We start from the raw sequence: 52,118 nt of genomic DNA, 5'->3' as shown, positions 1-52,118 counted from the left end.
GATGAAGTTTCTGTCGTCGATGGCGCCCGACTGGAACATCAGCCTCTTTCACTACCGGAACCAGGGCGCGGATTACAGCTCGATTCTCGTCGGCATTCAGGTGCCGGAAGCTGATAACGCCGAGTTCGACCGCTTTCTCGCGACGCTCGGTTATCCGTACTGGGAAGAGACGCAGAACCCGGTTTATCGGCTGTTCCTGGGTTGAACGACTGCAACACGACTGCAACGAACCTGACACCGCAGATGGCTCTTTCGCTTGTCGACAAACTGGTGGTGGCGATCTCCTCGCGCGCGCTCTTCGACTTCGAAGAAGAAAACCGCGTCTACGAGGAAGGCGACCTTCAGGCTTATGAAGCGCTGCAGCGCGCGCGGCTTACCGTGCCCGCGAAGCCCGGCGTCGCGTTTCCGCTGATCCGCAAGCTGCTCGCGTTGAATGCGGGCGGCCATCATGTGGAAGTGGTGATTCTGTCGCGCAGCGATCCGATCAGCGGATTGCGCGCGTTTCATTCGTGCCGCGAGCACGGACTCGCGATCGAGCGCGGCGTCTTCACGCGTGGCCGGGCACCGTTCGGCTATCTGAAGCCGTTGAACGCGTCGCTCTTTCTGTCCGCGAATCAGGACGACGTGCGCGATGCGCTCGCCGCCGGTTTCCCGGCCGCACGCGTGTTGCCGGAATCGGCGAAAATGGCGAGCAAGTATCCGGACGAAATCCGCATTGCTTTCGACGGCGACGCGGTGCTGTTTTCCGACGAAGCCGAGCGCGTGTTCCAGAAAGACGGCTTGCGGGCTTTCGTCGGCCATGAGACGCACAACAGGAATCTGCCGCTTGCCGACGGGCCGCTCAAGCCCTTGCTCGAAGCGCTGCATCGGCTGCAAAAGCTCGCGGATCAGGCCGCGCCCATGCATATTCGTACGGCATTGGTGACGGCACGTTCGGCGCCCGCGCACGAGCGCGCAATCCGAACGCTGATGGCCTGGAACATCGAAATCGACGAAGCGATGTTTCTGGGCGGCCTCGACAAGAGCGCATTTCTGCGCGAGTTCGAGCCTGACTTTTTCTTCGACGACCAAATTGGCCACTGCGAGTCGGCCCGTGTCGTGACGGCGACCGGGCATGTGCTGAGTGGCATCGTGAACGCATCATGACACCCGAACAATCACCGCTGGGTAAGGCCTCCACTTACACCGAACAGTACGACGCCTCGCTGCTCTTTCCGATTGCGCGCGGCAACGCGCGCGGCGCGATCGGCATCGGCGCGCAATTGCCGTTTTTCGGCACGGACATCTGGAACGCGTATGAGCTGTCGTGGCTCAATCAGCGCGGCAAACCGCAGATCGCGGTGGCCACCTTCTTCGTGCCGGCGGACTCGCCGAACATCGTCGAGTCCAAGTCGTTCAAGCTTTATCTCGGCTCGTTTGCGCAGACCGCGTTCGACTCCATCGAAGCGGTGCGCGACACGATCAAGCGCGACGTGTCGGCGTCGTGCGGCTCGACGGTCTCGGTTTATCTGACCGCGCCGCACGATTTCGCCAAATTGCAGATGGAAGAATTCGAGGGCACGCCGCTCGACCGGCTCGATCTCGACGCGGATGTCTACACGCCCGACGCTTCGCTGCTTAAGGCAGCACTGGACGAAGCCCCCGTCGAGGAAACGGTGTTCTCCAACTTGTTGAAATCGAACTGCCCGGTGACGGGACAGCCGGATTGGGGCAGCGTGCAGATTCACTACGTCGGGCCGCAGATCGATCATGCAGGCCTGCTGCGCTACATCATTTCGTATCGCAATCACACCGGCTTTCACGAGCAATGCGTCGAAAAGATTTTTATCGACGTGCTCAACGCGTGCCGCCCGGTCAAGCTCGCGGTCTATGCGCGCTACACGCGGCGCGGCGGGCTCGACATCAACCCGTTCCGCACCAACTACAACCTGCCGATGCCGGACAACATGCGTCTCGCGCGGCAATAAGCACTCGTTGAAGCCTTTTCGCCGCGGACGTGCTTCGGTCACGTCCGCGGCGAACCTTCAGGCGCGTCAGCCCGCCGGCTTCTTGTAGGCGACGCAATCCACTTCGACCTTGCAGTCGATCACCATCGACGAGACCACACATGCGCGCGCCGGCGGATTGTCGCCGAAATATTCGCGAAACACCTTGTTGAACGACGCGAAGTCGCGCGGATCGTCGAGCCACACGCCGCAACGCACCACGTGCTCTGCGCCGTAACCGGCTTCCTTCAGAATGGCGAACACGTTCTGGATCGCCTTGTGCGATTGCTCGACGATGCCGCCGTTGATCACTTCGCCGTTTTCCATCGGCGTCTGTCCTGAAACAAACAGCCAGCCGTCGGCTTCCACTGCACGTGCAAACGGCATGTGCTGGCCGCCCGTTCCTTTACCGCCTTCAACGCCATATCGCTTCATCATTACGCTCCTTAAAGATTGGACGCGCGCAGCCGTCGCGCCGCGCGCCTTCATAAATCGGGATTCGCTAAACCGGTTGCCCCGGCCCCATCAGAACGCGCCCGTGGCGTCCCCCTTCGACGCCGCGCCACGCGCGACGAAATGTCCGGCGCGCTCGCCCGTGACTTCGCCGTTGCGGTAGGTCAGCACGCCGTTGACCCAAACCGCGTCGATGCCGTCGGCGGCCTGCTGCGGTTTCTCGAAAGTCGCCGCATCGCGCACTTTCGCCGGGTCGAACAACACGAGGTCGGCGTGATAGCCGATATGCACCTCGCCGCGCTGCGCGAGACCGAAGCGTCGTGCGGACAGGCTCGTCATCTTGCGCACGGCTTCTTCGAGCGGCAGCAAACCGGCGTCCCGCGCATAGTGGCCGAGCACGCGCGGGAAGGCGCCCCACAAACGTGGATGCGGCAGTGGATCGTTCGGCAAGCCGTCGGAGCCGACCATGGTCGCCGGATGCGAGAGAATGCGCCGCACGTCGTCTTCCGACATATTGTGATAGACCGCACCCGCCGGCCGCAGGCGCTGTGCCGCTTCCTGCTGCGTGACGCCCCACTCGGCGGCAATGTCCTTGACGAGCTTGCCGGCCATTTCCGGATGCGGCTCGGACCACGTCACGGTGATGTCGATGTCGCCCGTGACCTGCTTCAGATCGAGCGTCGACGAACTGCGGTTATACGGATAGCAGTCGCAACCGATAGGCTGCATGCGCCGCGCGCCTTCGATCGATTTCAACACTTCCTCGCTGCGCCCCCAGTTCGACGGCCCCGCGCACTTCAGATGCGAGATCACCACCGGCACGCGCGCGTGACGGCCCACGCGGTAGGCTTCGTCCATCGCGTCGAGAATCGCATCGAATTCCGTGCGCATATGCGTGGTGTACAGCGCGCCCGCGGCGGCGAGCGGCTCGGCGAGCGCCATCACCTCTTCGGTCGGCGCGGCAAACGCGGATCCGTACGCCAGTCCCGAACTCAGGCCGAGCGCGCCGTTCGCGAGCGCCTCTTCGAGCTGCGCGCGCATGCCTTCGATTTCCTGCGGCGTGGCCGCGCGGTCGAGGCGGTCCATGTGATTGTTGCGCAAGGCCGTGTGCCCGATCAGCGCGCCGACGTTGACCGCAGGACGCGCAGCGTTCACTGCCTTCACGTACTCTGCGAAAGTCGGGTACTGGAACGCGTCGCGCTCGCCGAGCAGGTTCATCGGATCGGGCGGATCGCCCTTCAGCGCGACCGGCGAAGCGCTGATGCCGCAATTGCCGACGATCACCGTGGTCACGCCTTGTGTGATCTTCGGCAGCATCTGCGGCGAGCGGATGACATGCGTGTCGTCGTGCGTGTGAACGTCGATAAAGCCCGGCGCGAGCGCCCGGCCCTCGGCTTCGATCACGTCTTCGGCCAGCCAGTTCGACAGATTGCCGATCGCGACAATGCGCCCGTCGCGGATCGCGACATCGCGCTCGACAGGCGGCGCGCCCGTGCCGTCATACAGCTGCGCGCCGACAATCAGAGTATCGGCGGCTTCGGGATGCGAGTGCATGGATCAGTCTCCTATCAGTCACCCAAGGGTTGTCGATCGCCGCCGCCGCGGTGCGTGTCGAGTGCGTGCTTCATGCGGCGGAGCAATTCGCGGCTCTCGTCACCCTGACTGACGGCAAGTTCGGTGACGAGCACATCGAGCGCCATCATCATCGCGTAGCGCGACGACGACGGCTTGTAAATGAAGTCGGTCTCGAAAGCGACAATCGGAATCAGCCAGTCCGCGAGCCGTGCGAGCGGCGACGCGGGCGCCGTCAGCGCAATGACCGTCGCGCCGTAGCTGCGCGCGATCTGGCAGTTTTCCACCATCTCCGGCACTCGGCCGGTCGTGGACAGTGCGATCAGCACGGTATCGCGCGACACGGTGCTCGCGACCATGCGCTGCAACAGGCCGTCCTGATACGTGGCCACGGGTCGCCCGAGGCGCACGAGCCGGAACCGCATTTCGTCGGCGAGCGCGGTGGAGCCGCCGCCCATGCCGAACACGTAGATCATGCGCGCGGCGCGCAGCGCGGCCGCCGCTTCGGCCAACGGCGCCTGGCGCAGCAGTTGATGGTTGTGCGCCAGCGCCGTCTGCAATTCGTCGAATACGCGGGTCGCAATGGGCTCCGGCGCGTCGCCCGGCGTGCCGGCCTGCAAGAAGCGCTGGCCGACCGCCGCGGCCTGCGCGAGCCGCAGCTTCAATTCCCGGACGTCGCGGCAGCCCACCGCCTTCGCAAAGCGCGTGACGGTCGCGACGCTCACCTGCGCCTGCTCCGCCAGCGCGCCGATGCTGGCGCGCGAGGCGCCCGTCAGATCGTCGAGAATCAGCGCGGCCACCTTGCGTTCGGCCGAGCGCAGCTCCGGCGCGCACTCGGCAATGCGCGCAACGATGTCGAAAGTCAGCGGTTCGGCGGTGGAGTTCATGGCTGCTCGTGCCCGGCGGGGGCTTTAAAAGCCGTGGTACTAAATAACATTTCTTTGCCCATCGTACTTTCGGTAACATGGTAAAGTCAACCTCGACGCAATTTAACCGGACGATGGAGCAGGAGACATGAAAGTTACAAACTATCAAGGCGCAACGATTGATCCTTATAGCAAGGGCTTGGGCATGGTTCCGGGCGCGAGCATCCAGCTCACGGACGCGGCGCGTCTGGAGTGGAATCTGTTGAACGAAGACGTGAGCCTGCCCGCCGCCGTGCTCTACGCGGACCGCATCGAGCACAACCTGAAGTGGATGCAGGCATTCGTCGCCGAATACGGCGTGAAGCTGGCGCCGCACGGCAAGACGACCATGGCGCCGCAACTGTTCCGCCGCCAGTTGGAAACCGGCGCGTGGGGCATCACGCTCGCCACCGCGCATCAGGTTCGCGCGGCTTATCACGGCGGCGTCTCGCGCGTGCTGATGGCCAATCAACTGGTGGGCCGCCGCAACATGATGATGGTCGCCGAATTGCTGAGCGACCCGGATTTCGAGTTCTTCTGTCTCGTCGATTCAGTGGAAGGCGTCGAGCAGCTGGGGCGCTTTTTCACGTCGGTGAAAAAGCCGCTGCAGGTGCTGCTCGAACTGGGCGTGCCGGGCGGGCGCACCGGCGTGCGCGACGAAGCGCAGCGCAATGCCGTGCTCGAGGCGATCGCGCGCTACCCTGGCGTGCTGAAGCTCGCGGGCGTCGAATTGTATGAAGGCGTGCTGAAGGAAGAACACGAGGTGCGCGAATTTCTGCAAGGCGCGGTCGCGGTTACGCGCGCGCTCGTCGAAGCGGGGCGTTTCGAGCGCACGCCCGCCATTCTGTCGGGCGCGGGCTCGGCATGGTACGACGTGGTCGCGGAGGAATTCGTGAAGGCGTCGCAGTCCGGCAAGGTCGAAGTCGTGCTGCGCCCCGGCTGCTATCTGACGCACGACGTCGGCATTTACCGCAAGGCGCAGACCGATATCTTCGCGCGCAATCCGGTCGCGAAGAAAATGGGCGAAGGCCTCTTGCCCGCGCTGCAACTGTGGGCCTACGTGCAGTCCATTCCCGAGCCGGACCGCGCGATTATCGGCCTCGGCAAGCGCGATTCCGCATTCGACGCGGGTCTGCCGGAGCCGGCGCGCCATTACCGGCCGGGCAATCAGGCGCCGCGCGACATCGCCGCGAGCGAAGGCTGGGAAGTCTTCGGCTTGATGGATCAGCACGCGTATATGCGGATTCCCGCCGGCGCGGATCTGAAGGTGGGCGACATGATCGCATTCGACATCTCGCACCCGTGCCTCACGTTCGACAAATGGCGCCAGGTGCTGGTGGTCGATCCGGCTTACCGCGTCACGGAAGTGATCGAGACGTTCTTCTGATTGTTCCAGCGGTTTTGACCGCGCGCGGGCCGCATGCTGCGCGCGGGCTGCCGCGGTCGGCGCGCCTCGTTGGAGCCGGCCCGGCGGGCGTCTGGCCGACCGCTTGGCGGGGCGTTTGGCCGACCGTTTAGCCGGCCGTTTGGCCGGCCGTTTAGCCGGCCGATTAGCCAACCCTTAAGCCGACCGTGTGGCCGAGCGCTTAAGCCGACCGTGTGGCCGACTGCTTAAGCCGACCGTGTTGCCGAGCGTCTCGCCACCGCTTAGCCCAGCTTTTCTCCGGCCGTTTCTTCGACGTTAGCCGCCGACACCACTTCGCCGATTCTCGCTTCGAGCATTTTCAACGCGCCTGACAAGGCGCAGAGCGCGTCGTCTGGCAGCGCGGCCATCGTGTCATGCAGGAACGCGTTGCGGCGCGGCAGGCTCGCTTCGGTGGCGGACAGACCCGCTTCGGTCAGGCGCACATTGGTCACGCGGTTATCGCGCGAATCCATGCTGCGCGCGACCCAGCCGAGCCCTTCGAGCGCTTTTAACTGGCGAGTCAGCGCGCCGGGATCGACCCGCAATTGCTCGACAAGCCGCTTCTGCGACGACTCGCCCGCCTGCTCATGCAGCGCGAGCATGATGCGCCAGCGCGGCAACGGGTGGCCGACTTGCGCCTCGAAGGCCGACATGAACGCACGATAGGTGCGGCCGAACTGCTGCATGACGGCGACGCGGTCCTGTTCTTCCATAAGGGTTATGTATCGCTGAAATCGAAAATCAATCCGCGTGGATCACCGGCTCGAGCTTGCGCTGGAGCTTGATCGGCGGAACACGGCGGCTTTGCCATACCGACACGACCGCGACGATGGCCGCCATCGCAAGACCAAAATGGATCGCGGCGACCAGCGTCTCGCGCGCCGTCTCGAGAAGCATTGCGCCATTATGGCCCGCGTGCGCCAACTGGCCGAGCAGGCTGGCTTGCGCTTCGTGGTTGATCAGAATCTGCGGATCGCCGAGGTCGCCGAACCATTGCGACGCGTGATCGCTTTCGAGCGTGCTGCGCACGCCGCTCGCGTACATATGGCTGACGAGCGTTCCGGTAAGCGCGGTGCCGATCATGCCACCGATCATCCGCAGAGACTGCAGCAGCGCGGTTGCGATGCCGAGATGCTCCCGGCCGGCTGTCTGTTGCGCGAAGATCGTGAGGTTCGGCATGACGAAACCGAGGCCGAGGCCGCCGAGCACCATGAAGGACATGAGCAGCCAATGCGGCATGGAGCGCGTGGCCACCACCACGCCGAGGCACGACAGCGCAACCAGCGCAAAGCCGACGTACAGCATCAGATTCGGATTACGCACGCGCGACACCACGCGGCCGTTGGCGATACTGCCGATCGTGATGAACACGACGAGCGGCGTGATCACTACACCGGCTTCTTTCGGCGACATGCCGAAGCCGCCCTGGAACAGCAGCGGCGCGTAAAAGAGCAGCGAGAACATCGTGAAGCCGCCGAGCACCGCGAGCGTGAAAAGCGCGGCGAGGCTCTGGTTGCGGAACATGTCGACGGGAAGAATCGCCGTGGGGCAACGCTTTTCCCACTGCCACAGCGCATACGCCGAAGCGACGCTCAGCGCGAGCAGCGCGCACGCGCCCAATGTGAGCCCATGTTTCGGCAGCAATTCGACGAACAGTTGCAGCGAGCCGAGCGCCACGGCGATCAGCGCGGCGCCGGGCCAGTCGAGCCGCATTTTGCCTGTATGTTCGACGTGCCGCAGATGCGGCAGGAAGCGCCAGACGAAAAACAGCGACAGGATGCCGACCGGCAGATTCACGTAAAAGACCGAGCGCCAGCCGTAGTACTGAGTCAGGAAGCCGCCGAGCGACGGCCCGACGGCATTCGCAATGCCGAACGCCGAGCTCATCAGCACCTGCCAGCGCAAACGCACGACCGAATCCGGAAAGAGGTCCGGAATGCAGGCAAACGCGGTGCCGACCAGCATGCCGCCGCCGATGCCTTGCAGGCCGCGCGCGAGCACCAGGAACAGCATGTTGTTGGCGACGCCGCAAAGCACCGACGCGCCCGTGAACACCACGATGGACGCAATCACGAACGGCTTGCGCCCGTAGTAATCGCCGAGCCGCCCGAAGATCGGCACGGTAATCACCGAAGTCAGCAGATACGACGTGGCCACCCACGCATAGAGCTCGAAACCCTTGAGTTCGGCAACGATGGTGGGAAGCGCGGTGCCGACCACCGTCTGGTCGAGCGCGACCAGCATGGTGACGAAGGAGATGCCGAGCATCGCCAGCAGCGATTCCCGGAACGGCAAGACTTGCCCACTCGAATGATGGGCAGCGGTATGGACAGCCATTTTTGATGTAGCAACAGTTGACCCGTCAAACGATTTGGGAATCATACCACGCAGGCGGGCTCTAAGCAGGACGTCGAAAAGCGCTACGCCGCGCCTCGCTCGACTGAAGAATGCATTTCACCTGACGCCAGGGAGGCACATGGAGCCGAGTTCGCTCATAGCACAATCCTTGTCGGAAGAAGACCTGGCCGCGCTGCGCCGCGCGAAACACGAATTGGAAAGCCCCGCGCTGACGATGAAACTGGCGAGCATCGTCGGTGCGCCGTTGGAGAAGCTGATTGCGCGCATGCCCGCGTTCGCCAACGAAAAGGTTGCGGACGCGACGGAACTGGCGCTGCGCAAGTGCCTGTCCATCGCGCTGCGCACGCTCGGCCGGCGCGACGGCGGTTCGTCGCTCGTCACGCCCGAGAAGCCGAGCAACCTGCTGCATAAATTCGCGGTGGCCACTACCGGCGCGGCCGGCGGCGCGTTCGGCCTCTTCGCGCTGCCCGTCGAGTTGCCGGTCACGACGACGCTGATGTTCCGCTCGATTTGCGACGTGGCGCGTAGCGAAGGCGAGGACCTGAAGTCGATCGACACGCAGCTCCAGTGCCTGACGGTGCTGGGCATGGGCGGCACCTCCACCGCGGACGACGACGCCGACTACGGCTACTTCATCATGCGCGGCGCGCTTGCGCAGGCGGTATCGAAAGCGTCGTCCGAAGTCGCGACGAAGGGTTTCACCACGCACGGCTCCGCTGCCCTGCTGCGCCTCGTCAACACGATCGCCGCGCGCTTCTCCGTGCAGGTCAGCGAGCAGATCGCCGCGAAGTCCATTCCGGCGATCGGCGCGGTGCTCGGCGCAATGGTCAACACGGTGTTCATCGACCACTTCCAGCAGGTCGCGCACGGCCATTTCACCGTGCGGCGGCTCGAACGGCAGTACGGCGAAGAGACCGTCAAGGCCGCGTATCAGACGATCGACGTCGCGCTCGACGTCTGAGCGGCATGGGCGGCGCGACTCGTCGAGCGCCGGATGAAGGCGGCGCCGCGGTCGAGCGCGCGATTCGCCTCGGGGATGAACGGCGTGAACAGCGGCCACACGTGCGGCATCTTGTTCCAGACCTCGAGTTCGCAATCGACGCCCGCCGCGCGCGCGTTGGCCGCGACGCGCCGCGAGTCGTCGAGCAGGACTTCGGTGCTGCCCGCCATCATGAAAAGCGGCGGCAAGCCGCGCAAATCCGCGTAAACCGGCGACGCATACGGATGCGTGGCCGGCATATCGCCGAGATAGACCCTGGCGGCTCGCGCGATTGCCGGACCGCTGAACATCGGATCGGCGCCATCGTTCTCGACAATGCTTGCGCCTGTTGCCGCGAGATCCGTCCACGGCGAGAACAGCAGCGCGCCCGCGGGCAGCGGGTCGCCCGCGTCGCGCAGCGCGACGAGCGCCGCGAGCGCAAGGCCGCCGCCCGCGGAATCGCCTGCAATGACAATGGACCGCGGCGGCGTGCCGTCGGCGATCAACTGGCGATAGGCGGCGGTTGCATCGTCGAGCGCGGCAGGAAAACGGTGCTCGGGCGCGAGGCGGTAGTCCAGCGAAAAGACCGGCGCGTTTGCACGCGTGGCGAGGCCGAACACGATCGACCGATGGGTTCGCGGCGAGCAGAAGTAATAGCCGCCGCCGTGGCAGTACAACACCGTGGCTTGCGGGCCGGCTGCGGGCTCGGCGCCCACGCGCTCAATCCATTCTCCGCGCGGCTCGCCGTCGGCGCCATTCAGCTGCCGCAGACGCCAGCCGCGCGGCACATCCGGCGACCAGACGCGCTTTGCCGTCAATGCGCGCGCCTTGTTCACGTCGATCTGCGGATGTAGCGTTCGAGGGCGAAACTGCCTGCGCAAAAACCAGCACGCGAGTGCGCTTTGCCAACTCATCGGGACATGCTCCTTCGGAAATGTCCCCTCATGGTACGTGCGTTGACCGCAGCGCCGGTGGACGGCGGCTTCTAATCTCGAAAAAGCCGCGGCCGCGGCGCGCGCTAAACACGCGGCGCGGCGCGACTCTTGCGATTTTTCCGGACGTGTCAGTTTGCCGGCAAGACCTGCCCGCGAATTTCACCGGTTGGATTTTGCGCGGTATGAATGTTGAAGTACCACTGACCCGCCATCAGGTCGGTGACCTGCTGTTCGCTGAGCGCAGCCGAGCCTTTAATCGGACTCGCGAGCGCGTTCTTGTCGATGGGCACCTGCACTTTCGCGTTTTGCCCCACGGGCGCCGGGCCGTGGAAATGCGCGGCTGTTACCGGGCCGCTCAGCCCTTCGTAGCTGACCGTCCATTGCAGCGATTTCGTCGACGTGTCAAAAGTTGCATTCAGCGCGCCGTGCCCGTGACTCACACGAGGCGGCACTTCGCTGGAAGGTTCGAGGTCTGCCTTCAATGCGACGGTGTCCGCAAACGCCACACCCGCCATTGCCGCCCACACAGCCACCGCCAGATTCAGTTTTTTTAGCGTGATCATGGTCTTCTCCGACTGGTTGCGCCCCAGCGCCGACCCATCGACCTGTGGGCCGGCGGCGAAGCCATCACATACTAGTGCAAAACGTCGGAGCACGTCGGCCGTGGAAAGCGCGTCGACGTCTGCGTGGCGGCGCGCTGCTTGGCGCGCCTGTTGCGAGCTTTTGAAACGGTTATTTGCAAATTCTGTAATGAATTATCCGCGCGATCCCGGGTATGCTTTGGGCTCGCGAGAAGTGACTCCTTCATCGAGGGATGTCTCCAAATCTTTAACGCGGCTTCGGCCGCGTTTTTTTTCGCCTGGGTTTTTTGCCCCGCTTCATTGCCCCGCTTCATTGCAATGCGGTTGACGGAGGGTTGTCGCGAGCATGCGAGTCTCCGCAGGGAGCGAAACGATCAGGCGAGCAACGCGGCTTGCTGCTCGATGCCGTCGAGCATCGCGTTGCATCTGTCGATGAGCGCCAGTCCGTCGCGGCGCGTGCGCTCCGGGGAACGGAGGATCAGGCGGCGATAGTCGTCCAGCGCGCTGATCAGCGGCGGATACTGCAGCACGCTCGCTGCTCCCGCCACGCGATGAAGCCACTCGCGCACGCGGACCCCGTCCATGTTCTCGAGCAACGGCGCGAGCGACTGAATGTCTTCGCGCACGGAAGAGACGAACGAATCGAGCAACGCCTTCACCGTGGATTCGCTGCCCCACAGTTGCGTCATCTGACCGAGGTCGACGGGGACGAACGGATCAGCGGCCTTTGCCGACGACCCGGCAATGTCAGCTGCGTCGGCGGTCTCGGCCGGCGCGGCCTGCCACGCGCTGTCCGTGCCGAACCAGCGGCTCAGATACTCGCGCAGCGTGGCTAGGCGCGTCGGCTTGATGAGACTCTCGTCCATGCCCGCTTCGCGACACAGGCGCAAGTCTTCGGGCGCGGTGTTCGCGGTCACGCCGAGAATCGGCAGACGCTGCGCGCCGCCCTGCTCGCGCTCGCGCTCGCGGATGCGACGCGTCAACTCGTAGCCGGACACGTTCGGCATATGGCAGTCGGTGATCAGGCATCCATAACTCGTGTGTTCGAGCGCGGCCAGCGCTTCGGCGCCGTCGTTGGCGACGTCGCACGCGAAACCGAGCAGCGCCAGCTGATGCCGAATCAGCTCCTGATTCACCGGATGATCTTCAGCGACAAGGATCAGCCGGCCGCTCGCGATGGCCCGCTCGCGGTCCGGCGGCGCGGTGATCCGCTCAGGTCGCGGCATCCCGGCCGACGGCGCCGGCACGGACTGAAGCCCCGTCATGGCCGCCGCGCACGCCGCCCCGAGCCCGCGCCACGAGATTGGATTGATGCTGAGGCGCACATTGTCTTCGAGAATGCGGTAACCGGTGGGCTTCGCTTTTTCCGTGAGCGATATGACCCGCACGCTGTGTCTAACGTTGGCGGGCAACCTCACGTCCTCGCTCACGAACAGCAGATCGATGCCGCCGAGCGCGGCGCTGCAACGCAGTTCGACAGCATCCGCAGGCATGTGGCGCAGTTCGAGCCCCAGCGCTTGCCCGAAATGGACGAGCGCCTGGCCGACTCGCGCGTCGTTGATCGCGACGAGACCGCGCCTGCCGCGCAAGCCGTTCACCGAATAGCCTCGCGTCTCGACCGGCATGCCGAGACGCACCGTCATGCGTGTGCCGCGGCCCGGTTCGCTTTCCAGCGCGAGCGAGCCGTTCATCAATTCGATCAGCTTGCGGCAAATGGTCAAACCGAGGCCGGTACCGCCGAAGCGGCGCGTGGTGGAAGATTCGGCCTGCACGAACGGCTCGAACAGTTTCGCCTGAACATCGGCTGCAATGCCGATGCCGGTGTCTTCCACGATCACCTCGATCGTCTGAAGCTCACTCGTTTGCGCAACGACAGCCACGCTCACGTCCACCTGGCCCGCGGGCGTGAACTTGATCGCGTTGCCGAGCAGGTTGAAGAGCACCTGCCGCAACCTCACGCTGTCGCCGCGCAGCGTGGCGGCGACGTCGGAGGCAATGTCCACGCGGACTTTCAGACCCTTCTCGTGCGCGCGCCCGGCGAGCAGGCCCACCGCGTTGTCAACCAGTTCGCGCAGGTCGATGGGCTCCGCCTCGATGGTCAGGCGCCCCGCCTCGATTTTCGAGTAGTCGAGCAGATCGTCGAGAATTTGCAGCAGCGCGCCCGCCGACTCGTGAATCATGCCGAGCATTTCGCCTTGGTCCGCATTGAGCGGCGTGCGCTCCAGCACTTCGACGAGGCCGAGCACGCCGTTCATCGGCGTGCGGATTTCGTGGCTCATCATTGCGAAGAAGTCGTCTTTGGCGCGTGAAGCGGCCTCGGCGACGTCGCGCGCGCGAGCGAGTTCCTCGGCACGCGCATGTTCGACGCTCGCGTCCACCCAATAGCCGCTCCACACGACGCTTCCGTCCGCCTCGCGGCGCGGCACCACTTCCGCGCGGGTCCATTTGAACTCCTGCTCGGGACCGAGACGAAATTCGACCAGCACGGGCGTCTCCAGCCGCGCCGAACGCTCGAGCTCGGCCATCACAAAGGCACGGTCTTCTTCGCAGATGCGTTCGAAGTCGGCGTGCTCGCGGCAAGCGTCTCTCCTCCGCCCCTGGCGAAGCAGAAGTCCTGGCGCACCGCCGATGTAGGGGAACGAATAGGCGCCGTCCGCCGTGCGTCGCAGTTGGAACACCACCGCCGGCAACGAGCGCGTGACGTCGAATAGCCGCCGCTCGGTATCGCGCGCACGCATTTCGGCGCGCCGGATATCGGTGATGTCGACCATGGTGCCGAGCGAACACACCGGCTGGCCGTCGTTGCCGCGGCAGATGCTCGTCCAGAACAGGCCATGCCGCACATCGCCGGGACTGCGCTCGAACTGAAGCTCCACCTGAGCCATGTCGCCGCCTTCGAGCAAGTCGAGCCGCATCTGGTCGAGCACGCGGCTGTTGGCCTCGCCCCACGTCTGCACCTCCATGGTGGTGCGCCCAAGAACTGCCTCGCGGCCGAGCCCGCACGCTTCTTCATATGCACCATTGACGGCGATATAGCGGCCTTGCAGGTCTTTGGCGACGAGCGGATAGGGCACCATCTGCATCATGGTTTCCTGGAAGTTCAGTTGCAGCGCGAGTTCGCGCTCCGTCTTCTTGCGGCGGCGCACTTCGCGCTGCAGAAGCAGATACGCGCGCAACGTAACGAGCAACGCCACGCCGATGCCGATAAGCACGGGCAGCAGACGCACCGCGGAAACGCTCCATGTACCCACACCGGCCGCATTGCCGGTCACCCATTTTTGCCGGATGCGCTGTTTCTCGGCGGGCGGCATGGCCAGCAGCGCGCGGTCGATCAGCCCGGCGAGCGGGCTCAGATCAGGGCGCACGGCAAAGTCGAGCGCGTCCGATTCGCCGACGGTGCCGAGAATCTTCAGCACGCCCGCGTATTGGCGCTTGAGCACGATGTCCACGGCGGCTACGTTTTCCACCACCACGTCCGCCTCGCCGGACGCCACCATGCGCAGCGCCTCGTCGAGGCTGGGCGCGATGACCACGTGGTCCTTCGGAACGCGCTGAAAGGCGAGCGGGTCGACCCCGGCGACATGCGACGACACCACGATGCGCCGCGCGGCGAAATCGCTGAGGGCACGCGCAGCAGGCTCGTCGTCGCGCCCGACCATGACGAGTGGATAGCTCTCGTACGCGCGCGTATGCCGCGCCTTCGCGAGGCGTGGATCGTTGCTCGATCCCGTGGTGAGGACCGCAAGTTCGCCGCGCTGAAAGGCTTCGATCGTGCTCGGCCAGTCGGGTTGCCGCGCGCGGTTGAACACGACGCCAAGCGTGCGGCTCAGGTAGGCGAGGTAGTCGGAGGTCACGCCGGCGGGGCTCCCGGACGTGTCGATATAGCTGAAAGGCGGCCAACTGCTGTCGAAGCCGACCTGCAACGGCGGCAGCGAGCGCAGCCAGGCCCGTTCCTGCTGCGTGAGTTCCAGACGCGAAGTGGCGAGCTCAGGCTTCACGCCGAAATTGCCGGAAAGCCAGTGCACGCGAATCGCCGTTTCGTCGGCCTGATTCATGGAGGCCAGCGCGCGGTCGAGGTTGTCGCGCAATGCGACGCGGCTGCGCGGCACACCGAAACGCAGCTCCGCGCTTTTGGTGGTTTCCTCGAATGCCACGCGCAGATTGCGGAATTCCTCCGTCGCGAGCGCATATTGGACGGCAGGCGTAAAGCCGAGATAGACGTCGGCATCGCCATGGGCGACGGCGGCGAGCGCCGCGTGCGTCGACGTGAACGCGCTGATCTGCGCATGCGGAAAGCGCTCGCGCAAGGAGCGCTCGAGCGCAAAGCCCTTCTCGATTGCAATGGACGCCGCTGCAATGCGCGCCGGACCCTCGTACATGTCGCTGTCGCGGCGGACCACCGCCGACGTCGACGCGCGAAAATACGGCGCCGTGAAACTGATGCAACGCTCGCGCTCCGGGGTGCGGGCGAGGCTCATCACGAGATCCACTTCGCCCGCGCATGCGGCGGCGATCAGTTGCGGCATGTCAGGATAGGCCTTGGGCTCGATCGCGACGCCCGGCCCGACGAGCGCGCGCAGGTAATCGACGCTCATTCCGCTCAGCCGGCCGTCCTGCAGCGAGTCGAACGGCAGCCAGTTGTCTGCAAGGACGCCGACGGTGATGTGCTGCGGAAAGGCGCCGGCCGTCTGCCGTGCCGCGGGTTCGCCGAACGGCTGCGCGATGGCCGCCAACTGCGCCGCAGCGAGCAGACAGAGCCCGGCGAGCCACATCCACGCACGCCGCAGCACGCGCGCTCTCGTAGCCGTCTGCAAGCGCATGGCGATGAAATTCAGCGACACGGCGCGGCTCAAGCGGCTTCGCTGTGCCCGTCGGCCAGCGCAGCGGAGGACGGGTCCGATCGTCCGCCAAGGAACGAAAACAGAAAGCCGGCCAGCACGCCCCCGGACATGGGCGCCGCCCAGAACAGCCACAGCTGGTCGAGCGCCCAATCGCCGACGAACAGTGCCTGCCCCGTGGAGCGCGCCGGATTGACCGAGCCGTTGGTCACCGGAATCGACACCAGATAGATGAGCGCGAGACATCCGCCGACCACCATCGGGCCGCCAGGCTCCGCCTTGTATCGCTTGGCCACGACGAGACTCACCATGACGAACGCGAACGACAGCACGAATTCGACGACGAGCGCCGAGTGCAGCTTGTAGTCGGAAGGCGAGTGATCGCCAAAGCCATTGGCCGCGAATTCGCTCGCGCCCATGTCAAAGCCGGGGCGACCGTTCGCCACATAGACGAGGAGCGCTGCGGCCGCGACCGCGCCGAGAATCTGCGCGGCAATGTAGGGCAGCAGGTCTTTGACTGGAAACCGTTGCGCGGCGGTGAAGCCGACCGTGACGGCCGGATTGAAATGGGCGCCGGAGGTTTCGCGAAACCAGTAACTCGCCGTGGCGAGCGCAACGCCGAATGCCAGCGAGACCTCGAGTACGCCGTATCCCTGCTGAACGGCGCCGGTGTTCAACACGATACTGCCGCAGCCGATGAACACAAGCCATGCGGTACCCACACCTTCGACCAACAACCGCTTACCTAGCACGGCCATGCCGCCCTCCTGTCGCTATGCAAAGCAGACGGCGCCGCGTGATTTGCGCGAGGCGCCCGCCTCAAGTTCCCGGCTTTGCCCGGCGCGGCCTCAAGAAATCACTGCTTCGATGAGGCCAACGTCTGCAAATGCCGAAGCTAATTCGCAACTATGGAGGGGCCAGGCGTCTCGACCAATCAGAAGACTCCTAATTTCGGGACTGCGAGCTGGGGATAGGCGCGAGTGGCCGCACGGGTTCCGCTAGATCAAACCGATCTGCCGCGCGTAGTCGACAAGATCGGACTCGGTTTCGAGGCCGAGCTTGCGCATGGCGGTACGCTTCTGAGTGCTGATGGTTTTGCCGCTGCGCTGAACACGCGCGGCAATTTCGTGCACCGCGAAGCCTTGCGCATAAAGCTGAAATATTTCCCATTCGCGCGCGCTCAGAACACCGGCACGCGGCTGCGGCGGCGCCTCTGCCGTCTTCATCACGATGCGTACCTGTTCCGACAGATAGACGTCTCCGGCCATGGCTGCCTGGATCGCGTCGATCAACGCAGCGGCCGTGTCGCGCTTGTCGACGATAGCGCTGACGCCCAGATGCAGAAGCCCCGACAGCATGTGCGCCTGAGAGGTCATGGTGAGCACGACAACCGGTGGATGGACGCGGCCCCGCAACACGCGACGCAGGAACGAAACTGCATTGCTGCCGCCGTCCAGTCCGGGCATGCCGATGTCGGATATGACGACGTCACACTCGCAGTTGTCGAGCAGGCTGGCGAGGCCATGTGTGTCGCAGGCCTCGCCAACGATTTCGACGCCAGGCGCGGCCTGCAACAACCTCGTCACGCCGACGCGGATCCAGTCGTGGTCGTCCGCCACGATAACGCGCATTTTCTCTGTCATTGTTTTCTTATGTGATCGACTGGCTTGCCGAGTACAAAAGTACTTCCCCCGAACAACGCCAATGCATTGGTTTGCTGGCCGCGCCGGCTGCGCGCAGCCTCTGTCTGCACGTGCGCCGCAGGTCAGCGACCTTCGACGCGCGCCTCGGACACCACGCCGTGCTCGACAGCGAAACGGAACAGTTCGGCGTCGCTGTACAGCGCCAGCTTGCGCATGGCCGTGCATTTCTGCGCGCTGATGGTCTTGACGCTGCGCCCCAGCCGGCCGGCAATTTCCGTGACGCCGAGCCCCGACGCGTACTGTGTGAACACCTCGAGCTCGCGCCGCGACAACACGGAACGCACGAAGTCGAGACGCTGCATGGCCGTTGCCTCGGCAATGAGCGCGCGCACGGCCGGCCCCAGATACGATTCGCCCGCGAGCGCTGTGACGATCGCCACGTGAATCAGATCGATGCGGTCGCGCTTGCTGATCAGCGCATGCACGCCCAGCGCGAGAACGCTTTGCAGCGCCGCGGCCTCCGTTTCCATGGTGAGCACGACGAGCGCGACATGGGGATAACGCCGCCTGAACTGCCGAACCGCCTCGATGCCACTGCCGTCCGCGCCGCCTGGCATGTAGAGATCCATGAGCACGAGGTCGCATCCCGTGCGTTCGACCTCGGCAAAAAGCTCCGTCGCGTCGAGCGCCCGGCCGACCACCTCCATGTTGGGGTAGCCGCTCATCAGATTCTCGATCGCCAACAGGACGAGCGGATGATCGTCCGCGATGATCGCCCGAACCGGCGCGCCTATTTCAGCCGTCTCGCCCATCGTCTACCTCTTCTCCATATCCTGGCTCCCGTCGTCGTCTCATGCGCAACTGGCCGTGTTCGATCATCCGGCATTCCGCCGGCTTTAAACATAAGATCGATCCGAAACAGCTTTGAAACAACCTCAATAACCACGTCGATTAAATTGCTTAGCTATGCGATTCAATTTTAAGAATTTCAATGTACCCGACGCACGAGAATAACCAGGATCGTTAGTAAAGCCAAGTTTTGTTATGGCCGCATGCCTTTGCCGAATAACAGTGCGGCGATGGCATCCGGGAGCAGCGGCAATTTCCGCGAGGGGGTGACCTTCGACGAACATTCTGACAATCACCGTCCGCATTACTGACAGAGGCAATGCAAGCGCCGCCCGCAGCGGACCTCGGGCGGTCATGCGAGAAGTCTCGCGAGCGGGTCACCAACGCAAGGAGGACCGGCTTACTGTAGGAATGGGTGCAACGAAGCGCCACGGATCGACGCCGATAAAATCACCGCCACGCGCGCAGCGAAAATCGCAGCGCGCGTGATTCTCCGTGAATAGATCCGTCAATCGTGTCGTCCCGACGACAAAAGCCTGAATACTCAAAATGAATAATTCGAGAAGAACGGTCGCGGAATTCGCCTGCCAATAACGCCGTCTTGCGCGACCTTCGATCAAAGTCGCGGAGCTCGGCAATTCATAGTGCCGGCGATCATCGAGCGGCATTGCAGTTTTGCGCGCCGCTGGCGGGGCCGATGCGTTGCACACGCGGGAAAACCGGCAATGCAATCAGCGCGCTGATGCTGGCCACCGCCCACACCATCGGCCATGATCCGAGCGAGAGCAGGGGCGGAATCGCGAGCGGCGTAAAAAACAGCATGAGGAACACGCAGGTGTTGCCGATTGCCAGCGCCGTGCCGGCGCGCTGAGTGCCGGCGAGCGTCGCGAGTTCGGTGAAGGCGACGCCGTGCCATGCGGACGCGCTGACGCCGCCGAGCACGATCATCGACGCGAGGATCAGCCCGACCGTCGGCGTCGCGGCGTGCTGGATGCCGGCGACGCCCGTGGCAAGCGCGAGCGCGGCGAACAGCACAGCCGTCAGCAGACTGCAGCCGCGCATGTAAGCGCGCCGGTTGCCGCGCTGGTCCGTCCACCGGCCGCTCCACACACGCGCGATGGCGGCGCCGACCTGTACGGCGGCCATGGCCACGCTGATCTTCAGCACGCCGGCGTGGCCAAAGTCATGCAGGAATACGGTTCCGAAGGTCACGACAGCAAGTTGAGGCACGCAAAGCGCGCCGGCCCCGAGTGCCACGCGCCAGATGCCGATTTCGCCCAGCGGCGAGCGGGCAACGGGGTGTGCGCCGTGTGCGACCGGAACCGCATCGGCATGCGCCGCGCGTGCATCGCCGGCTTCGGCATGTGCCGGTTCATGCAGCCATTGCCATGCAAACGCCGCCGTTATCGCGCACGCGAGCGCGAGCACCGCGTAGACGCTCACGAAACCAAACCGCGCGGCGAGCAGCGGCAGCAGTAACGCGCCGACCCCGCCGCCCGCGGGCACCGCCGTTTGACGAATGCTCATTGCCAGTCCGCGCTCGCCTTCGCGGAACCATGCCATCACCGCGCGGCCGCTCGACCCGTTGACACTACCGCCGAGCAGCCCGACGAGCAGCAAGCCGAGCGCAAGCGTCGCGATATGCGGCACCTGTGCGCCGGACGGCGCGGCAAACAACGCGAGGCCGGCGAGCGCCGCGGCAGTCGAAAGAAGCCCCAGCAACAGCACGCGACGATCGCCCCAGCGGTCGGTCAACAGCCCCCAGGGCAGTTCGCTCACCGCAATGCCCAACCCGAGCATGCCGAGCACGAGGCCGAGGCCGTCGTTGCCGAGGTGATAACCCGAGCGCAAATAGACCGCCGTCGTGGGAATGCCTGAGAAGGCCGCCGAAAAGCTCGCGTTCGCCGCGAAGCCCACGCCCAACACCTTCCATCTGTGGCTCGCCGTGCGGTGGCCGGTGATGAGTCCGCTTGCCGTCAATCCGTTTGCCATGATTCCTCCGCGATGATTTTGGAGGTATGCTACGGCGACGGTTTCCATCGGAAAAGCCGGAAATTCAGATGCTATCCATCGGTTCTAGCGAAACATGAGCCAGCGCGGATTCGACCTCACCCAGCTGCGGACCTTCGTTGCCGTCGCCGAATCGGGCAGCGTTTCGGCCGGCGCGGAGCGCGTGTTCCTGTCGCAATCGTCAGTCAGCGAGCAGTTAAAGAAGCTCGAGGAGCGCGCCGGCCAGCCGCTTTTCGTGCGCAGCAAACAAGGCGTGAGCGCGACGCCCGCGGGTAGCCGCCTGCTCGAGCATGCGCGGCGCATCCTCGCGATGAGCGAAGCGGCGTTCGAGGATCTGCAAGGCCGCTCGCTCGACGGCGAGCTGCGCATTGCCATCACCGACTATTACCGGCCGCACGACATCGCCCGCATCCTCAAGACGTTCTCCGAGCAGCATCCGCGGCTGAAGCTGCATGTGACCGTGCTGCCGAGCGCCGTGATCGACAGCCATGCCGGCGACGATGCGTCGTTCGACATCGGCCTCTCGTTGCGGCTCGTCACGGGCAGCGCGCGCGGGCCGAGCCGGCGCGGCAGTGCACAGAGCACCGTCGTGCGGCGCGAGAAGCTGCTGTGGGTCAGTGCCGCCGATGCGGATGCCCGACCCGGCGCGCCGTACCCACTGGTCCTGTTGCCGTCGAGCTGCCAGTTGCAGCGCTTCGTCGTCAAGCTGCTCGACGAAAACAAGGTGCCCTATGTGGTCTCCCACTCGGCCTCCGGCGTGGCCGGATTGCAACTCGCGCTGAAGGCGGGGCTCGGCATCTCGTGCCTGAACGAATCGTCGATCGGAGCGGGCGTGATGGCCTGCCCGCCCGGCATCGGCTTGCCTGCGCTGCCGGCCGTCGAGTTTCACCTGTTGCCGGGGCGGATCGGCGAAAGCGAACGCGTCAGCAATGCGCGCACGGCGTTAATGCGGCTCTTCAGTTGAGTCCACCAAATCCCGCTATGGCTTGACCACGGCCGTTTATATGCAAGGCGAATCGAGGTGTTGAAAGCGCTTTGATCGACACCTATGATGGTCAAAGACAAATCAATAAGTCCCTTCGACCGGTGATGGGCATCGGCCAACCAGGCGTCAAGCCGGCAGTGAATCAGTCGCCGTATTTCGGCGCCTCACGCGTCTGATTGATTTCGATCAAGCCATTGCATCGCCATGGCGAATCAGATTTCGCCATCCAGCATAAGCTTCCGTTTGCTGTCTTAGGCTGTCTGAATCTGTCTGAAGTTGTCCGAGTAGCGAAGTGGCAGACCCGCTGTGCATGGCATATCGAGGCTGGATCGAAAACCAGCCGCGAATGCAGGTGAAGCAGAACCGATAAAAGAACGTTCCCCAGCGAGGCCCGACGTGCATCGTAGAGCATTGGGATTTGCCGTTTTATTCGTGCTCCACGTAGTGTGGAGCGGCACCGCGCTCGCGGCCGGGGCTGCGGCCGGTGCAATGCCTTCGGCCATGGACGAACGCGTGCGTGCCTGCACCTCGTGCCATGGCGTGCAAGGTCAAGGCCTCAACAACGATTATTTCCCGCGCATCGCCGGCAAACCCGCCGAGTATCTGTTCAATCAGCTAACCGCATTTCGTGACGGCGGCCGCACCTATCCGCCAATGGGTTATCTGGTTGCTTTTCTGCCCGACGACTATTTGCGCAAAATCAGTCAGTATTTCGCCGATCTTCAGCCGCCGTATCCGAACGCCGATCAATCCGACGTCGCGCCCGCGGTGCTCGCCGCCGGTCAGCGGCTCGTCACGCAAGGCGATCCGGCGCGCAAGATTCCCGCGTGCATCGCGTGTCATGGTGCGCGCATGACCGGTCAGCAGCCGGGCATTCCTGGCCTCCTCGGTCTGCATGCGAGCTATATCGCCGGGCAAATGGGCACCTGGCGCTCCGGTACGCGCCATGCGCTCGCGCCCGACTGCATGCGCTCCATTGCCGTCAAGCTCACCGACAAGGACATCACCGCCGTCTCCACGTGGCTTGCGCGCCAACCGCGCCCAGCCGATCCGCGGCCCGCGCCGGCATCGGCGCAACGGTTGCCTCTCGCCTGCGGGAGCCAACCGCAATGAAATCGCTACTTCGTTGTTCTCGCCTGATGACGCGCCGCCGTTTCTCGCTGATCGTCGTTGCAGCGCTCGTGGCCGGTAGCGCGACGCTCGCCCGCGTGTCCGCGCCGTTGCCAACCTTCGTCGCACAGGCGCGCGCCGCGGAAAGCGCGGCGGCCAAAGCCGGCACGTCCGCGGACACTCGCCCGGACATCGTCAAACGCGGCGAATACCTCGCGCGCGCAGGCGACTGCGTGGCCTGCCACACCGCGCCGCGCGGCAAGCTGTTCGCGGGCGGCCTTCCGATGGAAACGCCGTTCGGCACGCTCTACTCGCCGAACATCACGCCGGACGCGCAATACGGCATCGGCACATGGAGCGAGGAGGCGTTCTTCCGCATGATGCGCACCGGCATCACGCCCGAAGGCGCGCTGCTCTACCCGGCCATGCCGATCGCGCAATACACCAAGGTGACGCGCGAGGACTCGGACGCGATCTTCGCTTATCTGAAATCTGTTGAGCCGGTGCGCGAGGCGAACCGCAAGCACACGCTGCGCTTTCCGTACAACCAGCGCAAATTGCTGTACGGCTGGCGCACGCTGTATTTCCGCGAAGGCGAATTCAAGCCCGATCCGACGCGTTCGGTGGAATGGAATCGCGGCGCGTATCTCGTCGAAGGGCTCGGGCACTGCACCATGTGCCACACCAAGATCAACATGCTCGGCGGCTCGTCGCAGAGCGAGCAGTTCGCGGGCGGTCTGATTCCGGTGCAGAACTGGTATGCACCGTCGCTCACCTCCGACAAGGACGGCGGGCTCGGCGACTGGAGCATCAAAGACATCGTCGATCTGCTGCAGGCGGGCATTTCGGACCGCGGCGCGGTGTACGGCCCGATGGCCGAAGTCACGTACCACAGCCTGCAATACATGACCGACGAAGACGTCAAGGCCATGGCCGTGTATCTGAAGACGCTGCCCGACAATTCCGGCCGCAAGTCCGGCCCGACTGCGGCGACCGACACCAACCTGTTCGCGCTCGGCGAGAAGATCTACGCGGACAAATGCGCGCTGTGTCACGGCGCGAAAGGCGAAGGTCAGTTGCAGCACTACCCGCCGCTCGCGGGCAACCAGTCGATCGAAATGGATTCCTCGGTCAACCCGATCCGCATCGTGCTGAACGGCGGCTTCCCGCCTGGCACGAAACGCAATCCGGAGCCTTACGGCATGCCCCCTTTTGCACACGAATTGAACGACACCGAAGCCGCCGCCGTCGTGACGTATATCCGCACCGCGTGGGGCAATCACGGCAAGCCCGTGACCGCGCACGAGGTCAACGAACTACGCAACGCGCCGCTGCATTAACGACGCGGCGGCCGCGCACCCGCCGCTGCATCGGAAACTGGAGAAGCCTCGAATGGAAGCGAACGATACGCGCGCTGCGCGCCCGTCCACGGATGAAGAAGTCGACCGCGTGGTAGCCGCCGGTCCGCACGGCGCCGTTGCCGTGGCGGGCGTGGCCACGCTGATCGTCATGGCGATCTGGTTCGCCTTCTACTTCCTTGTGTTCCTGCCGCGCGGCGTCGTGCACTGACCATGTCCACCCATTCCCCCGACTCCCAGCATCAGCCCGGCAGCGGCCACGCAGTCGCCGTGCGTGCGGAACGCCGCTGGGCAATTTTCGCGAGCGCGCTGATCGTGCTGATGCTCGCCGTGATCGTCTTCTCCGGACTGCATTGGGCGATGATGCCGCCGTCACGCGTCGAGACCATCGACCCGTCGCGTCTGCAACTCTCCGGCGAATTCGTCGAAGACAATCTCGGCAGTGCGGTCGAGCCGGACGGCTCGGTCGTGGTGCGTTTCATCGCGCAGCAGTATTCGTTCACGCCGCAGTGCCTGCTCGTGCCCGCGGACACGCCGATCACGATTCGCGCGACGAGCGCCGACGTCGTGCACGGCCTGCTCGTCACCGACACCAACATCAACACGATGGTCGTGCCCGGCTACGTCGCGACGCTGAATACGCGCTTCGACACGCCCGCCGATCACACCATGCCCTGTCACGAGTTCTGCGGCTTCGGCCATCAGGCCATGTGGGCGCATGTCAAGGTGATCGACAAAGCGGCTTTCTTCGAACAGGCCCGACAATCACGGAGGCTCAGCTGTGTTTCACGCTAAGCGACTCGTTCTCGCGCATTTCTGGCTCGCCTTCATCGCGTTCATCATTGCGCTCTTTCTCGGCGCCTGGCAGATGCTGGTGCGCAGCCCGCTCGCCCCGTGGATCGGCGACCCCGAGTTGTACTACCGCTCGGTCACCGCGCACGGCTCGGTCATGGCGTACGTGCTGCCCACTCTGGTCTCGATGGGCTTCGGCTACGCCATTGTCGAACTCGCGCTCGCGCAGCGCCTCGCCGGCCTCAAATGGGCGTGGGCCGCGTTCATCATGCTGGCGGTCGGCGCGGTGATGGCGATGGTGCCCGTCGCGCTCGGCAAGGCGTCGGTGCTTTACACGTTCTATCCGCCGATGATCGGCAGTCCGTTCTATTACCTGGGCGTGGTGCTGGTGGTGGTCGGTTCGTGGATCTGGGTCGCGCTGATGCACGTCAACCTGCGCATCTGGCGCCGGGCGAACCCCGGCAAGCCGGTGCCGCTCGCCATGTTCGCGAACGTGGCCGGTGCGTACTTGTGGGCGTGGACCGCAATTGGTGCCGCGCTCGAAATCCTGTTGCAGATTCTGCCGGTCGCGTTCGGCCTCAAGAATACGATCGACGCCGGCCTGTCACGCGTACTGTTTTCGTGGACGCTGCACGCAATCGTCTACTTCTGGCTGATTCCCGCCTACATCGCCTATTACACGCTGGTGCCGCGTGCGATCGGCGGGCGGCTGTACAGCGATTCGATGGCGCGCGTGTCGTTCATTCTGTTTCTCGTGTTCGCGATGCCGATCGGCATTCACCATCTGTTCGCGGATCCGCAGGTCGGCTCGGGCTTCAAGTTCCTGCACGCGGTCTTTACCGGCATGGTTTCCGTGCCCACGCTGCTGACTGTGTTCACGATCTGCGCGTCGGTGGAAATCGCCGGCCGGCTGCGCGGCGGCAAGGGCGCGTTCGGCTGGCTCACGGCGTTGCCCTGGCAAAATCCGATGATGCTCGTCGTCGCGTTCTCATTCGTGATGCTCGGCCTCGGCGGCGCCGGCGGTCTCATCAATATGAGCTACCAGTTGAATACCACGGTGCACAACACGCAATGGGTCACGGGTCACTTCCATCTGATCTTCGGCGGCGCGATCGTCATCATGTACTTCGCGATTGCGTATGAACTGTGGCCGCAATTGACCGGCCGCGCGATCGTCTCGCTGAAGCTCGTGCGCACGCAGTTGTGGCTGTGGTTCATCGGCATGCTCGTGGTGACGCTGCCGTGGCACTACGTCGGCCTGCTCGGCGCGCCGCGCCGCATGGCTTATTACGATTACCACATGCCGGGCCTCGAGTCGCAGGCGTTCTGGGTCGGCATGTCGGCGGTGGGCGGCCTGATTCTCGTGGTGTCGGGCGTGCTCTTCATCTACATTCTCGCGAAGTCGCAATTCGGCCCGGCGGTTCAGCAACCAGGCTTCCGTTTCTCGACTGCGGTGCATCCCGTCGAGCGCGTGCCGGCCGCGCTCAATACCTTCGGCTTGTGGGTGGCGTTGATGATCGGTCTGACCGTCGTCAACTACAGCGTGCCGATCGTTCAATTGCTGAAACTGCCGCAGACTTCGGTGCCGGCGGTTGTCGTTGGAGCACAGCGATGAACCAGGAACGCGTCTTCAGCTTGCGCAACCCGTGGTTCACGGTAAGCGTCGGGGGCACGCTCGCGATTGCCATCATCTCGATACTGATCGGCTTCATCTGGCTGCCGTCCGCGAATAGCGCGTTTGCGGGCCGCGGCTTGTGGGCAACCATCTGCAGCGCGGCGGGCGCGCCGTCGAGCTGGTATAGCGGCACGAATGTCGCCGGCCCGGCGCCGAGCAACGTGGTGGTATTGCCGCCGCCGCGGCGCGTGAAAGCCGACGCCATTTCGATCGGACGCGGCGCGACGATCGCCACGCAAAATTGCTCGATGTGCCACGGCGTGCTCGGCACCGTGCAAATCACGGCGCCGGCATTGGCCGGCCAATACGCGGACGTCGTGTACAAGGAATTACGCGATTTTCAGCAGGGCGTGAGGCAGAACGCGATCATGCAGCCGATCGTCGCGGCTCGCAGCGATCAGGACCTGCACGATCTCGCCGCTTACTATGCGTCGCTGCCTCGGGGTCCGGCGGCGGAAGTCGCGCCGACCGGCAGCACGCCCGATGCCAACGCGGTGCGCCTCGCGATGCAGGGCGATCCGCAGCGCAACATCGCGCCGTGCGCGGCCTGCCACGGCCAGCTCGACCGCAAGGGCTCGGCGCCATGGCTCGGCGGCCAGTCGTCGGTTTATCTTGCGGCGCAAATGCGGGCTTTTGCTTCGGGCGCACGTCACAACGACATCAATGAGCAGATGCGCAATGTGGCGCGCCACATGACATCGGCGGAAATTGACAGCCTGGCAAAGTACTACGCCGCACAGCAGTAGAAGAAGAAAAAGCGGCAGCGAATAGAGAGCGACCGCTGCGGCGCGCGAAGCGCCGCCGGAAGAATGACTGCCTTGTCACTCACGCGGAATGTGCGAGAACACAGATTCCAGATGCACCACTGCCCCCTCCAAGCCAGGGGACCCGCTTATGAGCTAGCGGTGTAAAGCCGCTTTCTTTGCCTACTTTCTTTGCGGCATGCAAAGAAAGTAGGTGCCGCCCCGCACAGGGGCAACACCAATAGACCACCGAGACAACAAGGAAAGGCCAAGGGTTTTAAGAAGAAAGCGCCGCAGCCCCGACACCCAGCTCTTCCCTCGCACCCGCCACGCCGGGCAAAGCCGTCACCCCGCCCTCGGTCCGAAACACAGCCACCGCGGAAGTCAACCTCCCCGCCTGCTCCTCCAGCGAACTCGCCGCCGCCGCGGCCTGCTCGACAAGCGCGGCATTCTGCTGCGTGACCTCATCCATTTGCGCGACGGCGAGATTCACCTGATCGATGCCGGTGCTCTGCTCGGTGGCCGCCGCCGCAATCTCGCCCATGATCGAGCTGACGCGCGAGATAGCCTGCACGATGTCGCTCATCGTGGAGCCCGAGCGTTCGACGAGATGCGAGCCGCTTTCCACCCGCGCGGTCGACGCCTCGATCAGCGTTTTGATCTCCTTCGCCGCCGCAGCGCTTCGCTGTGCCAACGAACGCACCTCGCTCGCGACGACCGCAAAACCCCGCCCCTGCTCGCCGGCGCGCGCGGCCTCGACCGCGGCGTTCAGCGCGAGAATGTTGGTCTGAAAAGCGATCCCTTCGATCACGCCGACAATATCGGCAATACGCTTCGAGTCGTCGACGATCTCGTGCATGGTCCCGACCACCTTCTCCGTGAGCTCGCCGCCCTGCGCGGCCAGCGTCGACGCCCCCTGCGCGAGCGAGCTCGCCTGCTTCGCGTTCTCCGCGGTCTGCTTGACCGTCGACGTGAGTTCCTCGATGCTCGCAGCCGTTTCCTCGAGCGACGCCGCCTGTTCCTCGGTACGTTGCGACAAATCCGTGTTGCCTGCTGCGATTTCGCTGACGCCGCTGTCGATGGCTTCCGTGCCTTGACGCACCGAGTTCACCGTCGCGATCAGCGACTCCTGCATCTTGCGCAGCGCGGCGGCGAGGCGTCCCATTTCATTATTGCTCGTCACGACGATCCGGCCCGTCAGATCACCATTGGCGATCCGTTGAAACTGCGCGATGGTGGCATCGACGGGACTCACAATAGCGCGCACCAGCACGGCACGGCCGATCAACGAACCCAGCAGCGAGATCACAATGCCGATCGCCACCGTCACGCAAATCGCGTAAAACAGATCCTGTGCGCTCTGATAACGCTGGGCGCCGTGATCGAGTTGCAACTGCTCGAGCGCGAGCATCGCTTTTTCGTATGCGCTGTAGAGCGACGGCAGCTTGTGCGCCTGCAATTGCTGGAACGTGGGGCGGTCACCCGCTTTCAGCGCGTCGAATGCCGGTTGCACGCCCTCGCGCAGGAACGTGTCGCGCTTCGTCTGCATATCCTTGATCAGGCGCTGCTCGTTCTCGTCGGCGCTGGCGCGGCTCAAATAATGGGCAAGTCGTTCGTCCGACGCTTTCTGGTACTGGTCGAAACGTTTGAGCACGGCGTTTGCGCCGTCCTGATCGTTGAGATCCACGAGCGACGCGTACGTGGCGAGCGCGAGGCGCAGCCGCAGCAACTGGCCGGCGCTGCCTTCCAGGTCGGCGACGGCGGGCGTATCCACGGTGTACATCTGTTGCAGCGACGCGTTGCTCGAGCGCAGCGACAGCAGCCCGGCCGCAGCGCCCAGCAGCAGCGCGGCGGCAAAGAACGCGATCATCAAGGTAAGGCAACTGCGAATCGACAGATTTTTCAGCATCGGGCTAGTCTCCAGATTGGGCTGCCTGACCGAATACTCAGTGAATGTGCCCCGGCCACGCATGCTGCGCCCAAGCCCGTTTTGGCATGGTCCGCAACTTTTGTCAGAATTTAAGCGAATGCCACACATAGGGACTACGGCTGAATGCCTGAAAACTTTATGGTGACGGCGCAAGCGTTTGCGTGACGTCAAGGGATGACGACGCCAAACGGCGCAAGCGCACTGGGAGCATTGCTATGTCGGAAATAGGCTCGGCTCTGCTGGTTTTCGTTCTGCTGCTCGTGGCGACCGGCTGCGGCGTGTGGGTGCGGCCGCTGCTGCCCGAGGAACATAAGGCGCACGAAACGGTGCAGCTCGTGCAACTGGTGATCGGCATGCTGGTGACCTTCGCCGCACTGGTGCTCGGTTTGATGACCGCGTCGGCGAAATCGAGCTTCGACACGGCGGCGAACGATTTGCGCACATATGCCGCCGACATCATCGAGCTCGACATGACGCTGCGAGATTACGGCAGCGACACGGACGCGGCGCGCAAACTGTTGCGCGTCTACACGGCGGCGGCGATTGCGTCGACGTGGCCGCGCGAGGCGGCCCCGGCCGGCGACTATCCGAAAAATCTCGGCTCGCCCGACAACTCGCAGAAGCTGGAAAACGTGCAGCTCGGCGAATTGCTGAGCGCCGTGGGCCGGCAATTGCGGCAGCTGCGCGCGCACGATCCGCTGCAACAGCGCGCGCTCGACGACAGTCTGACGCAATTTCGCCGCGTGGTAGACGCGCGGTGGAAGATCATCGAGGAGGCGCACAGCTCGATTTCGCAGCCCTTCTTCAAGACGCTGACGTTCTGGCTTTGTGTAATTTTTCTGAGCTTCGGGTTGATCGCACCGCGCAATGCGCTGGCGCTGGTGACGATTACGCTGGGCGCGGTGTCGATTGCGTCGGCGATCTATGTGATCGTGGATCTGGATACGCCGCTGACCGGGCCGATCATGATTTCCAGCTCGCCGATGCGGGACGCGCTGGAGCATTTGATGCGGTAGCGGCGCGTGGATATGAAAAACCCCGCTGCATGAGCGGGGTTTGCTTGCGGCTTTCGGCAGCGGGAGTAGCTTTTAGAACGGAATATCGTCATCCATCTCATCAAACCCGCCACCAGCCGGCGCGCTCGGACGGCTGGAACCGCCACCGCCACCACCGCTGCTGCCGCCGCGCGAACCGCCGCCCGACATCGCGCGGCCGCCACCGCCGCCGCTGCGTTCCGACGGCTCGCCGCGGCTGTAGCCGCCTTCGTCGCCGCCGCCCATCGAGCCGCCGCGACCGCCCAGCATCTGCATCTGTTCGGCGACGATTTCCGTGGAGTAACGGTCGGTGCCGTCCTGCGCCTGCCACTTACGGGTGCGAATGCGCCCTTCCAGATAGACCGACGAGCCTTTCTTCAGATATTCGGACACGATTTCCGCGAGACGGCCGAAGAACGACACGCGGTGCCATTCGGTAGCCTCCTTCATTTCACCCGAAGCTTTGTCCTTGTACCGATCCGTCGTGGCAAGGCGGATGTTCGCCACTGCGTCGCCGCTCGGAAGATAACGGACTTCCGGATCGGCTCCGAGATTGCCGACGAGAATGACCTTGTTCACGGATGCCATGAGTTTCTCCTGTTGATTCCATTGCGGACGGCACGGCAATTCGCGGTTTCCCGTCTCGCGGCCTGCGGGCCCGGGATCGGAAGTGCGCCTCTGCCCGCCGCCGGGTGAGTTCTGGGTGATGCCGGGCTAGACCCGAGCTGATCCCGCCGCGAAAACGGGGCTGTTACGCCTTGCGCGGCGGCTGTTTCATCCTGGCGGCGATTATAAGCCAGCAAAAGACGAGCCCTGAGCAGGTAAAAAACACCGCGCTCTGGCCGTCCACTTTCAGCAGCCAGCCGCCGATCATGCCGCCCAACGCCAGACCGATGGACTGCGTGGTGTTGTAGACGCCGGCCGCCGCGCCCTTGCGGTTGCCCGGCGCCAGTTTCGACACCAGCGAAGGCTGCGACGCCTCCAGAACATTAAAGCCGAGAAAGTACACAAAAAGGATGGCCGCCACACTCAGAATCGTATGCGGAGCCACGCCCAATAACAACTGTCCGAACAGGATAAGCGCGATAGCGGAAAGCAGCACGGTTTTCATATGTCCGCGCTTTTCGGCGGCGATGATGGCGGGGACCATCATCACGAAAGACAGCCCCATGACGGGCAAATACACCTTCCAGTGCGACGCGACGGGCAGGCCGCCCGCCTCGAGAATACGCGGCACCACGAGGAACAACGCCGTTTGCGTGGCATGCAGCACGAGCACGCCGAAATTCAGGCGCAGCAGCTCGACGTTGTGCAGCACTTCGGCGAACGGCGCGCGCACGTGCACGGGCTTCGGCGCATCGGGCACGACCCACAGCACGACGCCCACGGCCAGAATCGAGAACACGCCGACCAGCGCGAAGAGCCCGCTCATGCCGAGCCAGTGAAACACGATCGGCGCGCCGACGATCGCCACCGCGAACGAGATGCCGATGCTGCCGCCCACCATGGCCATGGCCTTCGTGCGGTGCTCCTCGGCAGTGAGGTCGGCAATGAACGCGATCACCGCGGACGACACCGCGCCCATGCCCTGAATCACCCGGCCGACGATGATCCACGTCATGTCGTGCGCGCCCGCCGCGACGAAGCTGCCGAGCGCGAAGATGAGAAGCCCGGTCGCAATGACCGGCTTGCGGCCCACCTTGTCGGAAATCCAGCCGTAAAAAATGTAGAGCATGGACTGCGTGACGCCGTAGGCGCCCAGCGCGATGCCGACGAGCAGCACGTTCTCGCCGCCGGGAATCGTCTTCGCGTAGATGGAGAACACCGGCATGATCATGAAGAGGCCGAGCATGCGCAACGCGAAGATGGCGGCAAGCGACACGGTCGCGCGCAGTTCAGGCGCGCTCATGCGTGAAGATGTGGCGGACGGATTGGACATCGGAAGCGTTCTTTGAATGAGCTGGCGGCGCGCTGCGGGCGCCACGACCGGACGGCTTTCCACATGAAGGCGGCGGCGCATGCGGCGCGGCCCGTTGGAAAACCGGACCGGCCACGCGGCGTTCGGACTCGTGCCTTGCAGGCGCCTCATGCCGGGAGCTGCGCGCCTTCGCACAGTTCACGGCGCCTTGTACTGACGGAAAACGGCCCCAGCTAGCTCTTTTGCCGCGACGCTCAACCGCAGTCTTACGGCATGCCCGAGGCCTTGTTCAGGCCGTCAGCAAGCCGTAACGGCGGCCTTGAAAAGTCGTTATAGTAGCAGGTTTAGCCTCTTCCTCTTTCCGCAGTTCATGGAATAAATCCGTGGAACAAATCCGTATTCGTGGGGCTCGTACCCACAACCTGAAGAACGTCAATCTCGACCTACCACGTCATCAGCTCGTCGTTATTACCGGTCTTTCCGGCTCGGGGAAATCGTCGCTCGCGTTCGACACGCTTTATGCGGAAGGGCAGCGGCGCTACGTCGAAAGCCTCTCCGCCTACGCACGTCAATTCCTGCAATTGATGGAAAAGCCCGACGTCGATCTGATCGAAGGCCTGTCGCCGGCCATCTCGATCGAGCAGAAGGCCACCTCGCACAATCCGCGCTCCACGGTCGGCACGGTCACGGAGATCCACGACTACCTGCGGCTATTGTTCGCACGTGTCGGCACGCCTTATTGCCCCGACCATGAAATCCCGCTCGAGGCGCAAAGCGTATCGCAAATGGTCGACGCCGCGCTTGCACTGCCGGAAGAAACGAAGCTGATGATCCTCGCGCCGGTGGTCGCCGACCGCAAGGGCGAGCACGTCGAGCTGTTCGAGGAAATGCAGGCGCAGGGTTTCATCCGCTTTCGCGTGCGCTCGGGCGGCGGCACCGCCAACGAAGGCCCCGCGAAAATCTACGAAGTCGACTCGCTGCCGAAGCTGAAGAAGAACGACAAGCACACCATCGACGTCGTGGTGGACCGCCTGAAGGTGCGGCCCGACATGAAGCAGCGTCTCGCGGAATCGTTCGAAACCGCGCTACGTCTCGCCGACGGCCGGGCGATCGCGCTCGAAATGGACACGGACAAGGAGCATCTGTTCAGCTCGAAGTTCGCCTGCCCAATCTGCTCGTATTCGCTGCAGGAACTGGAACCGCGGCTGTTCTCGTTCAACAACCCGATGGGCGCGTGCCCGGAGTGCGACGGGCTCGGCCAGATCACCTTCTTCGATCCGAAGCGGGTGGTCGCGCATCCGTCGCTGTCGCTCGCGGCGGGCGCGGTGAAGGGCTGGGACCGGCGCAACCAGTTCTACTTCCAGATGCTGCAAAGCCTCGCCGCGTTTTACGACTTCGACATCGACACGGCCGTCGAAGACCTGCCGGAAAAAGTCCGCAAGATTCTGCTGTTCGGCTCGGGCAAGCAGGAAATCCCGTTCTCGTATATCAACGAGCGGGGCCGCGCGTCCGTTCGCGAGCATGTGTTCGAAGGCATCATTCCGAATCTGGAGCGCCGCTACCGCGAGACGGATTCGGCCGCGGTGCGCGAGGAACTCGCCAAGTATCAGAACAATCAGCCGTGTCCGGCCTGCGCGGGCACGCGGCTGCGCCGCGAAGCGCGCTTCGTGCGGATCGGCGCGGACGGCGACGCGCGCGGCATCTACGAAATCAGCGGCTGGCCGTTGCGCGACGCGCTCGGCTACTTCCAGACCTTGCGCCTCGAAGGCTCGAAGCGCGAGATCGCCGACAAGGTGGTGAAGGAAATCGTCGCGCGGCTCATGTTTCTGAACAATGTCGGGCTCGATTATCTGTCGCTCGAACGCAGCGCCGAAACGCTGTCGGGCGGCGAGGCGCAGCGCATCCGCCTCGCGTCGCAAATCGGCTCGGGCCTCACCGGCGTGATGTATGTGCTCGACGAGCCGTCCATCGGCCTTCATCAGCGCGACAACGACCGGCTGATCGCCACGCTCAAGCACCTGCGCGATCTGGGCAACTCGGTGATCGTGGTCGAACATGACGAAGACATGATCCGCATGGCCGACTACGTGGTTGACATGGGGCCGGGCGCGGGCGAGCACGGCGGCATGGTGATCGCCGAGGGCACGCCGAAACAGGTGCAAGGCAACCCGGCATCGATGACGGGGCAGTACATGTCCGGCGCGCGCACCATCGAGTATCCGGACGAGCGCAAGGACCCGGACGAGCGGCGTCTGCGCATCGTGGAGGCGCACGGCAACAATCTGCGGCACGTCACACTCGATCTGCCGGTCGGCCTGCTCACGTGCGTGACGGGCGTGTCCGGCTCCGGCAAGTCCACGCTCATCAACGACACGCTGTATCAGGCCGTCGCGCAGCACCTTTACGGGTCGTCCACGGAGCCGGCGCCGTATGAGTCGATCGAGGGGCTCGAGCACTTCGACAAGGTGATCAACGTCGACCAGTCGCCGATCGGCCGCACGCCACGCTCCAATCCGGCCACCTACACGGGCCTCTTCACGCCGATCCGCGAGCTGTTCGCGGGCGTTCCCGCCGCCAAGGAGCGCGGTTACGACCCAGGGCGTTTCTCGTTCAACGTGAAGGGCGGGCGCTGCGAGTCCTGCCAGGGCGACGGCGTGCTCAAGGTCGAAATGCACTTCCTGCCGGACGTCTACGTACCGTGCGACGTCTGCCACGGCAAACGCTACAACCGCGAAACGCTCGACGTGCAGTACAAAGGCAAGAACATCAGCGAAGTGCTCGACATGACGGTCGAACACGCGTACGAGTTCTTCAGGCCGGTGCCGGTCGTCGCGCGCAAGCTGAAAACGCTGCTCGACGTCGGCCTCGGCTATATCCGGCTCGGCCAGTCAGCCACCACGCTCTCGGGCGGCGAGGCGCAGCGGGTCAAACTATCTTTGGAACTGAGCAAGCGTGACACGGGTCGCACGCTATACATTCTCGACGAACCGACCACCGGATTGCACTTTCATGACATCGCGCTTTTGCTGGAAGTTATTCATCGGTTACGCGACCAGGGTAATACCGTCGTGATCATCGAGCATAATCTCGATGTAATCAAAACTGCCGACTGGGTCATCGACATGGGCCCGGAAGGCGGCGCGGGCGGCGGCCAGATCATCGCGCAGGGCACGCCCGAGCAGATTGCGAAGTCCAAGGCAAGTTTTACCGGTAGATACCTGGCGCCTTTGCTGAAACGCGCGGCCAGTAAAAAGTAACGCTGCACAACACGGGTTGGAGACGGATAAGCCATGGCCAAGCGGAATCAGGCGAGCGAAAACGGGCAAGTGCAGGACTTACGCCCACGCCCGGTCAGGCTGACCAGCAACATGAGTCTGCCGAAACTCTCGGCGGTCGAGATCGGCAGTTATGTGCTGATGCTGTTCGGTATGTGGGCGGTCATCCAGTTGCGGCTGCTCGGCGCGCTGCTCGCCGGGCTGCTTGTGTTCCAGCTGGTGCATACCATCGCGCCGCGCATCGAGCGTCATATGTCGAGCGGGCGGGCGCGCTGGCTGGCGGTGGTGATCCTGTCCACGGTGATCGTCGGAGCGCTCACAGGCCTGACGCTCGGCGTCATCGAGCACTTCGAGAACGACGTGCCGAGCGTGCAGAAGCTGCTTGACCAGGCGATGCAGCTGATCGACCAGGCGCGCGGGCGGATTCCGCAATTTATTGCGAGCTATCTGCCCGTCGACACCGAGCAGATGAAAACCCGCGCGGCCGAGCTGATGCAGACGCACGCGAACATGCTGCAGCAAAGCGGCAAGACGGCGGCGCGCGCGTTCACGCATATTCTGATCGGCATGATCATCGGGGCGATCATCGCGGTCAGCGCGCAAAAGCATATGCAGCGGCTGCCGCTGTCCACCGCGTTCGTCACGCGCGTGACACGTTTCGCCGACGCGTTCCGGCGGATCGTCTTCGCGCAGGTCAAGATTTCGGCCATCAACGCGGTGTTCACCGGCATCTTCCTGCTGATCGTGCTGCCGATTTTCCACGACCAGTTGCCGCTCTCGAAAACGCTGGTGCTGATCACGTTTATCGTCGGCTTGCTGCCGGTCATCGGCAATCTGATCTCGAACACGATCATTGTGGCCGTGGCGCTCTCCGTCAGCTTTCCCGCTGCGGTCATGTCGCTCGCGTTCCTGATCCTGATCCACAAGCTCGAATATTTCCTGAATGCGCGCATTGTCGGCGGGCAGATCGAGGCGCGCGCGTGGGAGCTGCTCGTCGCGATGCTCGTCATGGAAGCCGCGTTCGGCTTGCCCGGCGTGATCGCGGCGCCGATCTTTTATGCGTATATCAAGCGCGAGCTGATTTATCTGCGGCTGGTTTGAGCGCGCGAACTCCTTGCCGCGGCGCTCGCGGATATAAAAAACGGCACGACGGTGCCGTTTTTTTCGTCGTCAGAAGTCGATGCGCGCGTTCAGGGACAGCGTGCGCGGATCGCCCGGCGTCACATAGTCTGCGTACTGGTATTCCCAATAGCGGCGGTTGAGCAGATTGTCGATGGCGGCGCGAAACGTCACGTCGTAGCCCGCGATCCGCGTGGCGTAACTGGCGCCGACATTCACCAGCAGATAGCCGGGCGCGCTCAGATTCGCCGAGGGCCGCACGTTGGTATTGCCCGTGAACTTGGCCTCCGCGCCGATGCGCAGGCCGGGCACGTAAGGCACCGAATAAGTCGCATGCCCGGCGATCACGAACTGGGGCGCGCCCGCCACGCGGTTGCCGTTGTTGGCCGCGCCGCGCTCGTACTTCGTATTGATCCACATGAGGTCGCCGCCCAGGTTCCACTGGCTGCCGAGGCGCACGTCGCCGCCCATCTCGATGCCCTGGAAGATCGACTCGCCGTCTTGCGTGTAGACGTTCGCGCTGTTGGCGTACGCCGCGCCGCGTTCAATGCGAAACAGCGCAGCGGTTGCGCTCCAGCGCGCATGCGCGGTCTTGATGCCCACCTCGTACTGCTTGCTGCGCAACGGCTTGAGCAGCTCGCCCCGGTTCGCATACGTGTCGCCGACCACCGTGCCGGCCTCCAGCGATTCCACATAGCTCGCGTACAAGGTCGTGGTCGGCGCGAGCCTGAACATGACGGCGACCGTCGGCGTGACCACGCCGTTCTGGCTGTACGTGGACGTCGTTGCGCCGCCGCTCGAGTAGCCATGCTGCTCGTAGTCCGTGTAGCGCACGCCGCCGAGCACCGACCAGCGCTGCGTCAACTGGATCGTGTCGCTCGCGAACAGCGCCTTTTGCGTGATGTCGCTGTCGCGGTAAGTGTAGTAGTTGGATGCGCCGTCAAAGGTGTTCGCGTTCGGCTGATAGATGTTGCCCGTGCCGATCTGGCCGAAGAAGCTGTTGGCGCCATAGTCGTTCGTCTGACGCTGATAGGCTGCGCCGAAAACAAGTTGATGCTGCAACGGTCCCGTCTTCACGCTGCCTTCCGCCGATACCTGCCACAAGCTCAGCTGATGCCCTTCTTTGCCGGCGAAGCGGCTGTCGGTGTAGTCGCCGGCGCCGTTCAGCAGGTAGTAGGTGCTTTCGTTGCGATCGCGCGCGCTCTTGCTGTAGCTGTAGCTCGCGTTGAGCGTCCAGTTCTCGCCGAGGTTGTACTGAAGCCCTGCCGTGTAAAGCTGCAGGTTCGTGTTCAGATGCTGGTCGGGGCCGGACAGGTCGCCTGTGCCGCCGCTCATCGTATGCGGCAGGCCCGTGCCGGTGTATTGAGCGGTGGAAATCGCGCCGGTGATGCCCGTGGCGTGCCGCTCCTGGTACAGCGCGCCGAACGTCGCCTTCAGGTCGCGTGTCAGGCGGGCATCGAGCGCGACGGACACCGAGTCGCGCCGCACGTTGCCGTCGTTGTAAGTCTTGCCTTCCTCGTGCGTCGCATTCAGCCGATAGCCGAACCTGCCGTCGCGGCCGACACGGCCGCCCAGGTCCGCGTGTTCGGTCCACACGCCGTCCGTGTAATAGCCGATGTCGACGCTGCGCACGGGTGTTGTCGACTCGGGCGGCTTCTTCGTCACGTAGTTGACCACGCCGCCCGGCGCGCCGAAGCCATACATGAAGCCGGTCAAACCTTTGAGCAGCTCGACTTTTTCGAGCTGCTCGTAAGGCAGCGTGATGCCGTAACTGTTGAACGGCATACCGTCGATCTTGAAGCCCGACTGCCAGTCGAGCTGCATGCCGCGCACCGTCAGGTAGGTGGCCCACGCGTTGTAGGCATTGCCGTTGTCGGAGACGGAGGCGTCGGTGGCGAACACGTTGCCTAGCTTGAACGGCTGGCGATCCTGCAATTCTTCGCTGGTGACGACCGTGGTCGAGAACGGCGTATCGAGTTGCGAGCGTGTGCCGAGTGCGCCGCTGCCCACGTCCTCGTGGAGATGCTGTGTGGTGTCTTGCGCGGCCGTGACCTTGACGGTCGGCAGCGCCGTGTCTTCGCTGATCGACGAGGCCGGCGCCGGCGACACCTGTTGCGCCAGCGCCGCGTGAGTGGCAGTGAGCGCGACACACGCTGCCCAGCTCAATCGACGCGTCGTGCGTGCTTTCTGTGAACGCACTACCCCGCTGTAATTCTTCATTTGTTTTTCCCGTCCGCTGATTTGCCCATCGAATGAGAATCATTCCCATTTCTACGGGACGGCATGATGCCGAAAAAAGATGCGGACTGTAAGGTTTTGACTGCGACATTTTGTCGCGACTGGCGGCGCGCGCCGCCGGCGTGGGCTTTGTGGCAAAGGCGCCCGCCGGGTGGTCCACAAACGACAAAATCGCCGACGCGCGGTTTTCGACCAACTTGCGGCTTACAACGCGCTTCGCATAAGATGCGAACAATTCGCATTTACAGAAAACCGCTACCCGTGACACGCCGTCCTCTCATCTTGTGTTTCATGGTCCGCGCCCGCTCATGAGGCGCCAGTTCGTTCGCCTGCATCGCTGGTTCGGCGTGGCCACCGCGCTGTTTCTGTTTGTCGCGGGGCTGAGCGGCGCGATCATCGCGTGGGATCACGAACTCGACGCCGCGCTGAACCCGTCGTTCTTCAAGGCGCACACAGCGGGGCCGGCGCTGGCCGGGCTGGAACTCGCGCGGCGCGTCGAAGCCGACGACCCGCGCGTGCAGGTCACGTATCTGCCCCTCGCCGCCGAGTCCGGCCACACGCTGCAGATGATGGTGCTGCCCCGCACCGACCCGGCTACGCGGGAACCGTACAAGCTGAACTTCAACCAGATCGCGGTCGATCCCGCCACCGGCGAGGTGCAAGGACGCCGCGAATGGGGCGCCTTCTCGCTGTCGCGACTCAACCTGATTCCGTTCATTTACAAGCTGCACTACACACTGCATTTGCCGTTGACGGGCGGCGTCAACGTCGGCGTGTGGCTGATGGGCATTGTCGGGATCGTCTGGCTGTTCGACAGCCTGATCGCGCTCGGCTTGTCGTTTCCGAGCCTGAAGGCGTGGAGGAAGTCGTTTGCGTTTCGCCTGGGGCGCGGCGGCTATGCGCTCACGTTCGACCTGCACCGCTCGGGCGGCGTGTGGATCTGGGGGGTGCTTGTGATTGTTGCGCTCACGTCGGTGTCGATGAATCTCGCGTCACCGGTTGTGCGTCCGATCGTGTCGATGTTTTCGACGCTCACGCCGGACCCGATCAACAATCCCGGGAGGGTTCGCGCGCCGCAGCCCGGCGACGGCGTGCTCAGTCGTGAGCGGATCGTGCGGCTCGCCACGGAGGCCGGCAAGGCGCAGCACCTTGTCGCGCCGCCGGGCGGCCTCTATTACGCCAAAGCCGTGCACGCCTATGGCGTCGGCTTCTACGAAACCGGCAACGATCACGGTGACATGGGCCTCGGCAACCCGTGGATGTATTGGGACGCCGCCACCGGCAAGCTGCTCGGCCAGCAGATTCCCGGCAAAGGCACAGCCGGCGACGTCTTCATGCAGGTTCAATTTCCGCTGCACTCGGGGCGCATTCTCGGTGTCGGCGGACGCGTGCTGATCAGCGCGGTCGGCATCGCAGTCGCCGTGCTGAGCGCGACGGGACTGCTGATCTGGCTGAAAAAGCTCAATGCGCGGCGCCGCTCGGCGCAGAAAGTACCAAAGCCCTACGTCGGCGCCTAACGGAACACCACCGTCTTGCTGCCGTTCAGCACGACGCGATGCTCGACGTGCCACTTCACCGCGCGCGCGAGCGTCACGCATTCGACGTCGCGGCCAATCGCCGTCAGTTGCTCCGGCGTCATGCTGTGGTCGACACGCTCCACTTCCTGCTCGATGATCGGACCTTCGTCCAGATCGGTCGTCACATAGTGCGCCGTGGCGCCGATCAGTTTTACGCCGCGGTCGAACGCCTGGTAATACGGCTTCGCGCCCTTGAAGCTCGGCAGGAACGAGTGGTGAATGTTGATTGCGCGGCCGGCAAGCGCCTCGCACAGCTTCGGCGACAGAATCTGCATATAGCGGGCGAGCACGACGAGATCGGCCTGATGCTCGTCGATCACTTCCAGCACGCGCGCTTCCTGCGCGGCCTTCGCCTCAGGCGTGCCGCCGAGCAGCGGGAAATGATGGAACGGAATGTCGTAGCTCGCGGCGAGCTGATAGAACTCCTTGTGGTTCGAGATGATCGCCGGAATCTCGATGTTCAGCTGACCCGTGCGGTAGCGGAACAGCAGATCGTTCAGGCAATGACCGATCTTCGAGACCATGATCACGACGCGCGGCTTGACCGACGCGTCGTGCATTTCCCAGCTCATGCCGAACTGCGCGGCAAGCGTGTCGAACGAAGCACGCAGCGCCTCCAGGCCCGGATCGCCGCCCACCTGCTGAAAATGCACGCGCATGAAGAACTCGCCGGTGCGGCTGTCGCCGAACTGCGCGGAGTCGAGAATGTTGCTGCCGCGCTCGAACAGGAAGCCCGACACGGCGTGAACAATGCCGGGCCGGTCGGCGCACGACAGTTTGAGGATAAAGCTGTGATCGGTCGACATGACCTGGGTGACTCCCTTCTTCAATGCGTGGTTTGTTCGGTGTTGCAGCGTGGTGCGCGACGCCGGCGCTTACCCCAGCAGCGGCGGCGTGAACAAAGCCTCGATGCCCGCGCACGCCTCTTCGTCGATCCAGCGGCGGCGCAGCAGGCAATCGAGCGTCGCAAGGCTCGCGTCCACGGTCATCGCGCCTTCTTCGATCCAGCGCGCCACTTCGTCGATACGCGCAAGGCGATGTTCGCCGACTTCGCCGTCCTGATTGCGCGGCGCGAAGTCAGCCGGCAACGCGAGGTCGTAGATAAAGATCTGCTCGGCCTGCGTGCCTTCCGGTAACGATTGCAGCACATGCGCGGTGCGGCCCGCCACGGCGCGCGCGGCGATCTCTTCGGGAATGCCTGCTTCTTCCCAGCACTCCTTGACGATCGTCGTCTCCACACTGAAGCCCCAGCCGATTCCGCCCGCCACCACGTTGTCGAGCATGCCCGGATCGGTCGCCTTGGTGTCGCTGCGGCGTGCGATCCACAATCGCGGCGCGCCGCCATCCGCGTATTCTACGACGCCGTTCAGATGCACCGCGTAGGTCATCGTGCCGAAAAAGCGCGACGCGGCGCGCTCGATGTATGCGAGCGGCCGCGCGTCGAATGCATTGCGGATGGCATAGGTCTCGTCGCGCCAGCCGGGGATGCGCCCCTCGGCGGCGAGCGCGCCGATCACGGAAGCGAGCGCGGCGCTGCGCAGATCCACCGTATTGAAGGACGGCGCGAGCACCACGCGCGCGTTGTCGATCTCGAAGACGTCCGGCCAGCGCGCGAGCAGGTGCACGTCGCTCGAACGGATCCAGCCGACCTCTTCGGCGTCGATCCAGAACGGCAGATGCGCGGCAGCATCGAAGCGGCGCGCGGCAATCAGGCAAGGCAAACTCATTCAACACTCCCTACTTTCAGCGACGGCCGGACGCGCACACAGGTCAACCGCCGCTCCTGATCAGTCGCGCAGCGCGACGCGAATTCCGAGCCCGATGAAGGTGGCGCCGGCAAGCCGGTCGAGCCACATGCCCACGCGCGGGCGACGCCGCAACCATCCGCCGATCATGCCGGCACAGACGCCGAACAGCGAAAACACCACCAGCGTCTGCAACATGAACAGCGCGCCGAGTTCGAGCATCTGCACGGTGACGCTTTGTGTACCACTGGTCTGCACGAATTGCGGCAGAAACACCACAAAGAACAGCGTCACCTTGGGATTGAGCAGATTGCCCAGCACGCTTTGGCGAAACACGATCATCAACGGTTGAGGCGCGCGCTCGTGCGCGGTCGCGAGACCCTGGCTGCGCAGCGCCTTGATGCCGATCCACACGAGATACGCGGCGCCGGCGAGCTTGATCGCCTGAAACGCGAGCGGTGACGAGCGCAGCAGCGCCGCGACGCCGAGCGCGGCCAGTGTCGTATGAAACGCGATGCCCGCCGCAAAGCCGAGCGCCGCGACGAGGCCCGCGGCGCGGCCTTGCGAGATGCCGCGCGCCAGCACTTGCAGATTGTCCGGGCCGGGCGCCATGGTGATGGCAATCGACGTGGCGAGAAATAATGCGAAGTTAGGCATACTGGTTATCGACCTTTCCTTGCGAGTGATGCGAAGAGCCCCGCGCGACGCTCAATGGCCCGCGAAACTCGTCACCGTATAAAGCGGCAAACCGCCGCCCGCGAGCAGCGTCGAGCCGCCCAGGTCCGGCAAATCGATAATCGCGGCGCCTTCCACGACCACCGCGCCGAGCCGCTCTAGCAGAATCTTGCCGGCCATCATGGTGCCTCCGGTCGCAATCAGATCGTCGACGATCACCACGCGGTCGCCCGGCTTGCACGCGTCCTCGTGGATTTCCACGGTGGCCGTGCCGTACTCGAGCTCATACGATTGCGACGCGCGCTTGTAGGGCAGTTTGCCCGCCTTGCGGATCGGAATGAAACCGAGGTTCAGCTCATAGGCGAGAATCGGCCCGATGATGAAGCCGCGCGCATCCAGACCGGCGATATAGTCGAGCTTGGCGTCGATATAACGCTGCACGAACAGATCGATCAGCACGCGCAGCGACTTCGGCTCGCGCAACAGCGGCGTGATGTCGCGGAACTGCACGCCCGGCTGCGGCCAGTCGGCAACCGTGCGAATGTGACTCTTGATGTAGTCGGCCGCGTCGAGCGGCGCGCTCGCAAGCGCGTTTGACATGATGTCTCCGGAGGGATCTCGCAAGGTCCCATGAAAAGCTGAAATCAGCGGCGGCCGGGCGAGCCGTGCCGCACCTGAGCTACGCCGCGGCGGCGCCCGCGCGGCGGTGTTTCGAGAGCCGCTCCTCGGCTTGCGCCAGTTGCTCGGGCAAGCCGCGCAATACGACGATGTCGCTCGCGCGCAGCTTGGTCGACGGGTCCGGCTCCACGCCGCGAATGCCGTGCCGGCGGATCGCGGTGACTTCCACGCCGAGTTCGTAAAGGCCGAGGTCCGCGAGCGTGCGGCCGACCGCATCGGCGTTTTCGTCGACCGGCACCGATTGTAGCCGCACCTGTTCGTGGCCGTCGTCGTCGTCCATGTCGTCGGCGCCGTGGAAGTAGCCGCGCAACAGCGCATAGCGTTCGTCGCGCATTTCCTCCACGCGGCGCACCACACGGCGCATCGGCACGCCCATCACGACGAGCGTGTGCGAGGCGAGCATCAGGCTGCCCTCGACAATCTCCGGAATCACCTCCGTTGCGCCCGCGGCCAGCAGCTTTTCCAGATCGGCGTCGTCGACGGTACGAACGATCACCGGCAACGTGGGTTCCAGTTCGTGGATGTTGTGCAGCACGCGCAATGCCGACGGCGTGTTCGCATACGTGATGGCAATCGCCGCGGCGCGATGGATGCCCGCAGCGAGCAGCGACTCGCGCCGCCCGGCGTCGCCGAACACGACGGATTCGCCCGCCGTCGCGGCCGCCTGCACGCGGTCCGGGTCGAGGTCGAGCGCGACATACGACAAACCTTCGTGTTCGAGCATGCGCGCGAGGTTCTGCCCCGAGCGGCCGTAGCCGCAAATGATCACGTGGCCGCTCTGCTTCAGGCTCTGCGTGGCGATGCGCGTCATCTGCAGCGATTGCATCATCCATTCAGTGGAAGACAGGCGCAGCACGATGCGGTCCGCGTTCTGGATCAGGAACGGCGCGGCGAGCATCGACAACAGCATCGCCGCGAGAATGGCCTGGAGCAGCGTGGCGTCGACGAGGTGCTTGTCGAGAATCAGATTCAGCAGCACGAAGCCGAACTCGCCCGCTTGCGCGAGACCGATGCCGGTGCGCATGGCAACACCCGGCGACGCGCCGAACAGGCGCGAAAGCCCCGTGATCATCACCGCCTTCAGCAAGGTCGGACCGATCAGGAAGCCGAGCACGATCAGCGGATGCTGCCAGATCACGCGCGGATTCAGCAGCATGCCGGTCGTGATGAAGAAGAGCCCGAGCAGCACGTCGCGAAACGGCTTGATGTCCTCTTCCACCTGATGGCGATAAGGCGTCTCGGCGATGAGCATACCGGCAATGAACGCGCCCAGCGCGAGCGAAAGGCCGAACTTGTCCGTGATGAACGCCGCGCCGAGCGTGACGAGCAGCAGGTTGAGAATAAACAGTTCCTGCGAGCGGCGCCGCGCGACCACGTTGAACCAGCGCGTCATGAAACGCTGTCCGACAATCAGGAGCAGCGACAGCGCGACGACGATCTTGATCGCGGCGACGCCGAGCGCATTGACGAGGTCTTTGGAATCGCCGCCCAGCGCCGAAATGATGATAAGAAGCGGCACCACCGCCAGATCCTGGAACAGCAGTACACCGAAGATATTGCGGCCGTGCTCGGTCTCGATTTCGAGGCGCTCCGCGAGCATCTTGCTGACAATCGCCGTGGACGACATGGCGAGCGCGCCGCCGAGCGCGATGCTCGCCTGCCACTTGATGTGCACCCAGCGCTCGAACACGAAGCCGAGCGTCACCGCGACCGCGATCGTGCCGAGCACCTGCAGGAGGCCCAAACCGAACACGAGCCGACGCATGGAGCGCAGTTTCGCGAGCGAAAACTCGAGACCGATGGAAAACATCAGGAACACGACGCCGAATTCCGCGAGGTTCTGCGCGCCGACGGAATCCGGCACGAGGCCGAGCGCATGCGGTCCGACGACAATGCCGACGGTCAGGTAGCCGAGCATCGGCGGAAGATTCAGAAAGCGAAAAATCACCACGCCCGCTACCGAAGCCAGCAGCAGGAACAGCGTCATTTCCAGCGGGGAAATCATCGGCAAAAACGCATGGATGAAGCGTCCTCGTTCGTCAGCGGAACCGCGCACGCATGAGGCCGTGCGACAAGGTTGAGGGGCCGTTACAGGGGGCGATAAAAGAAGCCGATGACGCCAGCAGTCTTGCACAGCAGGCCCGGCGCGGCGAACAAGCGCCTTTGCTATACTTCGCGAATGATAGCGAAAATCAATGGCGACCGGGCACTTGCGCTCGCTCGCGACGTGCTCGACATCGAAGCGGACGCCGTGCGCGCGCTTCGCGATCAACTCGACGGCGCCTTCGTCGGGGCGGTGGACTTCATCTTGGGCTGCCGTGGGCGCGTGGTCGTCTCCGGCATCGGCAAATCGGGGCACGTGGCGCGCAAGCTCGCGGCCACGCTCGCGAGCACGGGCACGCCGGCCTTTTTCGTGCATCCGGCAGAAGCAAGCCACGGCGACCTCGGCATGGTCACTGCCGACGACGTCTTCCTCGCGCTCTCCAATTCGGGTGAAACCGAAGAACTCGTCGCGATCCTGCCGCTCATCAAACGAATTGGCGCCAAGCTGATTGCCATGACCGGGCGGCCCGGCTCGAGCCTGGCGAAACTCGCCGACGTGCATCTGAATTCCGGCGTCGCCAAAGAAGCTTGCCCGATGAATCTTGCGCCCACCGCCAGCACCACCGCGGCGCTTGCGCTCGGCGACGCGCTCGCGGTCGCGGTGCTCGACGCGCGTGGCTTCGGCCGCGACGACTTCGCGCGCTCGCATCCGGGCGGCGCGCTCGGCCGGCGCCTGCTCACTTATGTGAGCGACGTGATGCGCACGGGCGACCAGGTGCCGAAAGTCACGCCCGAAGCAACCGTGCGCGACGCACTGTTCCAGTTGACGGCCAAGCGCATGGGCATGACCGCGATTGTCGATCAGGAAGACCGCGTGAAAGGCATTTTCACCGACGGCGACCTGCGCCGCGTGCTGGAGCGCGACGGCGATTTCCGCGCGCTGTCCATCGCCGCGGTCATGACCGCCGACCCGCGCACCATCGGTCCGGATCATCTCGCCGTGGAAGCCGTGGAACTGATGGAGCGCCATCGCATCAATCAGATGCTGGTCGTCGACGAAGCAGGCAAGCTGATCGGCGCACTGAACATGCACGACCTGTTCTCGAAGAAGGTGATCTGATGGCCGTCGCGCCCCCAACCGCTACCGAACGCGCGAGCCGCGTGAAGCTGATGATTTTCGACGTCGACGGCGTGCTGACCGACGGCGGCCTGCTCTTCACGGCGGAAGGCGACACGATGAAAGGCTTCAATTCCATGGACGGCCACGGCATGAAGCTGCTCCGCCAGGCCGGCATTGAAACGGCGATCATCACCGGGCGCAAGTCGGGCATCGTCGCGGCGCGCGCGAAAGAAATGCACATCACGCACGTGTATCAGGGCGTCGAGAACAAGCCGCAGGCATTCGCGGAGCTGCTCGAAGCGACCGGCATGAGCGCCGAGGAATGCGGCTACATGGGCGACGACTGGGTCGATCTCGGCGTGATGCTGAAGGTCGGCTTCGCGGCGGCGCCGGCCAATTCGCATCCGGAAGTGATCGCACGGGCGCACTGGGTCAGCGAAGCGCGCGGCGGCCACGGCGCGGCGCGCGAAGTCTGCGACACCCTGCTGCGCGCGCAGCACAAGTACGAGGCGCTGCTCGCGGCCGCCTGTAGCGGCGAACAGCGGGGCCTCGTCGGATGAATAACACGTTCCGCCTGACTTCGCTGATTCCGCTCGTCGCCATGGCCGCCCTCGCGGGCTTTACGTGGTGGCTGCTGCAAGCCACGCTGCCGCGGCAGAACGAAGGCGCGGTGCGCCCGAAGGAACACACTCCGGATTATTTCGCCGACAATTTTTCGGTTTCCGAACTCGATCAGTCGGGCTCGACGCAGTATCGCCTGACCGCGCAGTCGCTGATTCATTATGAAGACGACGAACTGAGCGACCTCGTCAAGCCGGCCATGCGCGCGTTCCAGCCCGGCAAGCCCGTCGTCACCGCAACCGGCGACACCGGCAAGGTGAACGGCGACGCGTCCATCGTCGACCTGTACGGCAACGCCCGCATCCTACGCGCGGCCGGCTACGGCGATCCGCAGATGCAGGCCGATTCCGAGCATTTTCGCGTGCTCGTGAACGACGATGTGATCGAGACGGAAAAGCCGGTTAAACTCCAGCGCGGCATGTCCATAATGACTGCCAGCGGCATGAACTACAACAACGTCACCCGGGTCATGAAGCTCTTCGGCAATGTGAAGGGCGCGATTGCCGCGTCCGAGGCCGGCGGCAGCTCGCCGAGGCAACCCGGGTAATCCCATTCCAGCGTGACTGCATGAACGAATCGTTCCCCCGTTTTGATACCGGCCGCGCGCACACCCTGTCCGCGTGCCGCGCCGGACTCGCTGCGCTGCTGGTCGCGTTGCCGCTCGCCGGCTTCGCGCCGCTCGCGCACGCGGACCGCGCCGACAAGGACAAGCCGCTTAACATCGAAGCGGACAACATGACTTACGACGACCTGAAGCAGGTCAACATCTTCACGGGCCATGTGGTCGCCACCAAGGGCACGATCGTGATCAAGGCCGACCGTGTCGAAGTGACGCAGGATCCGCAGGGCTATCAGTACGCAACCGGCACGTCGAGCGGCGGCAACCTGTCGTATTTCCGCCAGAAGCGCGAGGGCCTCGACGAATATATCGAAGGCACGGCCGTTCGCATCGACTACGACGGCAAGCAGGATCTGACCACGCTCACCACGAATGCGACGGTCAAGCGCCTGCAAGGCCTCTCGACGGTGATGGATCAGGTGCACGGCAGCGTCATCACATATGACGGCCAGAAGGATTTCTATACCGCGAAGGCGGGCAAAGACGTTGCCGGTCCAGGCAACCCGAGCGGCCGCGTGCGCGCCATGCTGTCGCCGCGCAACGGCGGCGCGGCGCCGCTGAACGGCGCGTCGGCCACGCTCGCGCCGTCCACCACGATTCAGGGAGTGCCGAATCAGTGAGCACTTCCGCGTCCCTCCCCAACCGCAAGCCGGCCGGCACCAGTAGTTCGCTGGTCGTACGGAATCTGAAAAAGCGTTACGGTTCGCGCACGGTCGTCAAAGACGTTTCTCTCGATGTGAAAAGCGGCGAAGTGGTCGGCCTGCTCGGCCCGAACGGCGCGGGCAAGACCACGTCGTTCTATATGATCGTCGGCCTCGTGCCGCTCGATGCCGGCGAAATCGACTTGGATGGCAAGTCCATCAGCCTTTTGCCCATCCACAAGAGGGCGTCGCTCGGGCTGTCGTATCTGCCGCAGGAAGCGTCCGTGTTCCGCAAGCTTTCCGTCGAAGAAAACATTCGCGCCGTGCTCGAACTGCAGCATGAGGAAAACGGCAAGCGCCTGTCGAAAGACGCGATCAAAAGCCGCACGGAAGCCCTGCTGGACGAGCTTCAAATCGCGCATTTGCGCGAGAATCCGGCGCTTTCGCTGTCGGGCGGCGAGCGCCGCCGGGTGGAAATCGCGCGGGCCCTCGCCACCAATCCGAGCTTCATTCTGCTCGACGAACCGTTCGCGGGCGTCGACCCGATCGCGGTGCTGGAAATCCAGAAGATCGTCAAATTTCTGAAGCAGCGCAATATTGGTGTGCTAATCACCGACCACAACGTGCGCGAGACGCTCGGCATCTGCGATCACGCGTACATCATCAGCGACGGCAGCGTGCTCGCAGCCGGCGCGCCGAGCGAAATCATCGAAAACGAAAGCGTGCGGCGGGTCTATCTCGGCGAGCATTTCCGCATGTAAGCGCAGGCGGCAGACGGCCGGGCGGCGGCCCGTTGCGAGCTTATTTGCGGCTCGCTTGCGGCCACTCGCCGCCCATTTTTGGCTCATTTTCAGCCCGCTTCCAGCCGGCTTCCCGCGCCGTTCGCGGTGTTCGTTCCCATGCATTTCTGACCTGTCCGGCGCGCGCCCGGCGTCGCCGCAGGCGCGCCCATAGGTAATTGCGATTCGCAAGGTATCGCGGTCGTGGCAAACTCTCTACAATGAATCTGAACTTGCCATGAAAGCCAGCCTCCAACTCCGCCTATCGCAGCATCTTGCGTTGACCCCGCAACTGCAGCAGTCCATCCGGCTGCTTCAGCTGTCTACGCTCGAACTGCAGCAGGAAGTGGCCACCGCGATCTCGCAAAACCCGCTCCTCGAGAACGAAGACGACTGGATCGCGAGCCCGCTTCGCGTGGCGGCCGACGGCTCGCTGATCGCGCAGGCGCCCGGCTCCGCCACCCCGCCCGACCAGATGGGCGGCAACGGCTCGTCGTCGTCCGCGAGCAGCAGCGAGCGCTCTGAGAACGGCGAGCCGCAAGGCGTGGACGAGTACAACGGCCTCTCTGGCGACGGCAACGGCGACGCGTCGCAATGGAATCTCGACGACTACGGCCGCTCCGGCAACGCCTCGGACGACGACGACCTGCCGCCGCTGCAAATTCACGAATCGAGTACTTCACTGCGCGATCACCTGATGGCGCAATTGCGCGTCACGCAGGCCGGCCAGCGCGACCGGGCGCTCGTCACTTTTCTGATCGAATCGCTCGACGACGACGGCTATCTCGCCGCCACCCTCGAAGAAGTGCTCGCCGACCTGCCCGAAGAGCTGGAAGTCGACCTCGACGAACTGAATGCGGCGCTAGCACTGCTGCACAGCTTCGACCCAGCGGGCGTCGGGGCGCGCTCCGCGTCCGAGTGCCTGAAGCTGCAATTATTGCGGCTCGAGCCGTCGCCTACGCGCGCGCTCGCGCTCGACATCGTTGCCCATTATCTGGAACTGCTCGCCGCGCGCGATTTCACCCGCCTGCGCAAGCATCTGAAAGCAAGCGACGACGACCTGCGCGACGCCCACGCGCTCATCCGCTCGCTGGAACCATTCCCGGGCGCGGCCTATGGCAAGGCCGAGGCAGATTACGTCGTGCCGGACATCATGGTGCGTAAAACCGCCCAGGGCTGGCAGGCCGAACTCAATCCGGAAGTGGTGCCGAAACTGCGCATCAACCACCTGTACGCCAATATTTTGCGCAACAACCGGGGCGATCCCGGCAGCGGTTCGTTGCGCCAGCAACTGCAGGAAGCGCGCTGGTTGATCAAAAATATCCAGCAGCGTTTCGAAACAATCCTGCGTGTCGCGCAGGCCATTGTCGAGCGTCAAAAGAGCTTTTTTGTGCACGGCGAAATTGCCATGCGCCCCTTGGTTTTGCGAGAAATTGCTGATACGCTGGGCCTACACGAGTCAACTGTCTCGCGTGTGACAACCGGTAAGTACATGCTCACCCCGTTCGGGACGCTCGAGTTCAAATACTTCTTCGGTTCGCATGTTTCGACGGACACGGGCGGCGCGGCGTCTTCAACGGCCATTCGCGCGCTCATCAAGCAACTGATAGGAGCGGAAAACGCAAAAACGCCTCTCTCAGACAGCCGCATAGCCGAACTGCTGGCGGAACAGGGCTTCGTGGTCGCACGGCGCACCGTGGCGAAGTATCGCGAAGCGCTCAAGATTCCGGCAGTCAACCTGCGCAAGTCTCTGTAGCCCGTCGCCTTCCGCGGCGGGCATTTACCGGCCGCTCCGCAAGTTGGCGGACAGGCCGGCCGATGCGACCTGCCAGTAGTCAGTCACCGGGGGGCGACTCAGGCAAGCCGACAGATCGACCGGACCTTCGTCATCGTGCGGACCAAGCGGCCACTAGCTTGGAGAAGCACTATGAATCTGCAGATCAGTGGACACCACCTCGAAGTTACGCCTGCGTTGCGCGAATACGTGATCTCCAAATTGGATAGGGTGCTAAGACATTTCGATCAGGTCATCGACGGCAGTGTGGTCCTCTCGGTCGACAACCACAAGGAAAAGGAAAAGCGGCAAAAGGTTGAAATCAACCTGCATCTGAAGGGCAAGGACATTTTTGTCGAGAGCTGCGACAGCGACCTATACGCTGCGATCGATCTGATGATCGACAAGCTCGACCGGCAAGTGATCCGCCACAAGGATCGTCTGCAAGGCCATCAGCACGAAGCGATCAAGTATCAACCGGCGCCACAACTCGACGTGCCGCCGCAGTAAGCGAATCCAGAAGAACTGCTTCCGTTCGCTTAACCGAAACCGCCCGCCACTGGGCGGTTTTTCGTTGGGGTTCTGATTTGATATCCGCGCCTCGAAAACCCGAAGAAACCACCTATTACGCATTGATGGCGCGCCGCACCATAGGCCGTCGCCCTGTTCTATAATGTTCCGGTTACCATCGGGGTCTAGCTCGCAACAAGGCGGTCTGCCGGAGTCGTGTGCTTTCGGACTCCCATGTACGTCGCCGTGAGCATCAAACGAATGGAACGCCAATCAAACGCCCCAGCGAGGAGAACCCAGGCCACGTTTTCGCCTGTCAACATGAATCGTTTAGCCAAATTTCTTCCCCTCGAGAACGTCGTCGTCGGACTATCGGTCACCAGCAAAAAGCGCGTGTTCGAGCAAGCGGGCCTCATCTTCGAGAACCAGAACGGCATCGCCCGCAGCACGGTCACAGACAATCTGTTTGCGCGCGAGCGCCTCGGATCCACGGGGCTCGGCGAAGGCGTCGCGATTCCTCACGGCCGCATCAAAGGAGGCAATGTCCCAGGCGTAGTTGAAGGTTGAAGGCGGCGGTTCGCCAGTGGAATCCGAGAGAATCGGGTTTCCAGGACCAACCTCCCGAACAGGGAACCAAGGAGAACCG

Annotated in this window: 44 protein-coding genes and 2 pseudogenes; 24 read left to right on the top strand and 22 right to left on the bottom strand. The window is 63.9% G+C overall.

Features of this window, described 5'->3' with window-relative positions; genetic code table 11:
• The 3 genes and pseudogenes from HV711_RS27080 to queF form a co-directional block, all read left to right on the top strand.
• Positions 1–205 (top strand): annotated as a pseudogene (locus HV711_RS27080) (threonine ammonia-lyase, biosynthetic); the annotation flags it as partial.
• 38 nt (positions 206–243) lie between these two features.
• Positions 244–1,146, top strand: a complete 903-nt coding sequence (locus HV711_RS27075; protein ID WP_013587088.1) for a 5'-nucleotidase — start codon at positions 244–246, stop codon at positions 1,144–1,146.
• On the top strand, positions 1,143–1,967 hold the full coding sequence (gene queF / locus HV711_RS27070; protein WP_013587087.1) for an NADPH-dependent 7-cyano-7-deazaguanine reductase QueF: 825 nt from the start codon (positions 1,143–1,145) through the stop codon (positions 1,965–1,967). The genes HV711_RS27075 and queF overlap by 4 nt, the downstream gene beginning before the upstream one ends.
• Positions 1,968–2,033: 66 nt before the next feature.
• Here the strand turns inward: queF and HV711_RS27065 are convergent, their stop codons facing one another.
• The 3 genes from HV711_RS27065 to HV711_RS27055 all read right to left on the bottom strand — a co-directional run bounded on the left by HV711_RS27065 (position 2,034) and on the right by HV711_RS27055 (position 4,897).
• Complete coding sequence (locus tag HV711_RS27065) at positions 2,034–2,420, bottom strand: RidA family protein (RefSeq protein ID WP_028362877.1); 387 nt, start codon at positions 2,418–2,420, stop codon at positions 2,034–2,036.
• Positions 2,421–2,510: 90 nt separating this feature from the next.
• Entirely contained in the window at positions 2,511–3,992 is a 1,482-nt protein-coding gene (locus HV711_RS27060) for an N-acyl-D-amino-acid deacylase family protein (RefSeq protein ID WP_035481561.1), read from the bottom strand.
• A gap of 14 nt (positions 3,993–4,006) precedes the next feature.
• Positions 4,007–4,897: a MurR/RpiR family transcriptional regulator gene (locus tag HV711_RS27055; protein ID WP_013587085.1), complete on the bottom strand. Its 891-nt coding sequence runs from the start codon at positions 4,895–4,897 to the stop codon at positions 4,007–4,009.
• 127 nt (positions 4,898–5,024) lie between these two features.
• On the opposite strand from HV711_RS27055, the gene HV711_RS27050 reads away from it, so the two are divergent.
• On the top strand, positions 5,025–6,302 hold the full coding sequence (locus HV711_RS27050) for an amino acid deaminase (RefSeq protein ID WP_035481563.1): 1,278 nt from the start codon (positions 5,025–5,027) through the stop codon (positions 6,300–6,302).
• A 260-nt stretch (positions 6,303–6,562) separates the two neighbouring features.
• On the opposite strand, the gene HV711_RS27045 is transcribed toward HV711_RS27050, so the two are convergent.
• Positions 6,563–7,033, bottom strand: a complete 471-nt coding sequence (locus tag HV711_RS27045; protein ID WP_013587083.1) for a MarR family winged helix-turn-helix transcriptional regulator — start codon at positions 7,031–7,033, stop codon at positions 6,563–6,565.
• A 28-nt stretch (positions 7,034–7,061) separates the two neighbouring features.
• Entirely contained in the window at positions 7,062–8,657 is a 1,596-nt protein-coding gene (locus tag HV711_RS27040; RefSeq protein ID WP_035481565.1) for an MDR family MFS transporter, read from the bottom strand.
• A 139-nt stretch (positions 8,658–8,796) separates the two neighbouring features.
• On the opposite strand from HV711_RS27040, the gene HV711_RS27035 reads away from it, so the two are divergent.
• Positions 8,797–9,639, top strand: a complete 843-nt coding sequence (locus tag HV711_RS27035; protein ID WP_035481568.1) for an EcsC family protein — start codon at positions 8,797–8,799, stop codon at positions 9,637–9,639.
• Here the strand turns inward: HV711_RS27035 and HV711_RS27030 are convergent.
• The 8 genes from HV711_RS27030 to HV711_RS26995 all read right to left on the bottom strand — a co-directional run bounded on the left by HV711_RS27030 (position 9,609) and on the right by HV711_RS26995 (position 20,495).
• On the bottom strand, positions 9,609–10,571 hold the full coding sequence (locus HV711_RS27030; protein ID WP_035481579.1) for an alpha/beta hydrolase: 963 nt from the start codon (positions 10,569–10,571) through the stop codon (positions 9,609–9,611). The genes HV711_RS27035 and HV711_RS27030 overlap by 31 nt on opposite strands.
• A gap of 149 nt (positions 10,572–10,720) precedes the next feature.
• Complete coding sequence (locus HV711_RS27025; RefSeq protein ID WP_013587079.1) at positions 10,721–11,155, bottom strand: CHRD domain-containing protein; 435 nt, start codon at positions 11,153–11,155, stop codon at positions 10,721–10,723.
• A 392-nt stretch (positions 11,156–11,547) separates the two neighbouring features.
• Positions 11,548–16,014 (bottom strand): ATP-binding protein, encoded by a 4,467-nt coding sequence (locus HV711_RS27020; protein ID WP_082201474.1) that lies wholly within the window; start codon positions 16,012–16,014, stop codon positions 11,548–11,550.
• A gap of 8 nt (positions 16,015–16,022) precedes the next feature.
• Positions 16,023–16,769 carry an aquaporin Z gene (aqpZ, locus tag HV711_RS27015; protein ID WP_013587077.1) on the bottom strand — a complete coding sequence of 249 codons (747 nt, stop codon included), beginning with the start codon at positions 16,767–16,769 and terminating at the stop codon, positions 16,023–16,025.
• A 240-nt stretch (positions 16,770–17,009) separates the two neighbouring features.
• Positions 17,010–17,654: a response regulator gene (locus HV711_RS27010; protein ID WP_013587076.1), complete on the bottom strand. Its 645-nt coding sequence runs from the start codon at positions 17,652–17,654 to the stop codon at positions 17,010–17,012.
• Positions 17,655–17,776: 122 nt separating this feature from the next.
• Entirely contained in the window at positions 17,777–18,466 is a 690-nt protein-coding gene (locus HV711_RS27005; RefSeq protein WP_035481582.1) for a response regulator, read from the bottom strand.
• 414 nt (positions 18,467–18,880) lie between these two features.
• On the bottom strand, positions 18,881–19,171 hold the full coding sequence (locus tag HV711_RS27000; RefSeq protein WP_035481585.1) for a hypothetical protein: 291 nt from the start codon (positions 19,169–19,171) through the stop codon (positions 18,881–18,883).
• Positions 19,158–20,495, bottom strand: a complete 1,338-nt coding sequence (locus HV711_RS26995; RefSeq protein WP_035481588.1) for an MFS transporter — start codon at positions 20,493–20,495, stop codon at positions 19,158–19,160. Before HV711_RS26995 ends, HV711_RS27000 begins: the two co-directional genes overlap by 14 nt.
• A gap of 94 nt (positions 20,496–20,589) precedes the next feature.
• Between HV711_RS26995 and HV711_RS26990 the strand changes: the two genes are divergently transcribed.
• The 7 genes from HV711_RS26990 to HV711_RS26960 all read left to right on the top strand — a co-directional run bounded on the left by HV711_RS26990 (position 20,590) and on the right by HV711_RS26960 (position 27,179).
• The gene (locus tag HV711_RS26990) at positions 20,590–21,477 is read left to right on the top strand and encodes a LysR family transcriptional regulator (protein WP_035481590.1); all 888 of its coding nucleotides are present in this window, start codon (positions 20,590–20,592) and stop codon (positions 21,475–21,477) included.
• A gap of 417 nt (positions 21,478–21,894) precedes the next feature.
• Positions 21,895–22,611: a c-type cytochrome gene (locus HV711_RS26985; protein WP_013587072.1), complete on the top strand. Its 717-nt coding sequence runs from the start codon at positions 21,895–21,897 to the stop codon at positions 22,609–22,611.
• Positions 22,612–22,637: 26 nt separating this feature from the next.
• Positions 22,638–23,948, top strand: coding sequence for a c-type cytochrome (locus HV711_RS26980; protein ID WP_425195032.1), 1,311 nt, complete (start codon positions 22,638–22,640; stop codon positions 23,946–23,948).
• Positions 23,949–24,000: 52 nt separating this feature from the next.
• Positions 24,001–24,177 (top strand): hypothetical protein, encoded by a 177-nt coding sequence (locus HV711_RS26975; protein ID WP_013587070.1) that lies wholly within the window; start codon positions 24,001–24,003, stop codon positions 24,175–24,177.
• Positions 24,178–24,179: 2 nt separating this feature from the next.
• Positions 24,180–24,761, top strand: coding sequence for a cupredoxin domain-containing protein (locus HV711_RS26970; protein ID WP_028362887.1), 582 nt, complete (start codon positions 24,180–24,182; stop codon positions 24,759–24,761).
• The gene (locus tag HV711_RS26965) at positions 24,748–26,373 is read left to right on the top strand and encodes a b(o/a)3-type cytochrome-c oxidase subunit 1 (RefSeq protein WP_035481593.1); all 1,626 of its coding nucleotides are present in this window, start codon (positions 24,748–24,750) and stop codon (positions 26,371–26,373) included. Before HV711_RS26970 ends, HV711_RS26965 begins: the two co-directional genes overlap by 14 nt.
• Complete coding sequence (locus tag HV711_RS26960) at positions 26,370–27,179, top strand: c-type cytochrome (protein ID WP_013587067.1); 810 nt, start codon at positions 26,370–26,372, stop codon at positions 27,177–27,179. Before HV711_RS26965 ends, HV711_RS26960 begins: the two co-directional genes overlap by 4 nt.
• Before the next feature lie 274 nt (positions 27,180–27,453).
• Here the strand turns inward: HV711_RS26960 and HV711_RS26955 are convergent, their stop codons facing one another.
• Positions 27,454–29,085, bottom strand: a complete 1,632-nt coding sequence (locus tag HV711_RS26955; RefSeq protein ID WP_028361639.1) for a methyl-accepting chemotaxis protein — start codon at positions 29,083–29,085, stop codon at positions 27,454–27,456.
• 236 nt (positions 29,086–29,321) lie between these two features.
• Between HV711_RS26955 and HV711_RS26950 the strand changes: the two genes are divergently transcribed.
• Positions 29,322–30,122: a bestrophin-like domain gene (locus tag HV711_RS26950; protein ID WP_035481598.1), complete on the top strand. Its 801-nt coding sequence runs from the start codon at positions 29,322–29,324 to the stop codon at positions 30,120–30,122.
• A gap of 72 nt (positions 30,123–30,194) precedes the next feature.
• Here the strand turns inward: HV711_RS26950 and HV711_RS26945 are convergent, their stop codons facing one another.
• Complete coding sequence (locus HV711_RS26945) at positions 30,195–30,728, bottom strand: single-stranded DNA-binding protein (protein ID WP_013587064.1); 534 nt, start codon at positions 30,726–30,728, stop codon at positions 30,195–30,197.
• Between the two features lie 163 nt (positions 30,729–30,891).
• Positions 30,892–32,079, bottom strand: coding sequence for an MFS transporter (locus tag HV711_RS26940; RefSeq protein ID WP_028361637.1), 1,188 nt, complete (start codon positions 32,077–32,079; stop codon positions 30,892–30,894).
• A gap of 362 nt (positions 32,080–32,441) precedes the next feature.
• Here HV711_RS26940 and uvrA point away from each other — a divergent pair, with 362 nt between their 5' ends.
• Together uvrA and HV711_RS26930 are read left to right on the top strand one after the other, a co-directional pair.
• On the top strand, positions 32,442–35,315 hold the full coding sequence (gene uvrA / locus HV711_RS26935; protein ID WP_035481601.1) for an excinuclease ABC subunit UvrA: 2,874 nt from the start codon (positions 32,442–32,444) through the stop codon (positions 35,313–35,315).
• A 33-nt stretch (positions 35,316–35,348) separates the two neighbouring features.
• Positions 35,349–36,434 (top strand): AI-2E family transporter, encoded by a 1,086-nt coding sequence (locus HV711_RS26930; RefSeq protein ID WP_013587061.1) that lies wholly within the window; start codon positions 35,349–35,351, stop codon positions 36,432–36,434.
• A 69-nt stretch (positions 36,435–36,503) separates the two neighbouring features.
• On the opposite strand, the gene HV711_RS26925 is transcribed toward HV711_RS26930, so the two are convergent.
• Positions 36,504–38,672, bottom strand: coding sequence for a TonB-dependent siderophore receptor (locus tag HV711_RS26925; RefSeq protein ID WP_051224281.1), 2,169 nt, complete (start codon positions 38,670–38,672; stop codon positions 36,504–36,506).
• A gap of 326 nt (positions 38,673–38,998) precedes the next feature.
• Here HV711_RS26925 and HV711_RS26920 point away from each other — a divergent pair, with 326 nt between their 5' ends.
• Positions 38,999–40,207, top strand: a complete 1,209-nt coding sequence (locus tag HV711_RS26920) for a PepSY-associated TM helix domain-containing protein (protein WP_035481604.1) — start codon at positions 38,999–39,001, stop codon at positions 40,205–40,207.
• Here HV711_RS26920 and purU read toward each other — a convergent pair.
• The 5 genes from purU to HV711_RS26895 all read right to left on the bottom strand — a co-directional run bounded on the left by purU (position 40,204) and on the right by HV711_RS26895 (position 45,370).
• A complete protein-coding gene (purU, locus tag HV711_RS26915) occupies positions 40,204–41,073 on the bottom strand; it encodes a formyltetrahydrofolate deformylase (protein WP_013587058.1) in 870 nt (289 codons plus the stop codon). The genes HV711_RS26920 and purU overlap by 4 nt on opposite strands.
• A gap of 69 nt (positions 41,074–41,142) precedes the next feature.
• Positions 41,143–41,994: an NUDIX hydrolase gene (locus HV711_RS26910; RefSeq protein WP_035481607.1), complete on the bottom strand. Its 852-nt coding sequence runs from the start codon at positions 41,992–41,994 to the stop codon at positions 41,143–41,145.
• Positions 41,995–42,054: 60 nt separating this feature from the next.
• Positions 42,055–42,669, bottom strand: a complete 615-nt coding sequence (locus HV711_RS26905; RefSeq protein WP_028361631.1) for a LysE family translocator — start codon at positions 42,667–42,669, stop codon at positions 42,055–42,057.
• Positions 42,670–42,720: 51 nt separating this feature from the next.
• Positions 42,721–43,287 carry an adenine phosphoribosyltransferase gene (locus tag HV711_RS26900; RefSeq protein ID WP_013587055.1) on the bottom strand — a complete coding sequence of 189 codons (567 nt, stop codon included), beginning with the start codon at positions 43,285–43,287 and terminating at the stop codon, positions 42,721–42,723.
• A 79-nt stretch (positions 43,288–43,366) separates the two neighbouring features.
• Positions 43,367–45,370 carry a monovalent cation:proton antiporter family protein gene (locus HV711_RS26895; RefSeq protein ID WP_013587054.1) on the bottom strand — a complete coding sequence of 668 codons (2,004 nt, stop codon included), beginning with the start codon at positions 45,368–45,370 and terminating at the stop codon, positions 43,367–43,369.
• A 174-nt stretch (positions 45,371–45,544) separates the two neighbouring features.
• Here HV711_RS26895 and kdsD point away from each other — a divergent pair, with 174 nt between their 5' ends.
• The 8 genes and pseudogenes from kdsD to HV711_RS26855 all read left to right on the top strand — a co-directional run.
• Positions 45,545–46,528 (top strand): arabinose 5-phosphate isomerase KdsD, encoded by a 984-nt coding sequence (kdsD, locus tag HV711_RS26890; RefSeq protein ID WP_013587053.1) that lies wholly within the window; start codon positions 45,545–45,547, stop codon positions 46,526–46,528.
• Positions 46,528–47,088: a KdsC family phosphatase gene (locus HV711_RS26885; protein WP_013587052.1), complete on the top strand. Its 561-nt coding sequence runs from the start codon at positions 46,528–46,530 to the stop codon at positions 47,086–47,088. Before kdsD ends, HV711_RS26885 begins: the two co-directional genes overlap by 1 nt.
• Positions 47,085–47,696, top strand: coding sequence for an LPS export ABC transporter periplasmic protein LptC (gene lptC, locus HV711_RS26880; protein ID WP_013587051.1), 612 nt, complete (start codon positions 47,085–47,087; stop codon positions 47,694–47,696). The genes HV711_RS26885 and lptC overlap by 4 nt, the downstream gene beginning before the upstream one ends.
• A 20-nt stretch (positions 47,697–47,716) precedes the next feature.
• The gene (gene lptA, locus HV711_RS26875) at positions 47,717–48,388 is read left to right on the top strand and encodes a lipopolysaccharide transport periplasmic protein LptA (RefSeq protein WP_028361629.1); all 672 of its coding nucleotides are present in this window, start codon (positions 47,717–47,719) and stop codon (positions 48,386–48,388) included.
• Entirely contained in the window at positions 48,385–49,170 is a 786-nt protein-coding gene (gene lptB / locus HV711_RS26870) for an LPS export ABC transporter ATP-binding protein (RefSeq protein ID WP_013587049.1), read from the top strand. Before lptA ends, lptB begins: the two co-directional genes overlap by 4 nt.
• Before the next feature lie 256 nt (positions 49,171–49,426).
• Complete coding sequence (locus HV711_RS26865; RefSeq protein WP_035481609.1) at positions 49,427–50,944, top strand: RNA polymerase factor sigma-54; 1,518 nt, start codon at positions 49,427–49,429, stop codon at positions 50,942–50,944.
• Between the two features lie 171 nt (positions 50,945–51,115).
• Complete coding sequence (gene hpf / locus HV711_RS26860; protein ID WP_006048027.1) at positions 51,116–51,472, top strand: ribosome hibernation-promoting factor, HPF/YfiA family; 357 nt, start codon at positions 51,116–51,118, stop codon at positions 51,470–51,472.
• A gap of 261 nt (positions 51,473–51,733) precedes the next feature.
• Positions 51,734–52,021: pseudogene (locus tag HV711_RS26855) on the top strand (PTS sugar transporter subunit IIA); the annotation flags it as partial.
• Positions 52,022–52,118 lie beyond the last annotated feature (97 nt).

The sequence above is a fragment of the Paraburkholderia phenoliruptrix genome (assembly GCF_902859825.1).
In the GTDB taxonomy this organism is placed as follows: domain Bacteria; phylum Pseudomonadota; class Gammaproteobacteria; order Burkholderiales; family Burkholderiaceae; genus Paraburkholderia; species Paraburkholderia phenoliruptrix.
Note: the sequence above shows the minus strand (reverse complement) of the source record. Positions and strands in the feature narration are given on the sequence as shown.

Bases quoted from the DNA above. Each gene is read 5' to 3' on its own strand.
- HV711_RS26945 (WP_013587064.1), bottom strand. From the start codon at position 30,728: ATGGCATCCGTGAACAAGGTCATTCTCGTCGGCAATCTCGGAGCCGAT.
- HV711_RS26960 (WP_013587067.1), top strand. From the start codon at position 26,370: ATGAACCAGGAACGCGTCTTCAGCTTGCGCAACCCGTGGTTCACGGTA.
- HV711_RS26970 (WP_028362887.1), top strand. From the start codon at position 24,180: ATGTCCACCCATTCCCCCGACTCCCAGCATCAGCCCGGCAGCGGCCAC.
- HV711_RS26955 (WP_028361639.1), bottom strand. From the start codon at position 29,085: ATGCTGAAAAATCTGTCGATTCGCAGTTGCCTTACCTTGATGATCGCG.
- lptA (WP_028361629.1), top strand. From the start codon at position 47,717: ATGAACGAATCGTTCCCCCGTTTTGATACCGGCCGCGCGCACACCCTG.
- HV711_RS27010 (WP_013587076.1), bottom strand. From the start codon at position 17,654: ATGACAGAGAAAATGCGCGTTATCGTGGCGGACGACCACGACTGGATC.
- HV711_RS27005 (WP_035481582.1), bottom strand. From the start codon at position 18,466: ATGGGCGAGACGGCTGAAATAGGCGCGCCGGTTCGGGCGATCATCGCG.
- HV711_RS27050 (WP_035481563.1), top strand. From the start codon at position 5,025: ATGAAAGTTACAAACTATCAAGGCGCAACGATTGATCCTTATAGCAAG.
- HV711_RS27035 (WP_035481568.1), top strand. From the start codon at position 8,797: ATGGAGCCGAGTTCGCTCATAGCACAATCCTTGTCGGAAGAAGACCTG.
- purU (WP_013587058.1), bottom strand. From the start codon at position 41,073: ATGTCGACCGATCACAGCTTTATCCTCAAACTGTCGTGCGCCGACCGG.
- HV711_RS26930 (WP_013587061.1), top strand. From the start codon at position 35,349: ATGGCCAAGCGGAATCAGGCGAGCGAAAACGGGCAAGTGCAGGACTTA.
- queF (WP_013587087.1), top strand. From the start codon at position 1,143: ATGACACCCGAACAATCACCGCTGGGTAAGGCCTCCACTTACACCGAA.
- HV711_RS26885 (WP_013587052.1), top strand. From the start codon at position 46,528: ATGGCCGTCGCGCCCCCAACCGCTACCGAACGCGCGAGCCGCGTGAAG.
- aqpZ (WP_013587077.1), bottom strand. From the start codon at position 16,769: ATGGCCGTGCTAGGTAAGCGGTTGTTGGTCGAAGGTGTGGGTACCGCA.
- lptC (WP_013587051.1), top strand. From the start codon at position 47,085: ATGAATAACACGTTCCGCCTGACTTCGCTGATTCCGCTCGTCGCCATG.
- HV711_RS26925 (WP_051224281.1), bottom strand. From the start codon at position 38,672: ATGAAGAATTACAGCGGGGTAGTGCGTTCACAGAAAGCACGCACGACG.
- HV711_RS27040 (WP_035481565.1), bottom strand. From the start codon at position 8,657: ATGGCTGTCCATACCGCTGCCCATCATTCGAGTGGGCAAGTCTTGCCG.
- HV711_RS26995 (WP_035481588.1), bottom strand. From the start codon at position 20,495: ATGGCAAACGGATTGACGGCAAGCGGACTCATCACCGGCCACCGCACG.
- HV711_RS27065 (WP_028362877.1), bottom strand. From the start codon at position 2,420: ATGAAGCGATATGGCGTTGAAGGCGGTAAAGGAACGGGCGGCCAGCAC.
- kdsD (WP_013587053.1), top strand. From the start codon at position 45,545: ATGATAGCGAAAATCAATGGCGACCGGGCACTTGCGCTCGCTCGCGAC.
- HV711_RS27030 (WP_035481579.1), bottom strand. From the start codon at position 10,571: ATGAGTTGGCAAAGCGCACTCGCGTGCTGGTTTTTGCGCAGGCAGTTT.
- HV711_RS27045 (WP_013587083.1), bottom strand. From the start codon at position 7,033: ATGGAAGAACAGGACCGCGTCGCCGTCATGCAGCAGTTCGGCCGCACC.
- HV711_RS27025 (WP_013587079.1), bottom strand. From the start codon at position 11,155: ATGATCACGCTAAAAAAACTGAATCTGGCGGTGGCTGTGTGGGCGGCA.
- HV711_RS26905 (WP_028361631.1), bottom strand. From the start codon at position 42,669: ATGCCTAACTTCGCATTATTTCTCGCCACGTCGATTGCCATCACCATG.
- HV711_RS26900 (WP_013587055.1), bottom strand. From the start codon at position 43,287: ATGTCAAACGCGCTTGCGAGCGCGCCGCTCGACGCGGCCGACTACATC.
- HV711_RS26975 (WP_013587070.1), top strand. From the start codon at position 24,001: ATGGAAGCGAACGATACGCGCGCTGCGCGCCCGTCCACGGATGAAGAA.
- HV711_RS27060 (WP_035481561.1), bottom strand. From the start codon at position 3,992: ATGCACTCGCATCCCGAAGCCGCCGATACTCTGATTGTCGGCGCGCAG.
- HV711_RS26990 (WP_035481590.1), top strand. From the start codon at position 20,590: ATGAGCCAGCGCGGATTCGACCTCACCCAGCTGCGGACCTTCGTTGCC.
- HV711_RS26895 (WP_013587054.1), bottom strand. From the start codon at position 45,370: ATGATTTCCCCGCTGGAAATGACGCTGTTCCTGCTGCTGGCTTCGGTA.
- HV711_RS27000 (WP_035481585.1), bottom strand. From the start codon at position 19,171: ATGCCGCTCGATGATCGCCGGCACTATGAATTGCCGAGCTCCGCGACT.
- HV711_RS27075 (WP_013587088.1), top strand. From the start codon at position 244: ATGGCTCTTTCGCTTGTCGACAAACTGGTGGTGGCGATCTCCTCGCGC.
- hpf (WP_006048027.1), top strand. From the start codon at position 51,116: ATGAATCTGCAGATCAGTGGACACCACCTCGAAGTTACGCCTGCGTTG.
- HV711_RS26910 (WP_035481607.1), bottom strand. From the start codon at position 41,994: ATGAGTTTGCCTTGCCTGATTGCCGCGCGCCGCTTCGATGCTGCCGCG.
- HV711_RS27055 (WP_013587085.1), bottom strand. From the start codon at position 4,897: ATGAACTCCACCGCCGAACCGCTGACTTTCGACATCGTTGCGCGCATT.
- HV711_RS26950 (WP_035481598.1), top strand. From the start codon at position 29,322: ATGTCGGAAATAGGCTCGGCTCTGCTGGTTTTCGTTCTGCTGCTCGTG.
- HV711_RS26920 (WP_035481604.1), top strand. From the start codon at position 38,999: ATGAGGCGCCAGTTCGTTCGCCTGCATCGCTGGTTCGGCGTGGCCACC.
- HV711_RS26980 (WP_425195032.1), top strand. From the start codon at position 22,638: ATGACGCGCCGCCGTTTCTCGCTGATCGTCGTTGCAGCGCTCGTGGCC.
- HV711_RS26865 (WP_035481609.1), top strand. From the start codon at position 49,427: ATGAAAGCCAGCCTCCAACTCCGCCTATCGCAGCATCTTGCGTTGACC.
- HV711_RS26940 (WP_028361637.1), bottom strand. From the start codon at position 32,079: ATGTCCAATCCGTCCGCCACATCTTCACGCATGAGCGCGCCTGAACTG.